This window comes from Pseudomonas sp., from assembly GCF_049653025.1.
Classification (GTDB): domain Bacteria; phylum Pseudomonadota; class Gammaproteobacteria; order Pseudomonadales; family Pseudomonadaceae; genus Aquipseudomonas.
The window spans coordinates 1-57671 of sequence record NZ_JBASFM010000009.1; the positions used below are offsets into that span (position 1 = coordinate 1).

At 61.6% G+C, this 57671-nt stretch carries 37 protein-coding genes and 1 pseudogene (1 of these 38 running past the window's edge); 8 read left to right on the forward strand and 30 right to left on the reverse strand.

Annotation, left to right across the window (positions count from 1 at the left end; all coding sequences use genetic code 11):
* Positions 1 to 189: 189 nt before the first annotated feature.
* A complete protein-coding gene (locus WBK23_RS09075) occupies positions 190 to 1455 on the forward strand; it encodes an HNH endonuclease (protein WP_424483654.1) in 1266 nt (421 codons plus the stop codon).
* Between the two features lie 133 nt (positions 1456 to 1588).
* Here WBK23_RS09075 and WBK23_RS09080 read toward each other — a convergent pair whose 3' ends face one another.
* Together WBK23_RS09080 and WBK23_RS09085 are read right to left on the reverse strand one after the other, a co-directional pair.
* The gene (locus tag WBK23_RS09080; RefSeq protein WP_424483655.1) at positions 1589 to 3982 is read right to left on the reverse strand and encodes a DUF262 domain-containing protein; all 2394 of its coding nucleotides are present in this window, start codon (positions 3980 to 3982) and stop codon (positions 1589 to 1591) included.
* Positions 3979 to 5775 carry a GmrSD restriction endonuclease domain-containing protein gene (locus WBK23_RS09085; protein ID WP_424483656.1) on the reverse strand — a complete coding sequence of 599 codons (1797 nt, stop codon included), beginning with the start codon at positions 5773 to 5775 and terminating at the stop codon, positions 3979 to 3981. The genes WBK23_RS09080 and WBK23_RS09085 overlap by 4 nt, the downstream gene beginning before the upstream one ends.
* 952 nt (positions 5776 to 6727) lie before the next feature.
* On the opposite strand from WBK23_RS09085, the gene WBK23_RS09090 reads away from it, so the two are divergent.
* On the forward strand, positions 6728 to 7882 hold the full coding sequence (locus WBK23_RS09090) for a Fic family protein (protein ID WP_424483657.1): 1155 nt from the start codon (positions 6728 to 6730) through the stop codon (positions 7880 to 7882).
* A gap of 403 nt (positions 7883 to 8285) precedes the next feature.
* On the opposite strand, the gene WBK23_RS09095 is transcribed toward WBK23_RS09090, so the two are convergent.
* From WBK23_RS09095 to fhuF, 21 genes and pseudogenes are all read right to left on the reverse strand, one after another.
* The gene (locus WBK23_RS09095; RefSeq protein WP_424483658.1) at positions 8286 to 11843 is read right to left on the reverse strand and encodes an EAL domain-containing protein; all 3558 of its coding nucleotides are present in this window, start codon (positions 11841 to 11843) and stop codon (positions 8286 to 8288) included.
* A 45-nt stretch (positions 11844 to 11888) separates the two neighbouring features.
* A complete protein-coding gene (locus WBK23_RS09100) occupies positions 11889 to 12938 on the reverse strand; it encodes a chemotaxis protein CheB (protein ID WP_424483659.1) in 1050 nt (349 codons plus the stop codon).
* An 86-nt stretch (positions 12939 to 13024) separates the two neighbouring features.
* Positions 13025 to 15223 carry a hybrid sensor histidine kinase/response regulator gene (locus tag WBK23_RS09105; protein ID WP_424483660.1) on the reverse strand — a complete coding sequence of 733 codons (2199 nt, stop codon included), beginning with the start codon at positions 15221 to 15223 and terminating at the stop codon, positions 13025 to 13027.
* 7 nt (positions 15224 to 15230) lie between these two features.
* Complete coding sequence (locus WBK23_RS09110) at positions 15231 to 16868, reverse strand: methyl-accepting chemotaxis protein (RefSeq protein WP_424483661.1); 1638 nt, start codon at positions 16866 to 16868, stop codon at positions 15231 to 15233.
* A gap of 18 nt (positions 16869 to 16886) precedes the next feature.
* Entirely contained in the window at positions 16887 to 17498 is a 612-nt protein-coding gene (locus tag WBK23_RS09115; RefSeq protein WP_424483662.1) for a chemotaxis protein CheW, read from the reverse strand.
* Positions 17483 to 19126, reverse strand: a complete 1644-nt coding sequence (locus WBK23_RS09120) for a CheR family methyltransferase (protein ID WP_424483663.1) — start codon at positions 19124 to 19126, stop codon at positions 17483 to 17485. The genes WBK23_RS09115 and WBK23_RS09120 overlap by 16 nt, the downstream gene beginning before the upstream one ends.
* Entirely contained in the window at positions 19107 to 19586 is a 480-nt protein-coding gene (locus tag WBK23_RS09125; RefSeq protein ID WP_424483664.1) for a chemotaxis protein CheW, read from the reverse strand. Before WBK23_RS09125 ends, WBK23_RS09120 begins: the two co-directional genes overlap by 20 nt.
* Before the next feature lie 151 nt (positions 19587 to 19737).
* Complete coding sequence (locus WBK23_RS09130; protein ID WP_424483665.1) at positions 19738 to 20391, reverse strand: peroxiredoxin; 654 nt, start codon at positions 20389 to 20391, stop codon at positions 19738 to 19740.
* A gap of 404 nt (positions 20392 to 20795) precedes the next feature.
* Positions 20796 to 22010, reverse strand: a complete 1215-nt coding sequence (locus WBK23_RS09135) for an EAL domain-containing response regulator (protein WP_424483666.1) — start codon at positions 22008 to 22010, stop codon at positions 20796 to 20798.
* Positions 22011 to 22061: 51 nt separating this feature from the next.
* Positions 22062 to 23132: a protein-glutamate methylesterase/protein-glutamine glutaminase gene (locus WBK23_RS09140; RefSeq protein WP_424483667.1), complete on the reverse strand. Its 1071-nt coding sequence runs from the start codon at positions 23130 to 23132 to the stop codon at positions 22062 to 22064.
* Positions 23129 to 23632 carry a chemotaxis protein CheD gene (locus WBK23_RS09145; RefSeq protein WP_424483668.1) on the reverse strand — a complete coding sequence of 168 codons (504 nt, stop codon included), beginning with the start codon at positions 23630 to 23632 and terminating at the stop codon, positions 23129 to 23131. Before WBK23_RS09145 ends, WBK23_RS09140 begins: the two co-directional genes overlap by 4 nt.
* Positions 23629 to 24450, reverse strand: a complete 822-nt coding sequence (locus tag WBK23_RS09150; RefSeq protein WP_424483669.1) for a CheR family methyltransferase — start codon at positions 24448 to 24450, stop codon at positions 23629 to 23631. Before WBK23_RS09150 ends, WBK23_RS09145 begins: the two co-directional genes overlap by 4 nt.
* Positions 24451 to 24477: 27 nt before the next feature.
* The gene (locus WBK23_RS09155; RefSeq protein WP_424483670.1) at positions 24478 to 25011 is read right to left on the reverse strand and encodes a chemotaxis protein CheW; all 534 of its coding nucleotides are present in this window, start codon (positions 25009 to 25011) and stop codon (positions 24478 to 24480) included.
* Between the two features lie 9 nt (positions 25012 to 25020).
* Entirely contained in the window at positions 25021 to 26667 is a 1647-nt protein-coding gene (locus tag WBK23_RS09160; RefSeq protein ID WP_424483671.1) for a methyl-accepting chemotaxis protein, read from the reverse strand.
* A 17-nt stretch (positions 26668 to 26684) separates the two neighbouring features.
* Entirely contained in the window at positions 26685 to 28883 is a 2199-nt protein-coding gene (locus tag WBK23_RS09165) for a chemotaxis protein CheA (protein ID WP_424483672.1), read from the reverse strand.
* Positions 28880 to 29218 (reverse strand): STAS domain-containing protein, encoded by a 339-nt coding sequence (locus WBK23_RS09170; protein WP_424483673.1) that lies wholly within the window; start codon positions 29216 to 29218, stop codon positions 28880 to 28882. The genes WBK23_RS09165 and WBK23_RS09170 overlap by 4 nt, the downstream gene beginning before the upstream one ends.
* Before the next feature lie 10 nt (positions 29219 to 29228).
* On the reverse strand, positions 29229 to 29597 hold the full coding sequence (locus tag WBK23_RS09175) for a response regulator (protein WP_182834340.1): 369 nt from the start codon (positions 29595 to 29597) through the stop codon (positions 29229 to 29231).
* A 31-nt stretch (positions 29598 to 29628) separates the two neighbouring features.
* Positions 29629 to 30213 (reverse strand): annotated as a pseudogene (locus WBK23_RS09180) (methyl-accepting chemotaxis protein); the annotation flags it as partial.
* A 792-nt stretch (positions 30214 to 31005) separates the two neighbouring features.
* On the reverse strand, positions 31006 to 31647 hold the full coding sequence (locus WBK23_RS09185) for a response regulator (RefSeq protein WP_424483674.1): 642 nt from the start codon (positions 31645 to 31647) through the stop codon (positions 31006 to 31008).
* A gap of 472 nt (positions 31648 to 32119) precedes the next feature.
* The gene (gene putA, locus WBK23_RS09190) at positions 32120 to 36070 is read right to left on the reverse strand and encodes a trifunctional transcriptional regulator/proline dehydrogenase/L-glutamate gamma-semialdehyde dehydrogenase (RefSeq protein ID WP_424483675.1); all 3951 of its coding nucleotides are present in this window, start codon (positions 36068 to 36070) and stop codon (positions 32120 to 32122) included.
* A 530-nt stretch (positions 36071 to 36600) separates the two neighbouring features.
* On the reverse strand, positions 36601 to 37338 hold the full coding sequence (gene fhuF / locus WBK23_RS09195) for a siderophore-iron reductase FhuF (RefSeq protein WP_424483676.1): 738 nt from the start codon (positions 37336 to 37338) through the stop codon (positions 36601 to 36603).
* 178 nt (positions 37339 to 37516) lie between these two features.
* Here fhuF and WBK23_RS09200 point away from each other — a divergent pair, with 178 nt between their 5' ends.
* The 6 genes from WBK23_RS09200 (at position 37517) to WBK23_RS09225 (ending at position 44706) form a co-directional block, all read left to right on the forward strand.
* Positions 37517 to 38746, forward strand: a complete 1230-nt coding sequence (locus WBK23_RS09200) for an MFS transporter (protein WP_424483677.1) — start codon at positions 37517 to 37519, stop codon at positions 38744 to 38746.
* Between the two features lie 61 nt (positions 38747 to 38807).
* The gene (locus WBK23_RS09205) at positions 38808 to 40787 is read left to right on the forward strand and encodes a TonB-dependent receptor domain-containing protein (protein ID WP_424483678.1); all 1980 of its coding nucleotides are present in this window, start codon (positions 38808 to 38810) and stop codon (positions 40785 to 40787) included.
* Positions 40788 to 40852: 65 nt separating this feature from the next.
* The gene (locus tag WBK23_RS09210) at positions 40853 to 41890 is read left to right on the forward strand and encodes a FecCD family ABC transporter permease (RefSeq protein WP_424483679.1); all 1038 of its coding nucleotides are present in this window, start codon (positions 40853 to 40855) and stop codon (positions 41888 to 41890) included.
* A 2-nt stretch (positions 41891 to 41892) separates the two neighbouring features.
* Positions 41893 to 42936 (forward strand): FecCD family ABC transporter permease, encoded by a 1044-nt coding sequence (locus WBK23_RS09215; RefSeq protein WP_424483680.1) that lies wholly within the window; start codon positions 41893 to 41895, stop codon positions 42934 to 42936.
* Positions 42936 to 43760, forward strand: a complete 825-nt coding sequence (locus WBK23_RS09220; protein ID WP_424483681.1) for an ABC transporter ATP-binding protein — start codon at positions 42936 to 42938, stop codon at positions 43758 to 43760. The genes WBK23_RS09215 and WBK23_RS09220 overlap by 1 nt, the downstream gene beginning before the upstream one ends.
* 4 nt (positions 43761 to 43764) lie before the next feature.
* Complete coding sequence (locus WBK23_RS09225) at positions 43765 to 44706, forward strand: iron-siderophore ABC transporter substrate-binding protein (protein ID WP_424483682.1); 942 nt, start codon at positions 43765 to 43767, stop codon at positions 44704 to 44706.
* 109 nt (positions 44707 to 44815) lie between these two features.
* Here WBK23_RS09225 and WBK23_RS09230 read toward each other — a convergent pair whose 3' ends face one another.
* The 7 genes in view from WBK23_RS09230 to WBK23_RS09260 are tightly spaced (at most 23 nt apart) and all read right to left on the reverse strand, a layout consistent with a single transcriptional unit that may run on beyond the window.
* Positions 44816 to 46297 carry an amino acid adenylation domain-containing protein gene (locus tag WBK23_RS09230; RefSeq protein ID WP_424483683.1) on the reverse strand — a complete coding sequence of 494 codons (1482 nt, stop codon included), beginning with the start codon at positions 46295 to 46297 and terminating at the stop codon, positions 44816 to 44818.
* Positions 46294 to 50856, reverse strand: a complete 4563-nt coding sequence (locus tag WBK23_RS09235) for an amino acid adenylation domain-containing protein (protein ID WP_424483684.1) — start codon at positions 50854 to 50856, stop codon at positions 46294 to 46296. Before WBK23_RS09235 ends, WBK23_RS09230 begins: the two co-directional genes overlap by 4 nt.
* Before the next feature lie 23 nt (positions 50857 to 50879).
* Positions 50880 to 51638, reverse strand: coding sequence for a 2,3-dihydro-2,3-dihydroxybenzoate dehydrogenase (gene dhbA, locus WBK23_RS09240; protein WP_424483685.1), 759 nt, complete (start codon positions 51636 to 51638; stop codon positions 50880 to 50882).
* A gap of 11 nt (positions 51639 to 51649) precedes the next feature.
* The gene (locus WBK23_RS09245) at positions 51650 to 54766 is read right to left on the reverse strand and encodes an amino acid adenylation domain-containing protein (protein ID WP_424483686.1); all 3117 of its coding nucleotides are present in this window, start codon (positions 54764 to 54766) and stop codon (positions 51650 to 51652) included.
* Positions 54763 to 55635 carry an isochorismatase family protein gene (locus tag WBK23_RS09250; RefSeq protein WP_424483687.1) on the reverse strand — a complete coding sequence of 291 codons (873 nt, stop codon included), beginning with the start codon at positions 55633 to 55635 and terminating at the stop codon, positions 54763 to 54765. Before WBK23_RS09250 ends, WBK23_RS09245 begins: the two co-directional genes overlap by 4 nt.
* Positions 55636 to 55648: 13 nt before the next feature.
* Positions 55649 to 57289: a (2,3-dihydroxybenzoyl)adenylate synthase gene (locus WBK23_RS09255; RefSeq protein WP_424483688.1), complete on the reverse strand. Its 1641-nt coding sequence runs from the start codon at positions 57287 to 57289 to the stop codon at positions 55649 to 55651.
* Positions 57286 to 57671, reverse strand: the 3' portion of a protein-coding gene (locus tag WBK23_RS09260; RefSeq protein ID WP_424483689.1) for an isochorismate synthase. The gene runs 787 nt beyond the window's last position; the window shows 386 of its 1173 coding nt (coding positions 788-1173); the start codon falls outside the window, past its right edge; its stop codon occupies positions 57286 to 57288. Before WBK23_RS09260 ends, WBK23_RS09255 begins: the two co-directional genes overlap by 4 nt.

Genomic DNA, 57671 nt, shown 5'->3' on the forward strand with positions numbered 1-57671 from the left:
TCCTCGGTCAACGACCTGCCTGACAGCTTCAGCCTTGAATTCCGGGGTAAATCGTTGGGTGCTCATAGACTTCCTCCTATGCTCAAAGCATAGGCCGGGGATGTCTACCGGAGCGGGGGTAGTCCACCAGAGCCTGGAGAGTGTCTAGAAAACCTGGGGCGATTCCGACAGCCCCATCAAGGAAGTTGCATGGAAGAAATATTAATGAAGTGCATTATTTGCAGGAACGAAAAATCGCAGAATTGCTTTAACGACGAGCACGTAATCCCTGACTCTCTGGGTGGTTATTATCATATCTATAGCGTTTGTATAGACTGTAACTCTAAACTTGGAGAAAAAGTTGATTCGCCGCTAGTCAATCACAAGCTTTCTGAGCTGTACCGATTTGGGCAAGAGATTGCTGGGAAGTCTGGAAAAATCCCCAACCCATTTGCTGGTACCTTTGTAGGGAAGGACTCACCTACAAAAAAAGCCAGGTTAGAGGTAGGAAGCGACGGTACCCTAGAGCTGTACCAAGCTCCCGAGATTCAGTGGGGAGAGAAAGATGGAAAAATTCTCCTGAGCATTTCGGTCGATCCGAAAGATGAAGGGAAAATTGATCAGATCGTCGCCAAAACGCTTGCGCGTAAGAAAATTCCAGCAGAAGCGATTGTCAGAGGTGAAAAAACACTAGAGCTTGATCAATCCGCATACACAAGTCGATGGTCGATTGATATTAATAAGTTCAAAATTGGCTTGCTGAAAATCGCCTACGAGTTTGCAGTCGACTCTCTTCCGAGCTACTTCGAGGATGATGCAGCGATAAGAGCTTCCGAGATACTCCGTGACGCCAATTACGACGACGTACTTGATTACGTCAAGATCGGGAATGGGTTACAGGATAAAATCTGGGATCCCTTCAATCAGTTCCTAGACTTGGACAGTCGTACGCATTATCTGGTACTGGCAAGCAGCGACACCATGGGGTTAGTGTGCTTAATAAAATTGCATGATCTTTTCGCTGTCGGTGTTGTGCTCTCAACGAAGCCTTACCTTGAAGAAGGAGAAATGATTGTAGGTATAAACTCCCTTGATGCGCGGAGCTTTATCAAGATTTCGGGCCAAGAAATGGTAAGCCAGTGTCTAGGCCCTAGATATACCCGCCCCCTTTATCATCTAGATTTCAATACCATAGAAGAGTCTGTTGCTGAAATAAACAATCCCAGCTTTCGCTATGAGGGTCAGGATAACAAGAGGGAAATTGTTCCTCTTTATAGTTGGAATGGTGAGTTAATTTGCTATTTGGAAGACGCCGTTAGGCATGCTCGGAACGAGGTTGTTCAGGATGGAAATAAATACATTCAGACTTCTTGGTTTGCCCGAAAGCCAGAATATTTCGTGAAATCCGTTAAAACAGGAAACCTGTTCCAAGTTATTGCTTACGAAGTAGAGCAGATACAAATTAGGAAGCTGTAGTTATACAGCCATCAGACCCGACGTAGAAATAAAACGCCTCAGTTGAGGCCAGGGACTTTCTCGGAAGCTTTTTAGTACGGTAATGCGCGCCCCTCTGCTCTTCATTCTCAGTGAATCGCTGACAACGCTCGCCCTATGCATCTAAGATCTTGAACGCTCGGGCCATGGCGCGCAGCCTTGTGTGGATACGCTCTCGTGGAACATCTAGTGTGATGGTTTCCTTCTTCACGTCAAACTTGAAGGTAGTGATTAACAATTCCTCAAGGTCAGGTACGGATTTCATCTCTTTTCGAGATATTTGAACCCTCAAACGCCCTGAGAGTGAATAGATTAAGAAATACACATTGCAGCCCCGCAATGTGAGCACCAAATCCAGGCTCGGCTCAAACTCCGAGCCACTGACTGACTGGTAGTCATCTAACCTCAGAGGCAAGAGCTTTTTCTGCATTTGCTCCGCGTCAAGCTGAGTAAACAAGTGGTAGCTGAACAACTCGGCATGCATCCCACTCATGCGACTTTTCTTGAGCAGGTAAATTCGGTCGTTATCCCAACGCAGCGCATGTTCACCGCAATAGCGGAATACCGCCGGCGTATCCACCATGATTTGGCGCCAAGGCTCAAGCTCCTCGGCATTGGCAATCAACTCATCCAGTTGACCTTCAAGCGGAGCATCAAGATCAATCTGCGCCAACAACTTTTGCAAAACCGCGCGCGCCTCCTGCACATTTTCCCCGGCACCACCGCGTAGCAGCCGCTTCCAACTGGCTTGCTCCGACACCGAGTTGACCAGGAACGAATAGTTAGAGCCACTAAGCAAAAAGTAGTCACCCAATGACAACAGGGCACGCTCCCATCGGAAGTCCGCCAAGCTACTCAGGCCACGCGCATTGAACATCTTTTCCGCCTTGTCCAGGTATCCGGAAAACCGCTGTTGCAGCACAAGGTGCTCGCCGGGCATCCACCTTGATATACCTGCCTTGCTCCGCTTGGCCAAGACACCACTAAACTCCAACAGGAACTCAATCTGGCCTTTGAAATAGCCATGCTGCTCCGCCCGTTCGATCAGCTCGCGCCAACCACTATGGGCCAACAACAACTCGGCCTTGAGCTGCTCTTCGCTGACCTGTTGCAAGTAAAAACCCGAAGTCGGCTTTTCGTTACTGGCGAAGTAGTAAAGGATGTCGCCGGCATACGGCAATAGGCCCTGTACCGCCAGCAGGCTGCGCTGCATATCGGCGGGACGCTCGTAGCTGGAATTAATCGACAGGTTGTAGATCACACGCATCCACTCCAGCAGTGCTTGTGTCTCGGGCTGATCGCCGGCAGAACGCAGGAAAGCGACGTAGGCAAACAGCTGCACCAGATCGGTATAGGCCAGAGTTGCAGGGTCGCTGGCTAGGCGCTGGAACATAGCCGCTTCGTTGAAGTATGGGTTGTCTGGCAACACCGGCGTGAACTGATTATCTTGGGAGCTCCAAGTTTCCAGCAGCAACATAAGGGTGGCGGAGAAGTCGCGCTCCAGCCATCCACCTTTGTGATACAGAGCGTAGGTTGACTTCAAAGGTTTGAATCTGAAGGTACTGATATCCTCCAGGTAGGCGGACGCCCCCGGATCGCGGCAAACAAACGACACTGCATGGAAGAAGTTCATGATCGCATCGTCGTAAAGGTGGGTTTCCTTGTCGCGATACGCCCAAAAAAAATCGGCCCAGCGGGTATCCATACGACGGGCGAAGAAATCGGCGACGGTGAAGGTTTGACCGCTGATGTCTCTGGTCTCGTCGATGAACTGGCCCTTGAGCTCATGCTCGTAGCGGGCCTTAAATGTCTCGAAGGCCGTCAGCGGTTTTCCCCGGGCATTCATCTTGATGTATAGGTCATCGGAAAGCCCGAAATGCTCAAGATCCAGAAGCTGGAAAGTGATCACCGGTTGTCGTTCGTCCATAAGCCGCGCATAGCCCCCCGTGACTCCGGAAAAGCGCTGGTGAATAGCTTCCAGCATGGTCAGGCAGGACTGAATAGTCGGATCCAAGCGCCAGTAACGGAAATACCAAGCCTGGTTGGTAATCAGCTTGGCCAGTGAAGCTCCATCGGAGACCTCGCGCTCTGGCCAGAAGTGCACCAACGCATCGAAGAACTCGGCGCTGCTCGGGCGTACGCTGTAGGAAAACCGCGATCCGTCACCCTCGCAGAACACTTGCTTAAACTCGGCTTGGCATCCGTCGCGCCAGGCTAGGTACCAATGGAGCAGAAACAGGGTGGTCAGCCGCTGCTGGCCATCGAGAGGCAGGAAGCGGGCCGGCCCATCAACGTCGACGCTACCGTAGATGAAGTCCAGGTTCAGGGGCAGAGCTCCATCATCTGGGGCCAACGCAAATGCCTGTTGTAAGGTTCTAAGAAACTCCTCACGTACGTCCTCGGCGGCCGAGCGGCCCTGAGCGTAGTCGCGCTGGATCATCGGGATTTGGATGCGCTGGTGGCGGCTCAGCAGCTGTTTCAGAGTGATCTGACTTCCAGACTCGCTCATTGGGTAATCTCCTGGGTTGCACTGAAGAAGCACACCAAAGCTCGGGTGATCTCCGCCTGATAGGCTTCACGGTCGCTCTTGCTCCAGAACATCACGTTATCGGCCTGCGGGCTGTAGCATTTGAGGAAGACATTACGGGTGCACAGCGGCACGAAGATCCCCGACTGGTCGAGCGCCAAAAGCGCCTTGCGCTTGACCGCGAACACGGCGTTCTTGTAACTGCGGTTGGTGCCTTTATCCAATAGGGTCAGGTTGCAGATTCCATGGTCGGTCGGGGCTTCATCGTTTTCCTGAAAGTAGGCCAGTAGCTTTTTGTACAACGCTTCGAAGGCTTCGTCCGAATAGGCTTTCTTTGATTGCTCGATAAAACCATGAATGCTGTTTAACAGCGGCCTAATCTGCGCCACTTGGTCTTCAAGTTTCAGGCCTGCCAGGTAGCCCGCACACAAGTTCAACCAGCTCACCTGGTCATGTGGGCGTAAGGGTCGACTGGAGGCAATCGAGCGCACGTGCTCGATGTCCCACTCACCGTTCTTGAAACTATCGAACTGGAAGCGCAGGTTGGAGCGCGGGCTGTCCAGCAGAGTGGCTAAATTGAACAGCAACAGCAGCGAGCGAATACTCGACGAATGGCGGCCATATTCCAGCTCTTCGAGACGTTCGCTGATACACGCATGCAGCGATTCGGGTGTCAGAACATCCAAGTCTTTGTCGCAAATGGTGCGGGCAAACACCTCCTTGCGCAGCTTGCGCTCAAATGCGCTCTTGGTGGTATGTAGCGACAGTTCGCAGATGTCCGCAACATCCATGCCCTGATGAATCAGGAAGCCGACTATGTGGTAAAGAGTGCGGTCTTCGAACCACTCCTCTAGCATCATAAAGGTCTGCTTGATGCGCAGCCATTCCTTCGATGAAGCGCCGGAAACCTGGAGTTTCTTACTGTAGACATCGAAGATACCGTGCTCGTCTTGGTTCAACACATGGCCCAGCCCCTCGGCCTTGGCCACCAACTCGAACAGCAGGCCAATGCGGTTCTGAGGTCGGCTTTGCTGGTTGCAGAGGAAGTACCAGAACTCGTCCGCCTGCAGGGCCTTCTCCAACTGATCCCATTCGTGAGCGATCTTCAATTGCCGGGCGGCAGTTGCTGGTTCACTAACATCACTGCGCTTGAGGAACAGGGCGCGGATAAGCTCGTCATTGGTCAGAGGAATTTTGCCCACGTTCAGACGGGTGAAAGCATCTACTGCGTTGTCCTGAGCAGCCAGCTCGAACCAGATGACGCGTGTCTTATTCAGTAGTGCCGACTTGATCTCATCGACTTCGTGGGCACGGTTGCTGAACCAGCTCTCAATTGTTTGGATGGCATTGAATAAGTAGAAGTAATCGACATTACTGTCGGCACTGACCTCACTTGGCTCGTCAAGAAACGCCAGCAGTTGCGGGCGGGTTTCGTAGTCGAGGGTAAAAAACTTCTGCCGGTACCTTTCCGCCAACCGCTCATTGAAATGCCGAAGAATTAATAGCAGCGTGGTCAACCGTTGCTGACCATCGACCACCTCGAATGTGCCGTGCTCAGTTGCCTTGATCACCAGTGGTTGAAGGCAGTAGAAGTCTTCAGGCTGCGGGTTACGGCGCTGACTGAATTCACGTATATCTTCCAGCAGCTGGGTAACCTGCAGGGGCTTCCAGCGGTAGCCGCGCTGGTAGGCGGGAATCCAGAATTGTGTTGGGTTGCCATGCTCATCGGTGAGCAGTTCATGTATCGGTTTGAGGCATAAATCGGAATGCTTCATTCGAATCCTTTCGGGGCGGCCCGGTGCAGTGCGTTAGAGCGACAAAAAGCAGGTAGCCACTATTATGCCCACGCGGTGGTGGCTATGCAGCAGACGGATCAATACTCATACAGGCACACGGCGTTTGCATGCCGGCGGCGGGGAGGCCAAAATTGTTGTGATAGCAGCTAGAAGGTGGTTACAAAGCTACGCAGCTTGCAGCACCAATTCAGATCCCTTTTAGGGATTTGAACCGAGAACCTAGATGGTCATCTGGATGCTTGCATGCCATCACGAATGGGGCGGATTGGATACTCCGGAAAACGCTTTACAAAACCCTAGCGATGCTTAGACTTCAGACCGACGGCACGATATCTACCAAATCCAAGTGATCGGCGAATAGCGCTGGAAACACTGGGTTTTGCGGGACTCTGAGGGGTTAGGACACATCCCCCCCCGGTTCCACCAAATAAACCCCTGATTTTCCTAGAGAAAGTCAGGGGTTTTTCTTTGCGTGTCGAAAAAGTGTCGCGATTGGTCAGCCACTATGAAATCGCTACTATTCGATCTCTGAGCGCTAAGGATCAGCCTTACCCCGTCGAACGATATTCGATTACACCAATGTGGCCGTATGCCCCCACATGACCGGAGCGCCTACCGAATGGCTGATATGCATGGAGTGATACGCATGGAATCCATTGCTTAGCAGTGCGTACTTTGAGTACCGATTGCGTGGAGCCAGTTGGTTATCAAGCGGAGGTTACAAGGCTGGCTATGACGGAGTGCTGGTACACGGCCAGGGGAGCCCTGCTAGCTTCCGAGATATCTCATTTAATTATTCTCCATATTTCACTTAGCTTAAGGCTAAATTCTAGATAATGTTTGGCGTATGCTGAGCGCACACCGCTAACCACGTCGGTCAGACTGGTATTTTTCCAGATAGCTTGTCGGCCAGCTTGAGATATTTTTCTATATGCCTACGTTTACCCACCACGATCTTGAGCTTCTCAATCCTTCCTTTGACTCGGGTCTTGTTGATGTACTGAGCGAGCTAGAGCATCTGCGTCGCCTAAGGCTTGAAGGCGATACGCCACCGCAGGTGTTTTACCAGCTCAAATCGCTTTTCCATGCGCTGGAAAGCCTTGGCTCTGCCCGTATAGAAGGCAACCACACGACTTTAGCGGACTACATAGACAGCAAAGTAGACGGTAAGGCTCAAGACACGGACCAGTTGCGCGAGGTTGCCAATATTGAAAAGGCGATGGACTACATCGAGCAGGTCATGACACAAGGCGCTGTGCTGACCGAGCAGACGATTCGAGAGCTACACGCAATGACCGTGGACGACCTGGTGCGTGAAGGCGATAAAACGCCCGGCGCTTATCGCAGTGGAGGTGTCCGAATATCCCAATCGGATCACCTGCCGCCTGACTTCATCCAGGTTCAGGCTTATATGCAAGAACTTGTCGATTTCGTGAATCGCGAAGACTCCCCGAAATATGACCTCATGAAGGTAGCGCTGGCTCACCATAGATTTGGATGGATACATCCATTCGGTAATGGCAATGGCCGCGTGGTCAGGCTGCTAACCTACGCGCTCCTGATGAAATATGGTTTCAATGTCAGCACAGGCGGGCGCGTGCTGAACCCTACGGCTGTGTTCTGCAACGATCGTGAGCGCTATTACGCAATGCTTGCCACTGCTGACAAAGGGACAAAGGAAGGGCTAGAAGAATGGTGCACATACGTGCTGGAAGGCATTCGTGATGAGCTGGAGAAAGTTGACCGCCTCACAGACTATGCCTATCTGACCAAATGCATACTCGCCCCTGCTGTGGCTTTCGCACGGGAACGAGAGTGGATCACTGAAACAGAAGAGACAGTACTGTCGGCCGCAATAAAATTGAAGATCGTGAAATCTGCAGATGTAGCAGCCGTACTCCCTCAGCAGTCGAGCAATCAACGGACGTACCTGATCAAAAAGCTAGTAGATCAAGGGATGCTCTTGCCGCTCAACGCTGGGGCGAGGCAGTACACGATCGGGTTCTCAAACAACTATCTAATTCGGGGGGTAATCAAGTCCCTCAGGGAGCAAGGCTTCATACCTGAGCCGCTGGAAAAACCTTGATCATCGATGGCGCTGAGCCTGGACTGCCCACCTATATGAAAAGCACAACGGCGGTTCATATGCTCGAATTGGCTATTATTTCAAGCCAGATACCCAAGCTGGTATCCATGGAAGTGAGGGGGCCCAGCGCCAGCGGAAGTAGCAGAAAACGCCCCAGCAGCCTGGGAAATGCATCCCTCCATGTATCCCATGGTTTTTTATAACTGAATAATCCCTTTATCATCATTAGCTTAGCTGTCGAGATAAGGTGAATCCGGTCCAAATAAACCCCTGAAGAACCTAGCGTTTTTCAGGGGTTTTTCTTTGGGTGTCGAAAAGCTGGCAGGATAAGCGCGGCCTTGCTCGCAAGAGCGCAGCATTATTAGAGGCTGCCTAGCCCTCGCTCGACAGGCGCGCACATGTCTCAGCGCGGTGGTAATCCGAATTGCTGGCGCATGCGCTTATTCTCGCGATGCAACTCACGCTGCAAAAAAGCTTCGCGTAGTTGGTTACGCAAGTCTTCTGGCTCCCAGGGCTTGGTGATAAAGCGGTAGATGACGCCCCCATTGACCGCCTTCAGAACACTGGCGACTTCCATGGCACCACTCAACATCATGCGGATAACGTCCGGATAGATCGTCTTGATACGTTGCAAGAACTCGACCCCGCTCATATCGGCCAAGTAAAAGTCTGCCAGCACCACATCGACGGGGTTGGTCGCCATCAACTTGAGTGCCTCGGTGCTGCTACTGGCAGTCAGTACCAGGTAGTTCTCCAGGCGCAAGGCACGTTGCAATTCTTTGAGGTGGTCGGGCTCATCGTCGATGATCAGCAGATAGCGCTCGACTCCATCGAGGACGTTTTTCGGCAAGGTAAACGCCGAGCCGTCTTGCAAGAACTGCACGCACGCCTGCGGCGGTAGCGGTGGCGAATAGAAATACCCTTGCATCTCGTCACACCCGGCGGCCCGTAAAAAACTCAGCTGCTCAGATTGCTCCACACCTTCGGCGATGACCTTGATTCCAAGGTTGTGGCCGATGGAAATCATCGAGCGAACCAACGAAGCACTGTCGGGCTCGGTCAGCACATCGATAATGAAGCTGCGATCGATCTTCAACTGATTGAAGGGAAAGCGCTTCAGGTAGCCAAGAGATGAATACCCCGTACCGAAATCATCGATGGAAAAATGGATGCCTTGGCCGCACATCGCCTGCATCTTCTGCAACGCATCATCGGCATTCGTCATCAGGATGGTTTCGGTCAGCTCGATCTTGATCCAATGCGGCGAAATGGCATGCGCCTTCAAGGTACTGAGAACGCGCTCGACGAAATTAACCTCGCTGAAGCTGATTGCGGAGAAGTTGACGGCAACGCACAAGCCCTGATTGAAGACCTCGCTCCAGATGGTCAGCTGCTTACAGACCACATCGAACACATAGAAGTCGATGGCCACGATCCAGCCGGTCTCTTCGGCGAGCGGAATAAAGTCATTAGGCTGAACTATAGAGCCCTGTTTATGCCAGCGCACCAGGGCCTCAAAACCGCATAGGTTACCGTTCTGCAGGTCCAGTTGTGGCTGATAGACGACCATGAACTCATGGGTCTGGATGGCATGGCGGATCTCGCGCTCGATCGACAAGCGCCTCTGCACCTGCTCATTCATCTCTGGCATAAAGGCGCAGATGCGGTTGCGGCCCTGGTGCTTGGCTTGGTACATCGCCGTATCGGCATTGCGCAACAACGTGCCGGTATCGCGGCCGTCGCTGGGAAAACAGCAGAATCCAATGCTGCAGCTGACCACCACCTCCTGCTCACCGAGCATGACCGGCATGGCGATGCTTTGTTTGAAGCGCTCGAGCCAGCCAATCTGCTCACCAAGCTGATCGGTGTCGACCAGCAGAATGATGAACTCATCGCCCCCCAAACGGGCCACTGTGTCGATCGGCCGGGCAGAGACCCGTAAGCGCGCCGCCACCTCGCTCAACAGCTGATCACCGGCACTGTGGCCCAGGCTGTCGTTAATGACCTTGAAGTTATCGAGATCCATGAAAGCCAGCGTGAACCGCGAGTTACTGCGCGAAGCGAAGGCAATCGCCTGGCTGATGCGGTCGTTAAGCAGATTGCGGTTAGGCAAGCCTGTCAGGCTGTCGTGGTTGGCCTGATGTTCGAGCTCTTCCTGGTAACGCTTAGCTTCGGTGATGTCGTGCAGGATGCCGACGAAGTGGCTGACCTTGCCCCGGTCATTGACCACAGGAGTAACCGTCAACTCATTCCAGAACTCCGAGCCATCCTTGCGGTAATTACGCAGCAAGGCGCGCCCTTCCTCTTGCCCCTGTAACGCCCGACGAATGTTCTCCAGCTCTGTTTGGGCATGGTTATCGCCCTGAAGAAGACGGCAATTGCGCCCCATCACCTCGACAGAGGAGTAGCCGGTGATGCGTTCAAAGGCCGGGTTGACATAGACGATCGGCTGATCAGGCTGCTCATTGTCAGTGATGATCACCGCATTCACACTGGCCTCTACCGCCCTTGTCCGCGTACGGTTCTCGAGGTCCTGACGACGCTGTTCGGTGATGTCCTGGATGACCACGATGGCCCCCTGAATCACATTATTCACGTCGTGATAGGGCACCGCAGAGTTGAGGATGGTTTTGTGCACATCCTTGAAGGTCTGGATATCGATGACTTCATTGCGTGAGACCTGGCCGTGCCGCACCGCACGCATCATCGACCAGTTCTCGGCGGTGATCGGCTCGCCGCTTTCGGCCCACCAGCCACGGTACTGGCTAAAGCCTTCGAGGCCAGCCGAGTGAGTGCCGCCCCAAATGGCGCTGCTTTCCGGATTACTCATGATCAGCCGGCCTTGCTGGTCGGTCACCATGACGCCGACCGGCAAGCTGTCGAGGATCTTGCGCAGCAGACCTTCACTCTCGGCCAGCGCCTCGGTGCGCTGCGCCACGAGCTGTTCCATGCTCTCGAACAGACGTACACGCCCCAGCGCCATCGCGAGTTGACGGCCTATCGATGCCAAGGCCTGCAGCGATTCATCAGACCAGGCACGTCCACCACTCTGCACCACATTCAACATGCCGATGATTTCACTGCTGAGCAGCAGTGGAATGCTGGCATGTATGCCATCGCCGGGCTGCTCGGCGAGCGCCGGGCATTTCGCGATATTAGTCGGCTGGCTTAATTTATCGCTCAACCAGGCATGCCGGCATGGACAGTTCTCCGCGCAGGCGCTCAGCTTCGTTAAAGAATCACCACCGCCCCGCCACCTCGCACCGACGACACTGACCTCGTCAGTTGGGCTCCAGGCATCGGCCATCAACAACCAGGCACTCACGGCATCGGGAAACTCCAGAATGCGCCGTAAAGCGGCATCAATCACATGCTGCTCGCTCTTGGCGTCCGTGAGCCCCGTGGTGAAGTGGAACAAGCAATTGAGCAGCGAGTTGGTGCGGGTCAACTCATCGTGCTTGGCCTGCAGTTCATGATTGAGGCGTACACCCTGCTCATAGGTGGAAATCAGCAGGTCAAGAATCTGCTGACGCCCGGCCGTAATGAAATGACGCTCACCTTCGAGCACCACCTCCACGCCCATCTGCACGCGCTCATGACTGCGCAACTCCAGGTTCACCAGGAAATACCGGATGCGCGACATCAGGTACTTTTCGTCGAACGGCTTGACGATGAAGTTATCGGCCCCAGAAGCCAGCCCGTGGACCACATCACGGGCGTCCGCCAGCGATGTCACCAGAATCACCGGAATGTCCCTGGTCTGAGCGGCATTCTTCAGTTGCCGACACAGCTCATAACCGTCCATTTCCGGCATCACGATGTCACTGATGACGATGGTCGGACGACTCTCGGCGATAAACGCCAGTGCTTCAAGGCCATTGCGGGCGACGCGCACCTTGCAACCGACAGACTCAAGCATGTACTGCAATTCGGTGGCCTGGGTCGGGCTGTCTTCAACCACCAGGATTTCGGCATTGGTGTACATGGCTCATGTCCCTCCAGCCGGTTAAGCGTCCTGTGAAACAGATTGCGCAGCGAGCGCATTGAGGAGTGCCGCGATACCCTCAGGGGGCAACACTTTACCGATGGCCCGTTGCTCGATGGCGGCTAACGGCATCGAGTCGACCACTGCGGTGCTAGGCTCCTGGGCAATGGTCAAAGCACCTGTGCGACTGAGTTCAAGCATGCCTTTGGCCCCATCTTTCCCCATCCCGGAAAGCTGGATACCGATGGCTTGTTTACCGAATTGCCTGGCTACAGAGCGGAACAGGTAGTCCGCCGATGGTCGGACATACTCTTCCAGCGGGCCATCGTCAAAAAGCACACTGCGATTGGCTGAAAAGCCCAGATGCAGCCCCTCTGGAGCCAAGTAGAGAGTGCCAGGAACCAGTGTTTGCCCGTCCACGGCAACGGCGACGGGGCCGGGAGCAAAGGTTGCCAGCCACTCGCAGAAGCTTTGCAGGAACCCTGGCGCTATATGCTGCACCAGCACCAGCGCCCAGGGCTGCTGTGCACTTAATGCCTGCAAAATGCTCTTGATTGCCACCGGCCCTCCGGCAGAGGCCGCGATGGCAACCAATTGCGGTCTGCTAGAGGCCAGACCAGACAGCTGCAGAGCGCTCTGCTGCCGCATCGGCTCGCCAGCCTTGCGCAGACGCCTGACGATCTTGACCTGAGACATGCTACGCAGAGTTCGCAGCAATTCATCAATGCGCTCGCTGAAATCAGGCGCGCCCAGCCCCGACGGCTTCTCCAGGACAGCCAGGGCACCTGCCTCAAGCGCACGCATGGCAGTGGCAGACGCATAGGGATCTGCGCTTGCCGTCACCACCACCACCGGTAGAGCGTAGCGCTCGAGTATCCGCGCAGTCGTTTCGTATCCATCCAGACCAGGCATATGCACATCCATGGTGACAATGTCGGGAGTATAGACAAGCAGAATTTGCAGAGCCTGTTCACCGTTGCTGGCCTCCTTTACCTGGTAGCCCTCGGCCTCGAGCACCGCGCGGAGCAACATGCGGGTTACCACCGAGTCGTCGACTATCAATACGCGCATTACCGTCCCTCCGAGAAGCACCGCCCATTGCACATGGGCTCAACCAACGAACCAGATACTCCCGCCGCTCACACTCACGCGCCGGGTCAGATCAGCCGACGAATGGCATCCAGCAGGCTGTCTTGCTCGAAACCGCTTTTCACCAAGTACGCATTCGCGCCAGCCTCTAAGCCACGCGCCCGATCCTCGGGCGAATGCAGGGCCGTCACCAGTACCACCGGTAGACTTTCCAGCTCACGATCGGCACGCACCCGATTGGTCAGGGTAAAGCCATCCAAACGCGGCATTTCTACGTCCGACACCAGCAGGTCGAACTGCCCCTGCTTCAGGAAATTCCATGCTTCCAGGCCATCATTGGCGGTGGTCACCAGGTAGCCAGCCCCCTCCAGAATCGCCTTGAGCAGGCCGCGGGAGGTGAAGGAGTCCTCGGCAATCAACAAGCGCTGCTGTGCGTTGCGTCCCTCCGTCTGGCCTTGCTGGTTGAGGCTCGAAGCCTGGCTTTCCATTGCACTGCGATAGAGGTCGGCCGGATGCAGGATAGGCACCAGTTGGCCATCACCCAGCACGGTCGCACCGAGCAGGTTGCGCACCCGCAGCAATTGCCGGCCAAGCCCTTTGACGATGACTTCCTGATCACCCAGCAGCTCATCGACCAGCAGGGAAAAACGCTCACCGCGGACCTTGAGCACCAGTAAAGTCAATTCCTCGGCCGTGCTTTCCAGGTGTTCCAGGCCCAGCACATCGGACAAGGCCCAGAGCGGCAGAACCTCATCACTCAGCACCACAGTCGGGCGGTTCTCCAGGTTCTTAATCGCGCTGAGCGGCAGCCGCACACAACGCTCCACCGCCAGTGCCGGAATGGCGAAAATCCGCTCGGCGTTGCGCACGATCACCGCGCGGAAGGTCGACAGGCTGAGGGGCAAATGCAGGTGAAAGCAGGTTCCTCGGCCCTGGGCCGACTCCAGCTCGATACGCCCACCCAGGCGCTCGACCACTTCCTGCACGATGGCCATGCCGAGGCCACGGCCAGAAAGATCGGTAATGAAGGCGCTGGTGGACAACCCCGAGGTGAAGATCAGCCCCAAGGCCTCGCGCTCAGCCATCGCCTCGGCTTGTGTGGCGCTCAATTTCCCACTGGCCAGGGCCCTCGCCCTCAACTGGGCAGTATCGATACCGCTGCCATCGTCACTGACACGCAGTTCAAAGCGATCCGCCGACTCCTGGATAAGCTCAACCTGCAGCTGACCGACAGGCTGCTTACCGGCTCTGATCCGCTGTTCAGGCATCTCCAGGCCGTGGTCGACCGCATTGCGTAGCAGATGCGTCAGCACCGTGCGCAATTCGTCGAGGATGCGCTTGTCAATTTGCAGGCTTTCACCGCGCACGCTCAATTCCGCGCGTTTTCCTGCCAACAGCGCGATGTCCTGGACCATCGACGGCAGCCCCTCGACCAGGCTGCTACCGGACAACAGCATCACCGCCTGCAATTCGTTGAACAGGCTTTCCGACAGCTGCGCCAGCCCCAATGCCAGGTGCGCAGCGGACTTCTCCAAGCGCGTGGCGCTAAAGTGCAGGCGGTCAGCCTGGATCAGGCTCCAGTCGAGGTAATCCAGTACGCCTCTCAGGGCATCACGCGCCTCCAGCGGCAGGTCATCAAGCATGTCTGTGCATTGCTTGAGCGCCCCGCTACTGAGTAGACGCTTGGCCCGCTGCGGCTCAAAGGCTGCCGCATGCGCCTTCAGGTTACGGGCGTGAGCCTGAGCCTCAAGCCGGTGCTGCAGCAGAGACTCGCTTTGAAACAACAGCATGTCCAAACGCTGGGTAGAAACCCGTACCGTTGTCGGGTCGGGCAGCATCACTGGGGCGCTGGCCTTCGGCTCTGGCAGACTGAATGCCCCCCCCAGCGCGGCAGCCTCCAAGCTCCCGATCAGCTGCATCCGTTCGTCATCTGCCAGCACCTGACCGGCATGCAGGTCCTGAACCGCCCGCAAGGCATGCCGACACAGGTCGATCAGCTCGGGGGTCAGCACCAGCAATTCGCGGCGCACAGCCCCCATAAGGCTTTCCCAGGCGTGGCAGATCTTCTCGATATCCGTGTGCCCAGCAGCGCGTGATGCCCCCTTCAGGCTATGCACTTCCCGAAACAGCGACTCGATGGACTCTGTCGTCGCACTGGCCTCACGCCAATTGGCCAAGCCGTCGGCCAGCACCGCGAGCCGCTCCGTCGCCTCCTCGCGAAAGCTTGCCAATAACCGCTGCCGTAAGGCTTCCTTATCGAGGCTCATAGTCGGCTCACAATTTGAACTTGGTCGCCAGGCCTTTGAGCTTGAGGCCCAACTGGTGCAGGTTGCGCGCGGCCAGGTCGACCTGCTGAGTTCCGCCGACGTTATCCTGGCTGGCCTGGCGAATGCTCTGCATGGCGCTGCCAACCTGGTCCATGCCGATCATCTGTTGCTGGCTGCTGGCGGCAATCTGCATGGCGACTTCAATGGACTCCTCGACATTGCTGCTCAGGGTGCGGATGGCCTCACCACTGACCTGCGCCCGCTCATAGCCGCTTTCCACCGACTTGCTGCCCTCCTCGGCTTGCAGCACGGCCTTGGTCATGGCCTTCTGGATATCGCTGAGGATGCTGCGCACCTGAGCGGTAGCCTGTTTGGACTGCTCGGCCAGGGTCTTCACCTCCTGCGCCACCACCGAAAAACCCTTGCCCGCCTCACCCGCCTTGACCGCCTCGATCGAGGCGTTGACCCCGAGCAGGTTGGACTGCTCAGCCAAATCGTTGACCGAGGCAACAATCTCGCCGATGGCCTGACTCTGCTCGCCCAGGCGCATAACGCTCTCCGCCACCGCCTGCATCTGCTGGCGAATCTGGCTCATCCCCTTGAGTGTCTCCTCTACCGATTGCCGTCCACCCAACGCCACCTGGCGGGTGCGCTCAGTGCTCTCCATGACTGATTGCGATTTGTTGCTCGCCAGGATTGCGGTCTGCTTGACCTCCTCCACGGTGGTGGCGATCTCGCTGATGGCCGTGGCGGTTTCCTGGGTGCTGGCTGCCACCTGGGTGGTGACCGCAAGAATCTCTTCACTGGCACTGGCCAGCACCGAAATGCCCTCGTTCAACTCCTGCACCAGCTCGCGAAGGTACTGGCTCATGTTGACGAAGGCCTGAGCCAAGCGACCGACCTCATCCTGTCGCGTAGAACCGGCGATCTCGCGGGGGATTTCCCCTCGGCCAATCTGCTCCGCCAGCCCGGTCAAGCGCGCCAGCGGCTGCGCGATATGTCGGCTCAATAACCAGGCCAGTACGGCGCTCGCCAGCACTAACGCCAGGCCAAGCTTGACGATCCGCTCACGCAAGGCCTCCAGCGCAATGAGCGACTGCTCCATGCCCTCGGCAATCAGCGCATCCGTGCGTTTGACCAGTTTCTGCGCCAGCTCCTGAATCCGCCCTGAGCGTTCACGCAGCTCTCCTGCGCTCATGCTGCGCGCTTCATCCAGCTGCCCGTCACGAATCAGCGGCAATACTCGTTCGTCACGCACCTGCAGGTAGTCTGTTCGTTCAGCATGTAGCTGTTCTAACAGCTCTTTGGTTTGCTGGTCCGCTACGGCTTCACTGCTTAGGCGATCCAGCAAACGGTTGTTGGTCTCGGTACTGCGCTTGATTTCGCCTTCATAGTCCGTCAAATCTCCTTCAGCGCCGCTCAACATCGACAGTAACTCGAAGCGCTGGGCACCGAGGTTGAGCATAAGCTCCTTGATGTCGGAAATCCGTGTATAGCGCCGCGTGAACTGTTCCTCTTCAGTCGCCTGCAACTTGACGAAACTCTCCAGGGTGCTGAACAACAGGATGCCGAATCCCAGGATCAATAAAGCAAAGGCCAACGTCAGTTTGCTGCCAATCCGCAGGTTCATCACATTACCGAGCATGCGTGTTTCTCCTTGTGCCTACTCATCGACCGCGATGCGCAAACTGGGGTCTCCCAGCAACCGCGCAGCGTCCAGTACCGTCCATTGTTCAGGGGTCACGCCCAGCAAATAGCTCGCCCGGACCCCGGAAAGATTAGCCAGCTCGCGTTGCAGACTGCTGCGCTGGATACGCGAGATCCCGAGGACACGATCGACCAGCAGGCCGAACTCCATCTCTGCGCCATGCAGTACCACCAGGAAGTTCTTGTCCGACAGCCCGGCGATGGGCAGTTCGAAGAACACCCGTAAATCCAGCACCGAGACGATGTGCCCGCGCACACTGACGATCCCCAGCACATAGGGCGGGGTGTTCGGCAACGGCGTGAACTGCGGCAAAGGCAGCACCGCCGAGACATGCCTGACTTCGACCGCATAAACCTCACTGCTGATGTTGAAACACAGGACCTCCAGCCAGGCATCCAGGTGCTCCTGCGCCTCCACCTGCGCCCACTCGCGCGTGCGCGCCTGCAGGCGCTTCTCGCGCTCTTGCGGCGAGATGGCAAAGCCCGTATCGATGCGCCGCTCAAGCTCGGCCAGGCGCTCATGTATCTGCGCCCAGCGTTTGGCATCGTCCTTTACGGGTTCGAGCATGGCGTGCGCTCCTCCTGCAGTTGCTCACAGAGCCTGAGCAGTTGCGCGCAACTCAGGCCATCGGCAAAGGGAACCGGGGCGTCCTGAGGCTGGCGTTCAAGCAGCTGACGACTGATGTGCAGGGCTTTGTCGCTCGCGCCCTTTGCCCCCATCGCCCACAACAAGCGGGACTGGTGGAAGTGCGCAAGAATGAAGTCAGGATCAAGGTACAAGGCCTTCTGCAGCGCCACATGAGCGGCTTTGCTCGCACCTTTCTGCTCAGCCAGCAAAGCCTGCAGCCAGTAGCTCGGCGCTGAGCAGGGCTCTAGCGCAAGCGCCCGACGCAGCCAGTCCTCAGCCTCTTCGCTGCAGTGCTGGTCAGCCCAGCTGCGGGCAAGCAACAGACAAATCTGGTGTTTTTGTACCCGGCTCAATCCCACACAGGCCAGGTACTCCAGCAAAGCCTGGCGCAGCGGTGCCTGCTGACCTTGCATTTGCGCCTGCTGCATGCGCTGCCACAACAGCCGGTGTTCGGACGCCACAAGCAGTACCGGCCACCCCGCAAACAAGCCTGGGTCACCCGTCGCCACAACAGCTGCCGGCCTGTCCTGAGCAACTGTCGAGGTTGCCTCCGGCAACGCGCTTGCGCTCTGTGCATGGCCCTGGGGCAAGGCCTCGCCAGCCGTCACCAAGAGCGGCGTTTCGAGCAACTTGGCAGGAACCTGCGGCCGCACAACGTCGGCACCCGGCGAGCGGGCAATCGCCGCGCCGCGCCGAGCGCGGCTCTGCTCAGCGCTCAGGGCATAGTTGCAACCGGCCCAGAAGCCATTGAAGCCAGCCTGGGTGGCAATACTGGCCTCGACAGCGCTCAACAGGAGCAGCCCGTCCGGGGCCAGACAAGCCAGCAGCCGACGCAGTACGCTCAGTGCCCGCTCGGGCGAAAAGTACATCAGCACATTGCGACAAAGAATCAGGTCGAGTGAATCCATGCCCTTCACCGGGCTCGGCAACGGATCGCCGACCAGATTGTGCTGGATAAAACGAATGCGTCCGCGCCATTGCGGCCGAACCCGCCACAGCCGCCCTTCAGGCTGAAAGTAGCGGACCCGGAAAGCCTCTTCATTGCTACGAAACGCATTCTTGCCATAGCTGCCGTACTGCGCACGGGCAAGAAACCCGGCATTGATATCGCTGGCCGTGATATCCAGCGACCAGGGTGCAGTGTCCGTAGCCAGCAAATCATCCAGCAGGAACAGCAAGCTGTAAGCTTCCTCGCCGGTACAACACGCCGCGCTCCATAACCGCAGCCCTCGTCGCCCCTCGCGTCGACGCTGTTCCAGCAGGGGGCGCAGATGCTGCTGGGCCAGCCAGTCGAACGCCTCGGCGTCGCGGCGAAAGTAGGTTTCCCCAACCGTGAAGGCGGGCGTCAACTCCTGCACCTGGGCCGAGTCCCATTCGGCAAACGCCAATGCCTCCAGCCAGGCAGGCAGATCGGGCACCTCCAGTTCGAGCGCGAGCAACTTCAAACGCCGCAGCAGATCCTCACTGCGCGCCCCCGAGAAGTCAGGCCCGAGGTGCTGGTGAACCTTGCTGATCAGCACGTCCAGAACGCGGGGCGAACAGATCGGTTCAGCGGATTTCATGGTCATTCGCGCTCGCTGCCAGAGCCGCGGCAAGGTGCTCCTCATCCGCATCCGACAAGACCTGCTCGACGTCTTGGATCAGCAGCAAACCCTCTCCGGTGCGCACGACGCCCTTGAGGATGCATGAAGGAATCTGCGGGTGCGAAGCCGGGGCAAAGTCATGCGATGTGCAACTGACGGCCGCTTCCACGGCTTCGACAGGCACCAACAGCTCTCGCTGTTGCGTTTTCAGCCACAAAAAGGGCTGCCAAAGGTTAGACAGCTGGGCCGCTGGCCAAGCGAAACGCATTGCCAGATCAACGACCGGGAGTATTTTTCCACGCACGTTGACCACACCAAAGACCGTGCTCGGTGCGCCTGGTAAAGGCGTGTAGAGCAGCGCGGGCAAGACTCGAATGACCTTATCGAGTGGTACCCCAAGATGTTGCCCGGCCAGCCAGAAGGGCAACACAAGGAATCTATCCATAGAGGTACCCCGTTTCTCGCGATCATCCTCCACTGACCGTAGCTCAGTTCTGGCTAGCGTCCAGCACGCCAAGTACCTCACCAGGCCAGCAGGAAGGCTGGCTCACATCGACTCAGCAACGGCGCGCTGGGGCCAGGGAATTTCCCTTTTCTTACTTCGGCGCTGGGGTGGTACGCAGATACGGCAGCTTGATCTCGATGCGGCCGTACTTCTCCCGGGCCTGTTCATCGTTGAGCGCGAGGGCGACGATGACGTCCTGACCCACAATCCAGTTGGCGGGCGTGGCCAGCGGCACATTGAAGGTCAGTTGCAGGGCATCCAGTGCACGCAGCACTTCGGCAAAGTTGCGCCCGACGGACATCGGGTAGGTCATGGACAGCTTGAGCTTTTTGTCCGGGCCGATGATAAACACGGAGCGCACGGTGGCCGTGTCGGCTGCGGTACGGCCGTCGGGCAGATAAGCCTCGGCCGGCAGCATGTCGAACGCCTTGGAGACCGCCAGGCCTTCATCCGCGATAATCGGGAAGCTCGCCTCGACACCACAGACGGCTTCGATATCGCCTTTCCATTTCTGGTGCGCATCTACGCCATCCACCGACACGCCGATCACCTTGGTGCCACGCTTGGCCCATTCAGCTGCCAGCTGGGCTACGGCACCGAATTCGGTGGTGCACACCGGGGTAAAGTCCTTCGGGTGAGAAAACAGGATGGCCCAGTCCGAACCGATCCAGTCGTGGAAGGTGATGGGGCCCTTGTCGGTATCGGCGGTAAAGTTGGGTACGAGGTCGTTGATGCGCAATGCCATGAGAATCTCCTTCTGAACGTTGGCCAGTAGCACGCGGGAACAGCCTGACCGGCAGCTAAAACAGCAGAGCCTTGAACCGCCGGCAATGTTGTAGCGGCAGCTACAACCCCTTCGAGAGTTCCCTCAACAGGATGAACGGGCCTTCCTGGGCGCAGGGTGACAGCCTGTTGAGCAGCCACGCATGAACGCATGCAACCAGACAGGCGCGGACGCGAGAAACAGCAACGCGCTTGCATCGACACTCAATGTAGTAGGTTTTTGCGCTGCTGCAGACGCCACACATGGCCATCAATCCGACCCGGAAAGCGCCAGAGGAAGCGGCATAGCGGGACGCCAATCGGGGGCAGACGCGCTGACGGTGACTACGCCAGGGTTTGCCGAGTGATCATTGCACTGCCGGCTGCTCAGGCGCTGTCTGACACGCGTGCCCTGGCCGCGACCGCCAGGCTCTGCAAGCGCGTCTCGTTGGCACGCCACCAGGCCAGCAGTGCATCGCCCGGCATGGGCTTGGCGATGAAATAGCCTTGGACCTCGCCACACCCCAGGCCGCTCAAGAGCATCCAGTCTTCACGGGTTTCCACACCCTCGGCAACCACCCCAAGCTGCAGCTTGCTGGCGATATCCAGGGCGCTTTCCAAGAGAATGCGCAGGTGCTGGTTTTCACTGGCCCCATTGACGAAGGCACGGTCGACTTTCAGCTCGGTGCAGGGCACCCGCGACAGCTGCAACATGCAGGAAAACCCGGTGCCGTAATCGTCCACCGACAGGCCAAAACCATTCAGGCGCAAGCGCGCCAAGGTGCCCAGGGCAATGCTCAGGTCAGTCATCAGTGCGCTTTCGGTGATTTCCAGAATCACATAGCGCGGCTCGATGTCGCAGGCAGCCACCCGCGCGATGATTTCATCGGCCAGCTTGGAGTCCGCCAACGAACGCGCGGAGATATTCAGGGAAAAACTCAGCGGCAAGCCGGCGTCATGCCACTGCCGGCAATGCTTCAGGGACATGTCGAGCATCTGCAGGGTCATGTCCGAAATGTAATGACTGCGCTCGATCAGTTCGATAAACAGCCCCGGGGCAAGCAGGCCATGAGTGGGGTGCTGCCAGCGCACCAACGCCTCGACACCTTTCATGCGGCCATCGGCCAGGGTGACCTTGGGCTGGAAGTAGGCCACAAACTCCTGCTCACGCAACCCGCGCAGCACATCGTCATCGGTCAGTTGCGGGCCTGGCACATGCGCCTCGGCATACGGCTCGGTGTGTACGGCAAAGCGGCTCAGGCTGGCGGCCAGTTGCTCATGGCTGATGGGTTTCTGCAGCACTCCGAGCAAGCGCAAGCCCAGGCTGCGGCCCATGCTCTCGACCACATTGAGCAGCACACTCTCACGCGCACTGGCCACCACCACCGAGGCATCCAGCCCCAGGCGCGCCATCTCGTGCAGCACCTGCACACCGTCCATCCCCGGCATCTCCAGGTCGAGCACGATGGCTTCGATTTGCGTATTGGTTTTCATCTGGGCGATTGCATCAAAGCCATCGACCGCCTGCAGGATGTCCTCGATGCCCATTTCGCTGCACAGCTCAGCGGTAAACTGGCGCTGCAGCTCACTGTCATCGATCACCAGCACATGCTGGGGAAGCCTGTTGGGTGTAACCGTGATCGCGCCCACCGTTTACCTCCAGCTCATCAGTACGCTTGGGATGTCATCCAGCGCGATCACCTGATCCACACCACCCAGTTTGATTGCCTCTTTCGGCATGCCAAACACCACGCAACTCTCCTCGTCCTGGGCATAGGTCTTGGCTCCGGTCTCATGCAGCTCCTTCAAGCCGCGCGCGCCATCATCACCCATGCCGGTCATGATCACGGCCAGCACATTGCGCCCGGCCTGGGTCGCGGCTGAGCGAAACAACACATCTACGGAGGGTCGGTGACGACTGACCAGCGGCCCATCCTTGACTTCCACCAGGTACTGCCCACCACTGCGCTTGACCAACATGTGCTTGCCACCCGGCGCAATCAGCGCCAAACCCGGCAACAGGCGATCACCATTCTGCGCCTCGCGCACTTCGATGGCGCACAGTGAGTCCAGCCGTTCGGCAAAGCTGCGGGTGAACTTCTCCGGCATATGCTGAACGATGGCGATCGCCGGCGCGCTGCGCGGCAGCTGGCTCAATACATGCTCCAGCGCCTGGGTACCGCCGGTCGAGGTGCCCAGCACGACAATCCGCTCGCTGGTGCGCAGGTTCTGCAAACCCACGCTGGGCGGCGGGCTGACCACCACATCGACCGCCGCCCGACTCTCGGCCTTACTCAGTGTAGGCGCTGCTGCGCTACGCACACGCGCTTTGGCCGCAGTACGAATGGCGGTGAGCATTTCCTGGGCGCTGTCCTGGAGAAAATCCCGCAGGCCCATGGTCGGTTTGGTGATCACCTCGACCGCCCCGGCAGACAGCGCCTGCAAGGTGATCGCCGCCCCCTTCTCGGTCAGCGTCGAGCAGATCACCACGGGCGTTGGCCGGGTCGCCATGATCTGGCGCAGGAAGGTGATGCCGTCCATCCGCGGCATCTCCACATCGAGCAGAATCACGTCGGGCCACACGGTTTTCATTTTCTGCATGGCCAGCAGCGGGTCCATGGCTGCGCCAACCACTTCAATATCCTTGTGCGGAGCCAGCAGCTGCTGCATGACTTCACGCATCACCGCCGAGTCATCGACAATCATCACCTTGATGGCCATCACTGCAGTGCCTCAAGTCGCTCGATATCCAATGCAGCGCCACGCCGCACCCAGACTTCCCCGGTGGCCAGCTCGAAACGCAGAAAGCGGCAGCCCTCACCGCCCAGATCACGTCCCACCACTTGCACACCCAGTTCCTCCATCAGGCTCTCGACGAAGACAATATTCTGCGCCCCGATATCGGTACGCAGGCGTGAACCCGCATTGCTCAGGCTGCGCGCGCCGCCAAACAGTTTGACCTCGGCCTGTTCCAGGCGCAGGGCATGCACCCGCATCTGCTGCTTCAGCCAGACCCAGGCGTCCACGCCATAACGCCCATCCAGATCGCGGGCATGCTCGCTGACGCGGCGCAGGCCGGGTAACTGGAAATGGCAGATGCCACCTTTGGCGGCCGCTGGAAACCACAGCACGATGGAAACGCAGGGCCCCAGCAGGGTATCCACCCGCACATCGCCGCCGCCGAAATACAGCTCGCCCGGCTTGAGAAAGCAGCTACGGCTCATACCGCCACCTTGCGGTAGATCGACGAGGCCACCAGCTCGATGGGTAAACCGGTGTCATGCAAGGCTTCGGAATGGCCGACCATCAGCCAGCCGCCGGGTTTTAGACGCTGCACCACATTACTCAGCACCCGCTGTTTGATCTCCTGATCGAAGTAGATCAGCACATTACGCAGCAGAATCAACTCAAACATCCCCAGCTCAGGCGCTGGCAAGTTGAGGTTGCCCTGAGCGAATTCGACCCGCTCGCGCAAACAACGCTCGACCAGAAAATAGCCCTGGTACTGCTCCTTGCCCTTGAGGCAATAGCGCTTCAGATAGTGCGCGGGAATCTTGTTGCCACGCTCCATCTGGTACAGGCCACGCCGTGCACTTTGCAGCACCTGGGTGCTGATATCGGTGCCCAGCACGCGCCAACCCAGGTGCGGGCGCGCCTCATGCAACAGCATCGCCAGGGTGTAGGCCTCTTCCCCGGTCGAGCTGGCGGCGCTCCAGGCACGAAAGTCGGCCTGGCCAGCGCAAGCCGGGAGGATCTTTTGCTGGAGGAAATCGAAATGCTTGGGTTCGCGAAAGAAATAGGTTTCGTGGGTGGTGATCAGGTCGATGGCGATTTCCAGCTCCGCCGCGCCCTGGGCTGACATCAGGTATTGGTAATAGCGCTGGTAGCTGCTCAAGCCCAGCGCCGCCAGGCGCTTGGCCAAGCGCCCACAGATCAGCGGCTTTTTCACCGGTGGCAGTTGAATGCCGACCCGCTCGTAGAACAACGCCTGCAGCTGGCGAAACTCCGGCTCGCTCAACGCAACCTGCGTGCCTGCATTCATCGTCCACCCGCCGTCGGCCATAACGCCTCACACTTCCGTCTGTTCAAGGCCACCCACCAGCTCGGCGAGCTCATCAAGCGACAACACCTGAGGAATATCCAGCACCACCACGAATTGCTCGTTGTGCTTGAGGATGCCGGCGATAAAGTCCGCGCGAATCCGCGCGCCGAAGGCCGGGCGGCTCTCCAGTTGATGGCCTTCCACGGCCAGCACTTCATTTACCGCATCGACGATGATGCCGAGCAACTGCATGCTCTCGACCTGCTCGACTTCGACAATCACGATGCAGGTGCGCTTGGCAATCGGCGTACGTTCGCGGCCGAAGCGCACGGCCAGGTCGATGACCGGCACCACCGCGCCGCGCAGGTTGATCACACCGCGCAGGAAGCTCGGCATCAACGGAATTTCGGTCAGGCCGCCAAACTCGATAATCTCGCGAATATGCTCGATCGGCAGGGCAAACAGCTCCTGCCCCAGGGTCAGGGTCAGAAACTGCTGGGTCAGCGGCGTTTCCAGCGGAACCGCCGCACGGCCCAGGCTATGGGCTGGCAAGGTACTCATGACAGCCTCCTAGAAACGGGTAAACGCCGACTCATCGACCTGGTCATCCGGCTGATGCCGGCGCGCGGGTTGCGTCGGTTTGCTCATGGCCGCCGGCCGGCTCTTGCTGGCCGGTGCGCTGCGCAACTGCCGCGAAGCGGTTTCGCTCAACTGGAAGAACTGAATCATTTCCTGCAGCTGAATGGCCTGACCGCTCATCTCCTCGGAGGTCGAAGACAGCTCTTCAGACGCCGAGGCGTTGACCTGGGTGATTTGCGCCAGCTGGCCAACCGCCTGGTTGATCTGCTCCAGCCCGGTATTCTGCTCACGCGAGGCCGCGGAGATTTCCTGCACCAGGTCGGCGGTCTTGCGAATCGACGGCACCATCTGTTCCAGCAGTTGCCCGGCCCGCTCGGCCAGGGTCACGCTGTCGCTGGCCACCGAACCGATTTCCTGCGCGGCCACCTGGCTGCGCTCCGCCAGCTTGCGCACCTCGGCCGCGACCACGGCAAAGCCTTTGCCATGGTCACCGGCGCGCGCTGCTTCAATCGCAGCGTTAAGGGCCAGCAGGTTGGTCTGGTAGGCAATGTCGTCAATAATGCCGATCTTGCCGGCGATCTGGCGCATGGCGTTGACCATCTCGCGCACCGCGGCACCACCTTCCACCGCATCCTTGGAGGACTGACTGGCCATACCATCGGTAATTTTGGCGTTCTCGCTGTTCTGCGAAACGGTAGCGGCAATTTCTTCCACGGAGGCGCTGGTTTCTTCAACGCTGGCGGCTTGCTCGGAGGCGTTCTGGCTCAGCGCCTGGGCTGAAGCTGCAACCTGCTCGGAGGCCGAGGCCAGTGAGTCGGCTGTCATGCGTACATCGCCCATGATGGTGCGCAGTTTTTCCGTCATCTGCTTCATCGCCGCCAGCAGGCTGCTGCTGTCATTGCCACGCAGCTCAACCTCAACGGTCAAGTCGCCCTCGGCCACCCGCCGCACCACATCGGCCGCATAGGAGGGCTCGCCACCAAGCTGGCGCACGACCACCCGGGTCACCAGCAAGCCCAGCGCAATCGACATGATAAAGCCGCCAATCATCAGCCCGGTCAGCCAGTTCATGATGGTGGCAACCGTACGATCACCTTCCTCGTTGGTCGCGGCCGCGCCCTTCTGCATGATGTCCGCCAGCTCACCACTCTGGTTGCGGGCCTCGTTGTAGAGCGGATTGACCTTGCTATTCAGGTGCTCCAGGGCTTCAGGCTGGCGGCCCTGATCAATCAGCGTGATCACCTCGTCGACCGCGACACGCAACTGCTCATTGGCCGCATCGAGCTTGGGCACCGTCGCCTGCTCGGCGGGCGACAATACGGTGGCCAGGTAGCGTTTGTACGCCTCATCCATGCTCTTCTGGCCCTGCTCGTAAGCACCCTTGGCCTTGGCAAGAAACGCCGGGTCAGTGGTGGTCGCCATCTGGTACAGGCGCCGGTAATTCTGCGCCGCCTCGGTACGCATGCTGCCGATATCGGCAATCGGCACCAGCTGGTTGAAGTAGATGTCCGTCATCATGTTGTTGACGGTATTGATACTGCGATTGCCGACAAAGCCGATGATGGCGGCGATGGTAGCGACGATCAGGAAAGCCATAATCAGCTTGGTCGCCAGTTTCATATTGATGAACCATTGCATGGAAGGTCTCCTGACCGTCAGTGGGTAAGCACAGCCCGTTGTACTGCCGGGCTTTTCGAAGTTTCAGCTGCTGCACTCGCACGTTGAATCAAATTCGCCACATCGAGAATCAGCGCCACGCTGCCGTCACCGAGAATGGTGGAGCCGCTCAGCACCTTGTTTTGCGCAAAAATCTGCCCCAGCGGTTTGATCACCGCCTGGAACTCGCCGATCAGCTGATCGACCACCACGCCGGCCCGGTTGCTGCCGAACTGCAGCACCACCAGGCTTTCGCGAGCACCGTCACTCGGCGGCAGGCCGAACAGGCTGCGCAGCCGCACATAAGGCAAGGGTTCACCGCGCAGGTTGAGCAGGTCGTGGAGTTCCTGCTGAGCGCCGAGATCGACACACTCGACCACCTGATCGAGCGGCAGGACGAACGCCTCGTCGGCGACCTTGACCTGGAAACCGTCGATAATCGCCAGCGTCAGCGGCAGGCGAATGCGCACCGTGGTGCCGTGGCCGAACTGGCTGAGCACCTCGACCTCGCCACGCAGTTTCTCGATATTGCTGCGCACCACATCCATGCCCACACCGCGCCCGGACAGGTTGGTGACCGCCTCGGCGGTGGAGAAGCCTGCACCGAAGATCAGGCGGAACACTTCGCTATCACTGAGCACCTGGTCGGGCTGCACCAGGCCCTTCTCGATACCCTTGGCGAGGATGCGCTGACGGTCCAGGCCGCGGCCGTCATCGGTGACCTCAATCACGATACTGCCCGACTCGTGATAGGCATTCAGTCGCAATGAACCGCGCTGGGTCTTGCCCGCCGCCAGGCGATCCACCGAACGCTCGATGCCATGGTCCATGGCATTGCGCACAATGTGCATCAAGGGGTCGGAGAGTTTCTCCACCATCGACTTGTCCAGCTCGGTGTCGGCCCCGGTGATCAGCAGTTCGATGTCCTTGTCCAGCTCCTTGCTGATATCGCGCACCACCCTGGGGAAGCGCTGGAACACCTCACCAATGGCCACCATGCGCAAGGACAGCGAGGCATCGCGAATATGCTCGACCAGGGTCGCCACCGCCTCGTTGGCTTCACCCATGGCCGCCGGATTGCCCTGGCGCAGCGACAGGCTGGCGGCGGCCCCGGCAATCACCAGCTCACCGACCAGGTTGATCAGTTCATCCAGCTTGCCGACCTCGACCTTGATAAACACCTGCTCGTGCACGCGCTTCTCGTCGGCCTGCTTCTGCTTGTTCAGCGCCGCCGACACCAGCGGCGGTGCCACCAGTTGCTCCTCGACCAGCAAGGTGCCCAGCGGCGGTGCCGGTTGCGGCGCAGCCGACTGCATGGCCAGCACGCGCTGCAATTCATGCTCGGTCAGGGCACCGCTCTTGAGCAGGATTTCGCCAAGCTTGTGCGGCGACTCGGGCAGGCTGGCGATCAGGTTGAGGTACGCCTCGATCTGACTGTGCGGCGGCAGGATCAGCAGCTGGCTGTCTTCGCGAATAAACTCGAAGACGTCTTCGACCTCCTGCTTGCTGGCCTGGGACTCGAATGTAATCTCGAAGCCCAGGTAGCCACTCTCGGCATCGAACTGTTCGGCCTGTGGAATGCCATCGGTCAGGGTATGCAGGTAGACGATGCGGCCCAGCTTGCTCAGGTAACGCAGGAACGACAGCGGGTCCATGCCGTTGCGCAGCACATCGACGCTGGGCCGCAGCGAGATATGCCAGAGGTCACTGCCCACCGGTTCACCGCTCAGCACGTCGACCTTGCCGCTCGCCGGTACCTCCGACAGTTGCGTCTGCTCGCTGGGCGGCTCTGCGCTGGGTGCGGCGGCCACCTGCAGGTATTCATTGAGCTGGCCCAGCAGGTGTACGCGCAGCTCCGGGTTGGGGTCGATGGCCTCGCTGCGCTCTTCCACGGCGGTGATCAGGCTGCCAATGTAATCGCCGCAGGTCAGCAACAGCGAGAGCATGCTGCCGTCCAGCGACTTCTCGCCGTTGCGCACCTGGTCGAGCAGGCTCTCCACCACGTGGGTAAAACTGATCAGCGATTCCAGGCCAAACAGGCCCGCCGAGCCTTTGATGGTGTGCGCCGCACGGAAAATCGCATTGACCCGCTCGGCGTTGTAGCCGTCGCTTTCGATTTCCAGCAGGGCATCTTCCATGTCCACCAGCAACTCGCGGGCTTCCTGCACCAGCGCACCACGGGCTTGATCGAGGTTCATGACCGACCTCCACGCGCATCCAGCGGAATCACCAGAGGGTCACCGAGTTCGGCCACCAGGTTGAGCAGATCGAGCACTTCGCGCACCGCCGGCGAATGCTGGATAAAGGCCAGGCTGCGGTTCTGCCGCTGTGCCTCACGCTTGAGCAACAAGAGAATCTGCACGCCGCTGCTGTCGAAATCCTCGACCGCACCCAGGTCGATTTCCAGCTGCGTGTGATTGGCCAGCAGGCCAAGCAGTTCATCCTTGAGCTGGGCGGCGCTGTAGATATTGAACTCGCCTGCTACTTCGAAGATGTACCGTCCAGTTTCTTCACGACTGTTTATTACGGTCACGGGTCAGTCCTCAGGGCAGTATCAGTTTGGACACTGCATCCAGTAACACCGGGGGCTGGAACGGCTTGACCACCCAGGCGCGCACGCCGGCCGCCTTGCCTTCGGCTTTCTTTGCTTCGCCGGCTTCGGTGGTCAGCATGATCACCGGGGTGAACTTGTAGGCCGGCAGCAGCTTGGCCGATTTGACGAAGGTGATGCCGTCCATGTTGGGCATGTTCACATCCGAGACGATCAGGTTGATCTTGCGACCATCCAGCTTGCTCAGTGCATCCTTGCCATCACAAGCCTCCAGCACGTCATAGCCAGCGCCCTTGAGCGCTATGCCGACGACTTGCCGAAAACTGGTCGAGTCATCCACTACCAAGACCGTCTTGCCCATATCCGTACGTCCTGTTGGCCTGAAAAATCGATTAGAAGAAGGTCACCGACGACTGCTCGACCGCCGCTACCTGCGAACCACCGTGCACGCGTTGTTGCTCCAGCGTGGTGTAGCTCGACTCCAGCCGCCGCAGCCACTCGCCACTGGAGGGCAGGTTCGCCTGCGCAAGGCCGTCGCGCAGGCGCTGCATGTCGTCGCTGATATGCGAAATGATCTGGCTGACGCGGTCCTGAAACTGCAGATCGACCAGCACCGCGCTGACGGTCTGCTCGACCTCGCGGCTGTTGCTCTGCAGCATCTGCAGGCGCTGTTCAAGCTGCGCCACGCCATCGCCCAGCTCACCCAGCACCTTGCCGACGATGCGCTCGGCGGCCTCGATGCTGTCATGGCTGCTGGTGTCCATCTGTTCGGCGCGGGCCACCATGGATTCCATGGAACGCCCCATGATCTGCACCTTCTCGGTGATCTTGGTCCCGGTTTCACCGGACATCGAAGAGAGTTTGCGCACCTCGTCGGCCACCACCGAGAAGCCCCGCCCAGCCTCGCCCGCACGGGCCGCCTCGATGGCCGCGTTGAGCGCTAGAAGATTGGTCTGCGAGGCAATTTTGGCGACATCCTCGGCCATGCCATGCAGTTCCGCGACAAAGCGGCTGAGCTCGCGAATTTCCACCAGAAAGCGCTCGCGCTCACCCTGGGTGTCATCGAGCATCTTCACCGCCTGCGGCAGCTCGACCTGGGCGCTGCGCAGCACCTCAAACACCCCGCCGCCGTCCTCGCCCGCGCCAAGATCCAGGGCCTGGCTGATCTGCTGGCTCATGCTGATAAATTTTTCAGTCAGCCCACCGGCCGCACTGGAGGTCTGGCCGTTGACCAGGTCGATATGGCGCATCCACAGCGGCAACACCGCATCGAGCAACTCGCGCAAGGCCGCCAGGCTGCCTTCCACCTCACTCAGTGCCTGCGCAGAGACTTGCGGCTCCGCCGCCACTTGCTCAACTGCCGGGCTGGCCACCAGCAACCACAGCCACAGCAGCAGGACCGCGGCGGCCAACGCCCCGTGCCACCACACCTCGGCGAGCAGCAGGCACGCCAGCGGCAACAGAACACAACCGACCATCAACCAGGGACGCGAGGCGTAGGTAAGCAGGGACGCAGACTTGGTCATGAAGTTATCTCGATGCAAGCGAAAGAGATCAGCGCAGACGTCATACGGTGCGGGCCGCACAAAATGTGCCCACAGGGAAAAACTATAGGTCAGGGTCAGCGCATCGGCGAACCGCGCAACGCACAGAAAAACCACAGAAAGGCTAATGGCCTACTGCCAGCTGCTGCGGCGAGCTTATAAAAATGGCGTCAAAAGGCTTATCAGTGATTTACCGGCATACACCCGTAGATCTACCTAGGCGTTTTACTCATCCAATTTGATGATGCCGCGGCGCAGGGCATACATGACCAAGCCGGCCAAATCGCGAATGGCCAGTCGCTCCATGATCTGGGCGCGGTGGGTATCGACAGTTTTCACGCTGAGATTGAGGATAAACGCCACTTCCTTATTGCTCTTGCCCTTGGCCAGCCAATACAGCACTTCCTGCTGCCGACTGGTCAGCAGCTCCAGCGGGTCTTCCCCTGTGCGCCCGGACGCCGCATCGATCACCTGCCCCGCCACCTTGGGGCTGAGGTAGCGATGACCGCCCAATACGGCCTGCAACGCCAGCTGCAATTCGATCACCGCGGCATCCTTGAGCAGGTAGCCGCTTGCGCCCATTTGCATGGCCTTGAGCACATAGTCGCGGGTGTCATGCATGGACAGCAGAATCACCGGCAGACCCGGCCAGCGCGAACGCACCATGGTCAGCGCCTCGAGCCCTGAGCAGCGGCGCATGGTCAGGTCCAGCAACAATACGTCGGGCTGATGCGCCTCGATCAGCGCCTCGACCTGATCGCCATCGCTGCCCTCAGCCACCACCTGGTAACCCGCCTCCAGCAACAGCGAACGAATCCCCGCCCGGACCAGTTCATGATCATCAACCAATACAACCCGCGCAGACATTTCCGCATTCCTCAAACCGGGCTACCCCAGTACAACTGGCTGATACCACTCCCTGGCGTTGAATTTTTAGCGTGCCGCGCGCCAGCCTGGCTGACCAGCCCTAAACGCGCGGCGCATTCTGCTAGAGGGTATCTATGCTGGCTATAAGCCAGTTACTGAGACGAACTACAGCATAGTTGCTGCCATCGTGCAGAAACATCCGCCCGATAAAAGCCCGTTATTGAGGGTGCTGATTCGCATCTGGCCGCGCTCAGAGGCTTGAGCACAGCGAAAAGAGTGCTGCAACGGAGCCAGTAGCTCCGCGGCAGCGCCGTCTGGGTAAGCCGGCTGGGTGGCACCGAAATGCCTAGGAGGGAAAGCGCGCGGTACCGGGCGGGTAGCCCCCAACGTGGTTGTACCGCGCGTGGCACATGCCGTTTCCAAGGAAACGGCATGTGCCAATGAGCGGCACTAGGCCGCTCGGGTTTAGCGGTTAACCAATGGTCATCAGGCTGGCGTTACCGCCGGCCGCTGCGGTGTTGATGCTCAGGGCGTGCTCGATCAGCAGGCGCTCCAGGGCAATCTCGGTTTCACCTTTGTTCAGCCCCTGCACACCAATGATTGCGCCAGGACGCTTGGCTGCCAGCTGGCAGACCTCGCGCAGCTGATCGGAATCACCATGATGGAGAATGGCGTCGAACGCGGCATCGCTGCTGCTCCACTCACCAATCAGCTGGATGCGCTTCTGCACGTCCTTGGGCAGCGCAGCCAACAGTTCGCGGGTCAGCGCCTGCTCCTGCCACAGCACCAGGCTGCCGACGGCCAGGCTGGCCGCCAGCTGCACCAACAGGTCGCTACGCTCGTCAGCCAGGCACAGCACGTGTTCGCGCGGCAGCAGGCTGTAGGTGTTGCGCTCGCCAGTCGGGCCCGCCAGCACCTGCACGGTGCCGCTCTGCGCCAGCTCGGCGTATTGCTCGCACAGCGCGGCCAGGGCCGGCTCGGCACCACTGGCCCACTCGCGCAGGGCTTGCAGGGCCTTGCCCTGGGTCGCCGGCATTGGCACCTGCGAGCCTTCGCCATCGTCCTGACGCAGTTGCTTGGCCACCGCATCCTGCGGACGGGTCGACAGCAGGCGGTACATATACAGCGGGCCGCCGGCTTTCGGGCCGGTACCCGACAGACCTTCACCACCGAATGGCTGCACGCCAACCACGGCGCCAACCATGTTGCGGTTGACGTAGAGGTTGCCGACTTTGGCGCTGCTGACCACCTGGGCGATGGTTTCATCGATGCGCGTGTGCACACCGAGGGTCAAGCCATAGCCGCTGGCATTGATCTGCTCCAGCAGGCTGGCCAGATCGGCGCGGGCGTAACGCACCACGTGCAGCACCGGGCCGAAGATCTCGCGCTGCAGCTCATCGAAGCTGTCCAGTTCGATCAGCGTCGGCATCACGAAGGTACCGCGCTTGCACTCGTCGCCATTGGCGCGAGCGCTCTGGTAGACCTTGCGGCCCTTGTCGCGCATCTTCTGGATGTGCTGCTCGATATTGCCCTTGGCCTCACTGTCGATCACCGGGCCAATGTCGGTGCTCAGGCGTTCCGGATTGCCCATGCAGTATTCGGCCATCGCGCCCTTGAGCATGTCGATCACCCGCTCGGCCACATCGGCCTGCACACACAGCACACGCAGGGCCGAGCAACGCTGACCGGCGCTGTCGAAGGCAGAGGCGACCACGTCGACCACCACCTGCTCGGTGAGCGCCGAGGAGTCGACGATCATGGTGTTGAGGCCACCGGTTTCGGCGATCAGCGGAATCGTCCGACCCTGAGCATCCAGACGGCCAGCCAGGTTGCGCTGGATAATCCCGGCGACTTCGGTGGAGCCGGTGAACATCACGCCACGAATGCGCTCGTTACCGATCAGGCTGGCACCGACGCTTTCGCCGCCACCCGGCAGCAGTTGCACCGCGCCAGCCGGAACCCCGGCCTTGAGCAGAATGCGCACGGCCTGCGCGGCGATCAGCGGCGTTTGTTCGGCCGGTTTGGCCAGCACGGTGTTACCGGCAGCCAGAGCGGCAGCCACCTGACCGCTGAAGATCGCCAGCGGGAAGTTCCACGGGCTGATGCACACCACCGGGCCCAGCGGGCGGTGGCTGTCATTGCTGAAGTGATTGCGCGCCTGGGCCGCGTAATAGCGCAGGAAGTCCACGGCTTCGCGCACTTCGGCGATGGCGTTGGCGAAGGTCTTGCCCGATTCGCGCACCAGCAGCCCCATCAGTTGCTGGGTTTCCGCTTCCATCTGGTCGGCGGCGCGATCCAGTACCGCAGCGCGTTCGGCCGGCAGGGTCGACTGCCAGATCTGCCCGCTGGACACCGCGCAGAGCACGGCGTTACGCACATCCAGATCACTGGCTTCATACACGTGACCGACGATGTCGCGGTGGTCGGCCGGGTTACGCAGCGGCTGCGAGCTGCCCAGCAGCGGGGCTTCGCCACCGAGCATCGGCATCGCTTTGTAATCGTTGTTGGTGCTGCTGAGCAGCGCCGACGACAGCGAGCCGAGGCGATGTTCGTTGGCCAGGTCGATGCCTTCGGAGTTCAAGCGTGCAGCGCCATACAACGCACGCGGCAGCGCAATGCGCGGGTGCGGCAGACCGAGGCCACCTTCCTGTGCGGCCATCTGCTCGACCTGTTGCACCGGGTCGAGCACCAGCTCCTTGATCGAGATGCTGTGGTCGGCGATGCGGTTGACGAACGAGGTGTTCGCGCCGTTTTCCAGCAGGCGACGCACCAGGTAGGCCAGCAGGGTTTCATGGCTGCCCACCGGGGCGTAGATGCGGCACGGGCGGTTCAGCTTGCCATCGGCAACCTTGCCCACCACCTGCTCATACAGCGGCTCGCCCATGCCGTGCAGGCACTGGAACTCGTACTGGCCGGGGTAGTAGTTCTGCCCGGCCAGTTGGTAGATAGCCGAAAGCGAGTGGGCGTTATGGGTGGCGAACTGCGGGTAGATGGCTTCCGGCACGGCCAGCAGCTTGCGCGCGCAGGCGATGTAGGAAATGTCGGTGTACGGCTTGCGGGTGTACACCGGGTAGCCTTCTAGGCCTTCGACCTGGGCGCGCTTGATCTCGCTGTCCCAGTACGCGCCCTTCACCAGGCGGATCATCAGGCGGTGACGGCTGCGCTTGGCCAGATCGATCACGTAGTCAATCACATACGGGCAGCGCTTCTGGTAAGCCTGGATGACAAAACCGATACCGTTCCAGCCGGTCAGGGCCGGGTCGAAACACAGGCGCTCGAGCAGATCCAGCGATAGCTCCAGGCGATCGGCTTCTTCGGCGTCGATGTTGAGGCCGATGTCGTACTGCTTGGCCAGCTTGGTCAGGCCCAGCAGGATCGGGTACAGCTCGTCCATCACGCGCTCGTACTGGGCGCGGCTGTAGCGCGGGTGCAGGGCGGAGAGCTTGATCGAGATGCCCGGACCTTCGTAGATGCCACGACCGTGCGAGGCCTTGCCGATGGCATGGATGGCCTGCTCGTAGGACGCCAGGTAACGCTTGGCATCGGCATCGGTCAGCGCGGCTTCACCGAGCATGTCGTAGGAATAGCGGAAGCCCTTGCCTTCCATCGAGGTGGCATTGGCCAGGGCCTCGGCGATGGTTTCGCCGGTAACGAACTGCTCGCCCATCAGGCGCATGGACATGTCCACGCCCTTGCGGATCAGCGGCTCGCCGCCCTTGCCGATCAGGCGGTTAAGCGAGGTCACCAGGCCAGCCTCATTGTGCGTGGCCACCAGCTTGCCGGTGATCAGCAGCCCCCAGGAGGCGGCGTTGACGAACATCGACTCGCTCTGACCGAGGTGCTGGCTCCAGTTGCCGTTGGCGATCTTGTCGCGGATCAGCGCGTCACGGGTGGCCTTGTCCGGAATGCGCAGCAGCGCTTCGGCCAGGCACATCAGCGCTACACCTTCTTGCGACGACAGCGAGAACTCCTGCAGCAAACCCTGCACCAGACCCTGACGGCCGCCGGCGCTCTTCTGGTTGCGCAGCTTCTCGGCAATGCCCATAGCCAGTTTGTTGCTGGCCTCGGCCATGTCCTTGGGCAGACGCGCCTGCTCCAGCAGCATCGGCACGGCTTCGGTTTCCGGACGGCGATAGGCCCCGGTAATCGCGGCGCGCAGCACCGATTGCGGCAGGATGCTTTCGGCGAAATCGAGGAACACCTGCAGACCCTGCTCGGTCAGGGCGTCAACCGACTCTTCACCGGCAACTGCCGCCAGGCCGGAATGTTCGGCCGGGGTCAGACCACCCTCGATCTGCTCCAGATAATTGAAGATCGCCTGCTTGATCAGCCAATGCGGCGTGCGATCAATCGACTGCGCTGCCTGCTTGAGGCGCTCACGGGTTGCATCATCGAGCTTTACGCCAAGGGTAGTGGTGGCCATTGGTTTGTCCTGTTATGAGCTGGAGCACTGCAAAAAATCGCCGGGAGCGCTTTTTGACGTCGCCCGCGACGGCCCCGAAGGGGTGGCCGCCATGAATGGCAGGCCACAAAACTGGCGAGAGATTAAACCCGCGACCACACAAGGTGCAACTAGGTGCAACCACGCAAGCAGCACAGGTATTCGCCTTGCGTTTTCTGCACAACCCAGCACCGCCAGCCATCAGCCCCGCAATACCAACAAAATCAGGGGAAGCAGCCATTGTCGCTAGAAAATCCAGCCCATCGCCAAGCCATCAGTAATTCTTAAAAAGGTGCAACCTATTCCAAAAAGGTTTCACCTTGCACATTCAACCTGCCGTAACACTCCGCCCAACAGAGCCTGAACCGAGCACGGGCGTGCACGAGCGCACGCCCCCACAACAAGCAGGACGCCTGTTTAGCAGCGTAGCGCAGCCCGGCGCGGGCGCTACGCCAAGGCCTGGGTGCAACAAGACAGAATGAGCGGTGCACACGCGCCAGCAGCGACAAGCGCTACTCGGCAGGTGGGCTCTGCAGACGCGGGCAATTGGGGCATAGCGCCACGTCCGGCAGCAGGTAGCGAATGCAGCACAGACGCCGCTGCCGCCAGGGCCGTACCCGACCATCGGCATGCTCGACCTCGACGTAGCGGATCGGCGCATACAGCGGATTGCGCGAGCCATCCGGGCGCAGCGCGGTGCTCAGCAAGCGCTCACCCTCGACCAGCAACTGCGGCTGCTGGGTGCGCCGTTTCAGCTGCCCAAGCCAGGCCTCGAAGTAGTTGCCGGCATTGCTCCAGAGCACCTTCGCGGAAATTCCGCTGTGCGCGCAGAGCGCCTGGATCAAGGGCTGCAGGTTGTCATCGAGCAGATGAGCGAAACGCTCGAAGGGATTGCCTGGCGACTCCAGCGGCTCGCAGCCGCCCGGCAACTTGAACGCCAGCGGCAAGCCTTCAGCATCGACGATGATAGCCAGCTGCTCGATGCGCAGCGGCATGCGCTGCCCCAGCAACAGCGCCGCACTGATTGCCGGTGGAAACAGGCGGATAAAGTACTGATTGACCCAGATCGACGCCAAACCACGCTGATCCGCCGCCGCGAACTGCGGACGAAAGCGCGCCATCAGCGCACTCAGGGTCTGCGGCTGAAGGAAATCCCGGCCACTGATGGCCTCGCGCGGATCGTCCGAGCGCACAAAAACATTGCGAAAGCGCACCAAGTCACCAACAAACAGCCCGTCGAGCTCGGCCAATAACTCGCTCGGCGGAGCGCTATCCGACTGATCCGTAGCGGCAGCCTGAGAAACATCTATGGAGGCCAACGTTATCTTCCCTGGTAAATAAGCCAATTGTAATGCTAACGATTAGCGTTTGCGTCGAAACATTTCATTCCTTACTATGCAGCCCGCTTGCCCTACCTAGAGCTGCTCTATGCACATGGATGATGTCGGACACTCAACAGCGGCTGTGCATCTGGCGATGCTGGTCAATCTGCTTTCCATTGGCAGCCTGATGATGGTGATGCCTCTTGGCCCGGACCTGGTTCGCCAGCTCGGCATGCAGGCCAGCCATGTCGGCTATATCAGCGGCGGCGCAACGCTCGCCTCGGCCCTGAGCATGGCCCTGGCCGCGCCTTGGCTGGATAGATTGAACCGCAAACGGGCCTTGGTGACCCTCCTTACCCTGCGTTTCGCCCTGCTGATGGCCTGCGCCCTGACCAGCAGCGCCGAGCAGTTGATCCTGCTGTTTGTACTGTCCGGCCTGTTGGCCGGCCCCATGGGCGCACTGCTGATGGCGAGCATGCTCGACATCATCCCGCCGGCCGAGCGCGGGCGAAAACTCGCCTATATCGGTATGGGCTTTTCCCTCGCTGCCATCGTGGTGGTGCCACTGGCCCTAGAGCTCGCACTGCGCTGGAGCTGGCAAAGCCCCTTTATCGTCTTCGGCGGCCTCGGCCTGGGCCTGGCGCTGCTGTGTCACTGCCTGCTGCACACGCCAGCCGCCACGTCGCGACCCGCCGGTTCGGTGCTGCCGCTGCTGACGTCACCGCTGTGCCTGGGCGCACTGGCGATTAGTGCGCTGCAGATCTTTGGCCATTTCCTGCTGGTGCCGCATTTCTCCAACTACTTCCAGTTCAACCTGCAGTTCCCGCGTGAGCAGATCGGCCTGCTCTTCCTGTTCGGCGGCCTGGCCAGCCTGCTGGCCATGCGCCTGGGCGGCCGCTGGCTTGATCGCGGCCAGGCACCGACAGTGATTCTGCTCAGCAGCGGCGGCCTGGCGTTGACCACGCTGCTGGGCTTCGCCACACCGATTGGCCTGCCGATCTACCTGGTCTTCACCCTGTTTATGGCGGCCAGCGCCGTGCGCACCAACAGCAGCACGACCATCGCCGCGGCGATTCCAGCGCCGCACCAGCGCGCCGCCTTTATGGCGTTCCAGGGCACCGTGAGCAATGTCGCGGCCGGCCTTGGCAGCCTGTTCTCGGCCTTCTACCTGGGCACCGGGACGAACAACCAATTGCAGGGTTTCGAGCAGCTCAGCGGCGTCTATGTTGTCGCCGGCTTACTCACGGGGGTGGGTATGTGGCTGCTCCAGCGCGGTATCAAACGGCGCGATGCCGTCAACCACGGCGCTGACAGAACAACAACACAGGCGGGCTGAACCCGCCGGTCACCAGTGATCAGCTGCACACGAGCCAACACTACTAACAATGGGTCCTGTCATGTCTTTTGTAAGAAGCATCAACCGCCATCGCCACCTGTCTCTGGGGCTGTTAGGCACTCTGCTGCCCTTTGCCGCACTGGCCGAGACCACGCTGACCCTGGAAGACAGCATCGTCACCGCCACCCAGACCGCGCACAGCGAGCTGAGCGTGCCGGCCAGCGCCTCGGTCATCACCCGCGCCGAACTTGAAAAAATGCCGGTCTATGACCTGGCCGACGCGGTCAAGCGCCTGCCAGGCGTGCATATCAACACCTCCTCGGCCTATGGCCGCAAGGAGATCAAGATTCGCGGCATGGATTCGGACTACACCCTGCTGCTGGTCAACGGCCGTCGGATCAACTCGCGTGACGCACTGACCTCCAACTACGCCAACGACTTCGACCTGTCCTCGATTCCGATGGCCGCCGTCGAGCGTATCGAAGTGATCCGTGGCCCGATGTCCTCGCTGTACGGTGCCGATGCCTTGGGCGGCGTGGTCAACATCATCCTGCGTCAGCCGAGCAACGCCACCGAGGCCGGCGTGGCCTACAGCTACGAGCACCCGACCGAAGGCGACAACGGCGACGTGCACCAGGCCAGCGGCTACCTCAGCGGTGCGCTGATCGACGAGAAGCTGCTGGGCAACCTGGTGGTGCAATCGACCGACCAGGCCGCCTGGCAGTCCGACCAGCTCAGCCTCGACGGCACCGACGCCGCCGAGCAGCGCCAGGGCACCAGCGTGCTGGGTTCGCTGAGCTGGTTGCTCGACGAGCAGCAGAGCATCGACTTCGACGCCAGCCACCGCGAGGATGACCGCAAGGCCCACTGGAACAACGCACTGGCCCCAGCCGCCACGCGCCTGACCACCAACGTGCAGGAGATGGAGCGCACCACCTTCGGCGTGGCCCACAACGGCAACTGGGACAGCTTCAATTCGCGCGTGCGCTACTACTACGAAGACGTCGAGCTGACCGACGACTCGGAAATCATGACCAAGCTGCGCAAACGCATCGGCGAAGTGGAGCAAAAGAACCACACCGTCGATGGCCAGATCTCGGCCAGCCTGGGCAGCCACCTGCTGACCGCCGGCAGCGAACTGCGCCGCACCAGCCTGACCCACACGCAGAACCTCGGCAACGAAACCGAGGTCGACCAGCAGGCCATCTACCTGCAGGACGAATTCTCCCTCGGTGCCCTCGACGTCACCCTGGGCGGCCGCTGGGATGACCACGAGGTGTATGGCGGCGAGTTCAGCCCGCGCCTCTACGGCATCTACAACCTCACCGACAGCTGGGTGATCAAGGGCGGTGCCGGCAAGGCCTTCAAGGCCCCGGACATTACCCAGTCCGACGAAACCTACAGCGTGCTGGCCTGCCGTGGCATGTGCCAGATCGTCGGCAACCCGGACCTGAAACCCGAGACCTCGGTCAGCTACGAGCTGGGTACCCTGTACCAGGATGAGCGCATCCAGGCCGGCATCATGTTCTTCAACAACGATGTCGACGACATGATCGTCAGCGACAGCTGGCGTCCGCCGCTCTACCGTCCGAAAGTCATGACCTACACCAACGTCAGCGAAGCACGCATCCAGGGCTACGAGTTGCAGGGCCGCTACGCCTTCACCGAGGCCCTGGCCGCACGCGCCAACTACACCTACTCCGACGCCGAGAACCGCGACACCGACGAGCCGCTGAACTACAGCCCGCAGCATATGGCCAATATCGGCCTCGACTGGCAGGCCCTGACCCAGCTCGGCTTCAACCTGGATTACCAGTACACCGGCAGCCAGATGCTGGTGGTGCCGGGCCAGGTTGCCAGCGTCGAATCGGGGGCGTACGCCACCCTGAGCCTGGGCAGCAAGTTCCAGGCAACCAAGGAGCTCGCGCTCACGGCCGGCCTGAACAACCTGACCAACACCAAACGTGACGACGTTGCCCAGTCCATCGACCATATCCTGATGGGCCGCACCGTATTTGTCGGCTTTAGCTACGACCTGTAAATCCTTTGTAACACCCGTACCCCGGCGGTTTGCGCCGGGGTACCCGAATTCGATGTAACGGACTTATGCGCGGACTTCCCTACGCCCTCAATACCAGACAACGCCAGGTTCTGCTCGGCGGCAGCCTGTTGCTGCTCGGCCTGCTCGCGCTGTCGCTGGCCACCGGCGCGGGGCAATACGGCGCGGCGGATGTGCTCGGCTACCTGCTCGGCGATCCCGCGCGCCTGCTCGACGACAAGCTGGCCATGGTGGTGGACAGCCTGCGCCTGCCGCGCACCCTCGCCGCGTTGCTGGTCGGCAGCAGCCTGGCGCTGGCCGCCACCCTGTTGCAGAGCGCCACCCGTAACCCACTGGCCGAACCCGGCCTGCTCGGGGTGAATGCCGGTGCGGTGCTCGGTCTAGTGGTCGGGTTGATCTACTTTGGCGTCGAATCAACCCAGGGTTACCTGCTCTGGGCCGGTGCCGGCGCGCTGCTGGGCAACCTGCTGGTGCTCGGCATCGGCGTACTGCTCGGCCAGGCCAGCCCGCTCAAGCTGATCCTCGCCGGCATGGCCCTGGCGGCGGTGTTCGGCGGCATCGCCAACTTTCTGCTGCTGCGCACCCGAGTGGCGCTGGAGCAGTTCCGTTACTGGAACCTCGGCTCGCTGTCGGCCTCCGAGCTGTCGGCAGTGAGCACAGTCAGCCCGTTGGCGCTGCTCGGCCTGGTGCTCGCCGCCCTGCTCTGCCGGCAACTGACGCTGATGCAGATGGGCGACAGCCAGGCTCGCGCCCTGGGCATCTCGACCACCTGGGTGCGCATCGGCGTATTGCTCGCCGCGACCCTGCTGACCGCCTGCGCCATCGCCCTGGCCGGGCCGATCAGTTTTGTCGGCTTCCTCGCGGCCTACTGCGCACGCCTGCTGGAGCCGGTGGCGCTGCTGCGCCAGCTGCTGTTCTCCAGCCTATTCGGCATGCTGTTTCTGCTCGCCGCCGACATCCTCGCGCGCTGGCTGGTGCAACCCTACGAGCTACCGGTCGGCACCCTGCTGGCTGCACTGGGCGCACCGGCCTTGATCGCCATCGTCCTGCGCGGCGGCTTCCGTTCTCTATTGGCGGTGAAATAAACATGCCCAGCCATCAACCCTCCGGGCTCTGGCATCTGCGCCTGGGCCGACTGAACCTGCTGCTGCATCGGCGCACCTGGCTGCTCAGCCTGCTGGTGCTGAGCGTGCTGCTGACACTGGTGGTCGCGGCCATCAGCCTCGGCTCCGGGCGTATGGGTGTGCTCGAGGTACTGGCCACGCTAAGCGGCCAGGGCAGCAGGCTCGACGACATCATGGTGTTCAAGATCCGCATGCCACGCGTCGCCGCCGTGCTGATCGCAGGATTGGCCATGGGCATGGCCGGTTGTCTGATCCAGACCCTGGTGCGCAACCGCCTGGCCACCCCGGACATGGTCGGGGTCAACGAGGGCGCGTCGCTGGCGGTGATCGGCTTTGCCCTCTACTTGACTGTTGGCAGCTGGCCCTGGTGGGCTTCGCCCCTGGGCGCGGCGCTGGCCGCGGTGGCGCTGTTCGTGCTGTGCCGCCGCCCCGGCGAGCAGGGCTACCTGTTTATCGTGATCGGCATCGCCCTGTCGGAGCTGCTCGGGGCCATCGGTGATTTTATGATGGCCACGCAACCGCTGGTGCACCTGGGCAGCATCTACCTGTGGACCATGGGCCACTTCGCCGGGGCCAGCTACCAGACGGTTGCGCCGATTGCGCTGATTCTGCTGGCGCTCTGTCCGCTGCTGGCCTGGCTTAACCGCCCGCTGGCACTGTTGCGCTTCGGTGAGGCGACGGCGCAGAACCTCGGCATCCGGGTCGCGGCGCTGCAACTGGCGGTGCTTGGCGTAGCGATTCTGGTGGCGGCGCTGGGTACGGCCATCGGCGGGCCGGTGGTGTTTATTGCCATGACCGCACCGATCATCGCTTCCTGGCTGGCCCGCGATCACCTCGCGCCGATCTGGCTGGCGGCACTGTGCGGCGCGGTATTGCTGGTGGGCAGCGACATCCTGGTGCGCCTACTGGCGCAGCCCGAGGAAATCCCCACCGGGACCATGACCCGCCTGCTCGGCGGCGTTCTGTTGCTGATCCTGTTGCTCAAAGACCGCAAAGGCTCCGATTGATGACGCTGCTCCCTCCGCTGTTACATCCACAACTGCGCGCGCACAACCTGAGCTTTGCCTACCAGGCCAAGAGCGTGTTGCAGGACGTCTCGTTCGAGCTGCCCAAGGGCAAGCTGATCGGCATTGTCGGGCCCAACGGCAGCGGCAAATCCACCCTGCTCAAGCTGCTGGCGCGGCAACTGCCGTTGCAGGGCGGCCAGGTCGAGCTCAACGGCACGCCGCTGCAACGCTATGCAATGAAGGCTCTGGCCCGCGAGCTGGCCTTTCTGCCGCAGCGCCCGGTAATGGCCGAAGGCATTCGCGTCGAGCAGCTGGTGCAATACGGCCGCCATCCGCACCAGGGCTGGTTCAACCAGTGGAGCGCGGAAGACGCCCGCCAGGTCGCCCGCGCCCGCGACGCCATGCAGCTGCAGGATATCTGGCAGCAGGTGGCCTCCTCGCTGTCCGGCGGCCAGGCGCAGCGCGCCTGGCTGGGCATGATCCTGGCGCAGAACACCGACCTGGTGCTGCTCGACGAACCCACCAGTGCCCTGGATATCGGTCACCAAGCCGAGGTCATGGAGGCGGTCGTCAATATCGTCGGCGAAGGCCGCACCGTGCTGATCGTGATTCACGACCTGGGTGTGGCCGCGCGCTACTGCGATGAAATCATCGCCCTCGACAACGGCCGTATCGCCGCCATTGGCCCGGCCCGCGAGGTGATCAACAAGACCCTGATCGACCAGCTCTACCACACCGACGTGGACATCCTCGCGGCACCCGATGACGGTGCCCCGGTGGTGGTGCCGCGCCGACGCAAGCCCGCCCACCCTAAACAGGACTAATCCGATGACTACTGTATTGCGCTGGAGCCTGCCCCTGCTGCTGGTCAGCCAGCTGTTAAGCACGGCCGCCATGGCCGACACCCGCCAGGTCGAAGACGCCTTCGGCAACCCGGTCAGCGTGCCAAGTGCACCGCAGCGGGTAATCACCCTCAGTGAACTGGATCTGGATGCGGCGCTGGCCCTAGGCATCACCCCGGTCGGCACGATTAACGGCCGTGGCCAGGCCGCGCCACCGCGTTACCTCGACAGCCAAGCAGTAGCCGGGATCAAGGTGGTTGGCGATATCGACAACCCGAACCTGGAGACCCTGCTGGAACTGGAGCCCGACCTGATCCTCACCGGCCCGGTAAAACCCGAACAACTGGCGATTCTCAATGAAATTGCCCCCACGGTGATCACCTTCGCCTGGGCCAAGCCCTGGCAGGAAAGCCTGCAACGCACCGCCCAGGCGCTCAATCGCAGCGCCGCCGCCGAGGCCCTGCTGGAACGCTACAACGCCCGCGCCGCCGAGGCCCGTGAACGCTTGAAGGCACATCAGGGTGAGACTTTCAGCATCGTGCGCTGGAACCCCAAGGGCCCGTCCTATATGTTCAAGGATGCCTTCGCCAGCAGCGTAATCGGCGACGTAGGTTTGCAACGCCCGAGCTACCAGCAGGACCCCGGCCACACCCATTCCATGGCCCTGAGCCTGGAATCGCTGCAACTGCTGGACGCCGACTGGCTGGTGATCGGCACCCTGAGCACCAGCGGCGAGGCGGTGGAAGCCCTGCAACAGGCCGAACAGACCCCAGCGTTCAAACAGCTGTCGGCAATCCAGGGCCAGCGCTTCGGCGCAGTCGATGGTTCGCTGTGGACTTCGCTCGGCGGCCCGCAGGCCGCCTTGCAGGTGATCGCCGATATCGAACAGCTGCTCGGCAAAGCCGACGCCCAGCCGCTTAAAAACTGAACGGTTAGACGCGTTAGCACTTGTGGGAGGGGCTTTAGCCGCGAATGCCGTTGGTAAAGCTCGCGGCTAAAGCCCCTCCTACACATACCTCACGCAGCCACTGCGGCTGCTAAATGTCCTCTGGCACCGGCAGGCGCTTGCGATCCAACTTGCCACTGGCCGTTTTCGGCAGACTGTCCAGCAGCAGAATGCGCCCCGGAATCATGTAGTGCGGCAACCGCTGCTGCAGCGCGCGGCGAATGCTCATACGGCCCAGACCAGCGCCCTCGCGCAGTTCCACGTAAGCAACCAGGCAAGCCTCATCGCCGCTGCCATGCAGCCTGACCGCCGCGTCTTGCACGCCGTCGATACGGCGCAGACAGACTTCGATCTCGCCCAGTTCGATGCGAAAGCCGCGTAGCTTGATCTGCTCGTCGCGCCGGCCCAGATAGCGATAGGCGTCTTCGCCGACCCGCTGCACACGGTCACCGGTGCGATACAGCTGGCGACCTTGCCAGGCAATAAAGCTCTGCGCGGTCAAATCCGCCCGCGCCCAATAACCACTGGCCAGTGACGGCCCCTCGATGCACAGCTCGCCCTCGCCGCCGATTGCCAAGGCTTCGCCAGCCTCGTCCAGCACCCAGTGGTGATAGCCATCGAGGGACTGGCGCAGCAGCACGCCCTGCTCGCCGAGAGGCAACTGCACCTGCGCCATCAGCGACCAGACGGTGGCCTCGGTGGGGCCGTAGCAATTCCACAATTGGCCGACCAGCGGGGCCAGGCGCTCGGCCAGGGGCGCATCCAGCGCCTCGCCGCCGCACAGCGCGGTCAGCCCGGCGCGCCCAGGCCAGCCAGCCTTGAGCAGCATGCGCCAGAACGCCGGAGTGGCCTGCAACGTGTTGATCTCGGGACGCTCGGCCAGTAGCGCGAGCAGCGCGTCCGGGTCCTTATGTACCGAATTGCCGACCACTTCCAGCGCGCCGCAGGCCCACAGCGGGCCGAGCATTTCCAACAGGGAGATATCGAAGGCCGGGGTGGTGATAAACAGCCAGCGGGTGGCGCTGCCCAGCTGCAGCCGGCGGCTGGCGGCGCTGAGGAAATTGGCCAGGGCGCGGCGACTGATCACCACGCCCTTGGGCCGTCCGGTGGAGCCCGAGGTAAACATCATATAAGCCGGCAGTTGCTCATTCAGCGCCGGCCAGCTCAGCTCGCCGCCTTCACCCGCCCGCAGATACAAGCTCGGCATGGCGAAGCGGCCCTGGCCCTGGGCATCCTGCAGCACCAGCGCCAGTTCGGCGTCGTCGGCAATGCCCTGCAACCGTTCAAGGGGGAACTCCGGATCCAGCGGCACAAAGCACAAACCGTTATGCAAACAAGCCAGCGTCGCCGCCAACAGGTCGGCCGAGCGTTGCAGGTACAGGCCAACCCGCGCGCCCGGCGCTACGCCGTATGCGCTCAGTTGCGCGGCAATCGCCGCGGTGCGCGCGGCCAGGCGCGCGTAGCTGTAACGCTGGCCAGACCAGCCCAGCGCCATGGCATCCGCATGCTCGGCAAACACCTGCGCCAGGTGCGTGCCCAGCGGCACGCCGAGGTTCTGCTGCATGACTGTCATGGCTGCACCACCATAGCCAGCCTGGCCAGCTCACTCAGGTGCTGACGCAGACGCTGCAACAGCTGCTCGCTGAGATCGCCGCGCAAACAGCCGATCTGCCGCAGGGTCAGGCGACCATCGAAAATCCCGCCGTGCAGGCTGATCAGCTCCGCCGAACGGTTGTCTGCCGCACTCGGCCGGCCCGGCGCGATAGGCAGCGGCTGCCAATCGCCCTGGCCGCTGCGCGCGCTGCCCAGGTAGTTCAACGCCACCGGCGGCAGCGGCAAGGGGTTGGGTTGCGCCAGGCTGGCGCGCAATGGCATATAGCCGACACCCTTGTCCGGCACCTGGCGCAGCTGCTCGGCGCATTGCGCGATCAGCTGCGCCCAGTCCGCCTGATCATCCAGCACCAGTGGGTACATGCTGGTGAACCAGCCCAGGGTGCGGCTGACGTCCAGGCTCGGGTCAATCGACTCGCGGCCATGGCCTTCCAGCAGAATCCACTGACGCTGTCCCAAGCCCATTTCGCTAAGCGTGCGGGTCAACGCGGCCAGCAGCAGACTGCGCACCTCGCAGGCAAATACCTGGGTGGCGTGCTGACTGAGCTGCTGGGTCAACGCCGGCTCCAGCTCAAGCAGGTGCACCTGGGTCGGCTCGGCGCTGATCCAGTCAGGCGCAATGCGGTAGTCCATTGCCGCCATGCGCTCGCGCCAGAAGCGCAGCTGCGCGCCGGCTTGCAGCACATAGGCGGTCAGACCCTGGCCCCACTGGCGGTAGCTGCTGGTCTTGGCTGGCAGCGCTTCGCCCCGATGCAGACGCGCCAGGTCATCGGCGAGGATGCGCCAGGACACCGCATCGACCACCAGATGGTGGCAGGCGATAAACAGTCCGCGACCCTGCGGCAGGTTTTCCACCAGCGCCCAGCTAAGGCTGCGCCCCAGCATCGGCTCGAAGTGGCTCTGCAGCTCGGTCAGCGCTGCCTGCAAACCGGCATCGCCCAGTTCGGCGTAATCGAGAACTTCAGGTGCCGCCAGCGGCAGATTCTCCAGGTAACGCTGACTGGTCGGCGTCACCGCCAGGCGCAGGGCATCGTGGTGCTGCAACAGCTGCTGCAGATAACCGCGCAACTGCGTCGTCCCAACACCATCCGGCAGGCGCAACAATACGCCCTGGTTCCAGTGCTGCGGGGTGGCCAGCGGCTGCTCGAAGAACCAGCGCTGAATCGGCTGCAAGGGGAATTCACCGAGGAGCACGCCCTGTTCGGCCTGCACCGCGACCGCTTCGCGCTTGCTGCCCAGCACCCGGCACAGGCGGCGCACGGTCTTGGCCTCGAACACCTCCTTGACCGAGCAGGGGTAGCCGGCGTCGCGCAGGCGAGTGGTCAGCTGGATACTCAGGATCGAATCGCCACCCAGCTGGAAGAAGTCGCTCTGCACGCCCAGCGGCTGGTTCAACACGGCCTGCCAGATGGCCAGAATCTCGGCCTCGAGCGGATTGGCCGGCGGCGTATGTTCGCCGCCGGCGGCCAGGACGATCTTCGGCAGCTGGCGCAGATCGAGCTTGCCGTTTGGCGTCAGCGGCATCTGTTCAAGCAGCACCAGGCTGCTCGGCACCATATATTCCGGCAGGCGCTGCGCCACGTCGTGCAGCACCGCCTCGACCACCGGCTGCGCTGCACCGGGCTTGAGCGCCGCATAGGCGACCAGAGCCTGGCGCTGGCCATCGCGCAGCACCAGCACCTTGACCTGTTGCAGCGCCGGGCAGCTAAGGCTCAGCTGGGTTTCGATCTCCCCCGGCTCGATGCGGTAGCCGCGCAATTTGATCTGCTCGTCGAGCCGGCCCAGGTATTCATAGTCACCATTGCCCAACAACCGGGCGCGGTCGCCGCTGTGGTACAGGCGCAGAGTGACGCCGGCCACGCTATGTTCACGGAATACTACCGCCGTGCGCTGCGGCTGGTTCAGGTAGCCGCGCGTCAGGCCCAGGCCGGCCAGACAGAGTTCGCCCGGCACGCCAACCGGGCAGAGGTTGCCCAGCTCGTCGAGGATCAGCGCCTGCATGCCGTCGATTGGCGTACCGATGCTCAGACTGCTACCGGACTGTAGGTGCTTGCACAGCGCGGTCACCGTGGCCTCAGTCGGCCCGTACATATTGATCAGGCGCACCCGCCCGGCCCAGCGCTCGATCAGCCCGGTCGGACAGGCCTCACCGCCGAAGCCGATGGCCTGCAAAGCCGGCAACTCACGCTCGGGCAGGGTCGCTAGCAATGCTGTGGGGCAGATCATATGACTGCTGGCGCTGCGCTCGAGCTGTTCCAACAGGCCTTCGTCCGGGTCGCCCCAGATCAGGCTCGCACCCTGGGTCAGCGGCAGCAGCGCACACATATTGCCGGCGTCGAAGGACAGCGACATGCAGTTGAACATGCGTGCCTCGCAGCCCAGTTGCAGGCGCTGGGCGTGGTCCTGCAGCAGGTTGACCAGGCTGCCCTGCTCGACCATCACGCCCTTGGGCAAACCGCTGGAGCCGGAGGTGTAGATCACCTGGGCGAGCTGCTGCGGGTCGTGGCCGAGCGCCGGCGTGGTCGGCGGCAGGCCGTCCAGTTGCGCCTGCAAGCTGGCATCCTGCAGATCGACCCAGCGCACCCCGGCGTCCAGCGCGAACGGCGGCTCGCCCTGGGCGACGATCAGCTCGATACCGGCATCGCCGAGGATGTGCTGCAAACGTTCACGCGGGTAGGCCGGGTCTAGCGGCACGTAGGCGGCGTTGATTTTCCAGGTGGCCATGACCGCCACCGCGAAGGCATTCTCCCGGCGCGCCAGTACGCCCAGCAGCGCACCCGGGCCGCAGCCCTGACTCAGCAGCCAATGCGCCAGGCGGTTGGCCCGCGCATCCAGTTCGGCATAGCTTATCGCCTGCTCGCCAATGCCCAGGGCTGGGCGCTGCGGATGCAGCCGCGCCATGTCCTCGAACAGACCCAGCGCCGTACGCCGATTGGGATACTCGCGAGGCAGCGCGGCCAGGCGCGCGGCGGTTGCCTGCAACAGCGGTTGATCGAGCAACGGCAGCGCCCAGATATCCATATCCGGCTGTTCGACCACCGCTTCCAGCAGCACCAGCAGGCGCTCGGCATAACGCTCGACAGTGGCGTGCTCGAACAGCGCCGTGGCGTATAGCCAGTCGACGCGGACCGAGTCCATCAACTCGGTGACCTTGACCGAGATATCGGTCTTGGCCGGCAGCACCGGCGAGGTTTCCTCGATCGCCTGACAGCCGGGGATCAGGTCGTTGAAATCGACCCGCGCCTGGTACACCAGCATGATCTGGAAGATCGGGTTGATCGCCGTGTGGCGATCCATGCCGAGTGCCTCGCTAAGTGCCTCGAAGCGGTACAGCTGGTGGTCGAAGGCTTCCAGATCGTCCTTGCGACAGGCCTGCAGGTAATCGCTAAAACTCTGCCGCTCGGGCAGCTGGGTACGCAGCACCAGGGTGTTGACGAAAAAGCCCACCAGCCCTTCGATATCCGGGCGCTCGCGGTAGGCCAACGGCGTGCCGATAACGATGTCGCGCTCGCCACTGTGGCGCGCCAGCAGCAGCGCGAACAGCGCATGCAGGCCGATAAAGGGCGAGGTGTTGTGGCGCTGGCAGAGCTGCTTGAAGCGTGCCCACAGCGCGTTGTCGATGGTCGAAAAGACCAGCTCGCCGCCACTGGCCTGATGCGCCGGGCGCGGCTTGTCCAGCGGCAGGCTGTGCACATCGGCGATGCCACGCAGGCGCTCGACCCAGAACGGTTTGAACTGCTCGTGGTAGTCACGGAACAGCGGCGAATTGAACCAGCGGGCGTAGTCGATGTAGTTCAGCGCCGGCGCTTGCCAGTTCAATGGCTGGCGATTCTGAAAGGCCAGAAACGCGGTTTTGAGGTCGGCAAACATGTTCTTCACCGACCAGCCGTCGGAGATGATGTGGTGCTGGGTGATCAGCAGCACATGCTCACGCGAGCCAAGGCGCAGCAGGTGCACGCGGGTCAGCTCGCCCGTGGTGAGGTCGAAGGGCCGGTTGATCTCCTCGCGCACCCGTTGCGCCACCTGCGCTTCACGGGCGGGTAACTCGAGGGCGGACAAATCCTCAACGTCCAGTTGCAGCGGCCGCTGCGACAAGATCTGCTGTTCGCCACGGCCCTGGGCATTGCGCACAAAGCGCGTGCGCAGGCTGGCGTGGCGCTGCGCCAGCGCATCGAAGGCAAACGCCAGCGCCGGCACATCCAGCTCGCCCGTCAGGCGGAAGTACACCGGCATGTTGTACAGGTGCGAGCTTTCCTCGTACTGCTCGATAAACCACAGGCCGCTCTGCGACGACGACAGCGGGCCGCTCGCCGTCTGCTGCGCCTGGATCGGCGCGGCAAACGCGTTGGCGGCAGCCAGACAAGTGACGATGGCGTCGCGGTTCGCGCGAATCAGCTGGCCCAGCTCTGCGGTGATGGCGTCCTTGCTCGACTGGGAAACCAGCTGGCCCTGGGCATTCAGACTCAGCTGCACGCCCTGGCGGGCCAGCTGACTCAGCAGGCCGATGATATTAGTGTCCATGTACGTCCTCTCAGAACTCGCTCTTAGTCGGTCAGGCTTGCGCCGCCGTCGACCACGATGTCTTGCAGGGTGATGTGGCTGGCCAGGCTCGAGGCCAGGAACAGCACGACGCTGGCGACCTCTTCCGGGGTGGCGATTTTCTGCAGCGGAATACCCAGCTTGAACTGCTCGGGAAAGCCGGCGATGGTGCGCGCCGCGGCGTCGCTGCTGTGCCACATGCCGCGCTGCATCGGTGTATCGGTGGAACCCGGCGACACCAGGTTGCAGCGCACGCCATGGGTCGCCAGCTCCAGGCCGGCGGTGCGGATCAGGCTGCTCAAGGCCGCCTTCGATGCGCTGTAGGCGGCCATCTGCATGCGCGGCACATGCGCCGCGTTACTGCTCACCGCCACCACCGCGCCGCGCCGCCAGGCCTTGAAGCGCGGCATCAGCTGGCGCAGCAGGTAGAACGGCCCGGAGACATTCACCCGCAGGCAGGCGTCCCAGTCCTCCAGCGCCAGCTCCTCGATCGGTGCCAGACGCAGCACGCCGGCGACGCTGGCCAGCACATCGATCACCCCGTGGGCACCCAGCAGCTCAAAGCAGGCCTGCTGCACCGCCTGGGCATCGCCAATATCCAGCACATAGGGGGTAAAGCCGTAGTGCTGCTCGGGGAAGCTCAGGTCGAAGCCGATCACCTGCCCGCCCAACTGGGCAAACCCCTCCGCCACGCTGCGGCCAATGCCCTGGCCGGCACCGGTGACCCAGATGGTCTGACCGCTGAAGTCCATTTGCCTGTTCATCTACTTGCTCCTTACCAGACCTGTTCCACCTGCGCCTCGCTCTGCAGCACGCGGCTGTCGAGGAAGTGGCAGAAGTCCGCCAGCCGTGGGTGATCGAAAACATCGGAGACCTTCACCGCCGTACCGAACTCACTGGCCAGGCGGTTGACGATCTGGATGGTCTGCAGCGACTGCCCGCCCAATTCGAAGAAGTTGTCGGCGGCCTGAATCGCGCTGACACCGAGAATCTGCTGCCAGATGCTGCGCACCCGTTGCTGGGTCTCATCGTCCAGCGCCTGCTCGCGCGAGCCTTGCAGGTACTCCGTCTGCAGGCGCTTGCGGTCGAGCTTGTTGGTCGCCGTGCGGGGCAATGCCGGGTAATGCCGGTAGTCGGTCGGCACCATGGCCGCCGGCAGCAGCTTGCTCAGCTCCTGGCGAATGCCGCGTACGTCATCCCGCGGGCCACTGATAAAGGCCACCAGCCGGCGCAACCCGCCGCCCAGTTCCAGGCCCTGCACGCAGGCCTCGTCGACGCCACTCAAGGCCAGCAAGCGCGACTCGACCTCGCCGGGCTGGATGCGATAGCCGCTGATCTTGAATTCGTTGTCCAGCCGGCCGAGGTAAACCAGCCGGCCTTCCTCTATCCGCACCCGGTCACCAGTGCGGTAGACCGGCGTCTGCTGCGCGCCGATCAGCAAGCTGGCAAAGGCCTGCGAATCGCTGCCGCGGCCCCCATTGGACAAATAACCGTTGGCCAATTGCGCGCCGCATAGCAGCAGCTCGCCCTCCTCCGCCGGACGCTCGCCACGGCCCAGCACCAGCGCCGTGACGGCGGCCAGCGGCTGACCAATCGGCAGGCTGTCGCCGCCAGGCGCGACGTGTTGCAGGTCGCAGGTGGTCGCCACCACCGTGGTTTCGGTCGGGCCATAGGTATTGATCAGGCGAATCGCGGGTGGGGCCATGCGCTGCCAGGCCGTCAGTTGTTCGGGATAGACCGCCTCGCCACCGATGATCACGCTCTTCAGCCCAGCCGGCACCTGCACCAGGCCGGCACGCAGGGCCACCACCCACTCGTTCCAGAAGGCGGTCGGCAGATCGAGTACGCTGATCGCCAGCTGTTCGAGCCCCTCGACAAAAGCGCTGATCGACTCCAGCAGCGCATCGGTACGCAGCACCAGCGTCGCGCCGGCGCTAAGGCTGACAAACACCTCCTCGATGCTGGCGTCGAAGTTGAACGGGGCGAACTGCAGCATGCGATCGGTGGCATCCACGCCATAACGCAGACGCGCCGCCTGGATAAAGTGGTCCAGCGCGCGGTGGCTGATTTCCACCCCCTTGGGCGTACCGGTAGAGCCGGAGGTGAACATCAGGTAGGCCGCTGCCTCGCCCTGACGCGGCGCGCAGAGGCGCTTGGCGCTGTGCAGCACGCCAGCCAGTTCGATCGAACCGCTGTAGCTATCGGCCAGGCGATGGCGGAACGCCGCCTCGGTGACCACCAGGGCCAGCTGCGCGGTGGTGCAGATCAGCCGCTGACGTTCAGCGGGCTGCTCCGGGTCGAGCGGCACATACACCGCCCCCGCCAGCAGCACGCCGAGTTGCGCGACAATCGCCTCGGGGCTGCGGCTGAGCATCACCCCGACCCGCTCACCCGGCTGCACGCCACGTTCGCTCAAGGCGGCGGCGATGGTTTCGGCCTGCGCCTGCAATTCGCCGTAGGTGAAGCGGCGCTCGCCCTGGCACAGCGCCAGGTGCTGTGGCTGGCGTTCGGCCTGGGCGCGGATGGCCAGCAGCACGCTGCCGACCTCGGCCATGGCCGCCTGCTCGGCGGCCGGTGCGCTGAGCAGATGCTGCGCGCGATACTGCGCGCTCCAGATGCTCAGCAGCTGATCACGCGGCTGTTGCGGGGCCTGCAGCCAGGCGTCCAGCAGACTGAACAATTCCTCCTGCAGCGCCCGTACCTGCGCGTGGCTGTAGCACGCCGGGTTGGCGTCGTAATCCAGCAGCGGCACACCGTTAGCACCCAGGTGCACTTCCAGGGTCAGGTCTTCCACCGGGCCGGCGCTCAGGCTCAGGGTGCGCGCCGGGCAATCGCCGAAGGTCTGCGGCCGGTCGAACGGCATGATATTGATCAGCGGGCCAAACAGACGCTGCTCGCCGCCGACCCGACCGAGGTCGCGGCGCAGAGATTCATAGCGGTAGTGCTGATGCTTGCGGCTGCTGCGGCGCAGTTTGCCGATGCTCTGCGCGGCCTCGAGCAGGTTGGCCTGATCGCTCAGATCGAGACACAGCGGAGCAATGTTCATCTGCATGCAGGGCACGTTGAAAGAGGCCGAGCCCATGCGGTTCATCACCATCAGGCCGAGCACCTGGGCGGCGCTGCCGCTGACCTGGCGCAGCTGCGCCGACAGTGCGGCCAGCAGCAGGTCTGGCCAACCCAACTTGTGAGCATCGGCCAGTTGATTGAGGGCCTGCCACAGCGCCGGCGGGAATACCGCCGAATGACGGAGGAAAGTCGCCGAAATCGGCGCGACACGCTCACTGAAGCTGACCGCCTCAGGCAGCGCACCGAGCTGTTCGCGCCAGTAGTCGCGGGCGGCGGCCGTGCGGCCATTGCTCTCGCGCTCGGCATCCTCACTCAGCACCGCAGCGTAGTCACCGAACGCGCAAGGCACGGCCGGCTCACCGCGCGTTGCGGCACCGTACAGCTCGGCAATGCGCTGATAGAGCAGGTTACTGCCATAGCCATCGAGGGCGATGTGGTGGATGCAGCCGTAGAGGAAGTCCACCTGCTCGCCCTGCAACAGGGTGAAGCGGCACGGCAACTCGCGCTCCAGGTCGAACGGCTGGCGAATCTCGGCCATGCCCCACTGCTGCACCCAGGCCTGGGCGTCGACCCCGGCCGGTATTTGCACCTGCGCCACGCTGAGCGGCAGCTCGGCCGGGTTGAACCACAGCTGCTCGCTATCGACCACGAAATGCCCGGACAGCGCTTCGCACTCGCTGACCGCCTGGCGCAACGCGGCAAGCAGCTGCGCAGCCTGGATCTTGCCGGCGAAGGCGATGCATTCGGCGGTGTTGAACATGGCGCGGTCTTCATTCAGCACATAACCGTGCCACAGGCCCTGCTGGGCGACACCCAAGCGCCTCATGCGGCACCGCCATGCTGTTCGATCAGGCTCCACCAGCCATTTAGCGTCGGCGTCTTGGCCAGGTCGGTAAAGCTCAGCTCCAGACCTTGCGCGCGCCACTCGCTGAGCAGCGCCATCACCTGGATCGAGTCCAGGCCGTAGTCGAGCAGGTTCTCGTCGGGGTCGAAGGGTTCGTCCAGCTCATCCAGCAGGCTCAGCAGGCGCGCCTGCAAGGCGGCGCGGGTCAAGGCCGGTGCGGCCGCGCGGCCCAGGCTGAGCACCTCGGCGCAGCGAATCACCTGACCGCAGCGAGTCGCCACGTAATTCAGCGCCATCTGGTGGTCGGCCTGGTTGAAGTCGGCCACGCCATCGGCCAGCAGGAACGGCTGGATGTCGCGCATAAAGGCGTCGCAGGCGGTCATCAGGCAGCCGATGTGGGCGTAGATGCCGCCGATGATCAGTTGGTCGCGCCCCAGCTCCTTGAGCATGTGCTCCAGCGGCGAACGCTGAAAGGCGCTGTAGCGCCACTTCACCAGCACCGTGTCGTCCGGTTCCGGGGCCAGCCCGGCGATGATCGCCTGGCGCTCGGGGTGCTGGGTGATGCCCGGCCCCCACATGTCGTTGAGCAGCGCCCGCTCGGCGTCGCTTTGCACGCCCGGTTGGGCGGTGTAGACCAGCGGAATGCCCAGCGCTTTGCACTGCGCGCGCACGGCCGCCAGGCGCTCGACCAGAGCCTGAACGAAGGAGCTGTCGGCCTCCCAGAAGTCGGCGAAATACGCCTGCATATCGTGAATCAGCAGCACCGCGCGGGCCGGATCAAGCGTCCACTGGACCTTGTTTGGCGTCCATTCGCTGGGCATGTTGTAGGGCTGCAGAGCCGGGATAGCCATGGCTAGGATTTCCTTATTCAGAAGGGGATGATTCAGTAGGAGTCAGGTGCGCGGCGATACGCTGGCGCAGGCGGGTCTTGTCGACCTTGCCGACAGCGGTCATGGGCAGCCTGTCGAGGTGTTCGAAACGGTCGGGCAGCTTGTAGTCGGCCAGCCCCAGGCCACGTAAGAACTTGCGCAGGGCAATACTCTTGAGCGCCGGGTCACGGCTGACCACAAAGGCGCAGCTCTTCTCGCCCAGGGCCGTATCGGGCATCGCCACCAGCGCCGCGTGGGTGATCGCCGGGTGTGCCATCAGCAGGTTTTCCACTTCTTCGGCGGCGATCTTTTCGCCACCGCGGTTGATCTGGTCCTTGATCCGCCCGACCACCTCCAGGTAGCCGTCGGCGCGCAGCCGCACCAGATCGCCGGAGCAGTAGAAGCCCTCGGCATCGAAGGCCTGGGCGTTGTGTTCGGGGCTCTGGAAATAACCGCGAATGGTGTACGGCCCACGGGTCAGCAGTGCGCCGATCTCGCCGACCGCCACCGGGTTACCGGCGCGGTCGAGTACGCGCACTTCATCGGCCGGGCTCATCGGGCAACCCTGGGTGCCGAATACGTGTGCCTGGTCATCATCGAGGCGGGTGTAATTGACCAGGCCCTCGGCCATGCCGAACACCTGTTGCAGACGGCAACCCAGTTCGCTGCCGATGCGCTGCGCCTGAGCCTGCGGCAAGCGCGCCCCGCCAACCTGCAGCAGTTGCAGGCTGGCCAGCTCAGGCGCTTTCCCACTAGCGGCCTGCAACCACAACGACAGTGCCGGCGGCACCAAGGCGCTGACATTTACCCGATGGCGGGCGATCAGCGGAAAGCAGGTCGCCGGCCCCGGGTCGGCCGCCAACACCACGCAGCCGCCGGCATGCAACACCCCCAGCGCGCCGGGCGAACTCAACGCAAAGTTGTGCGCCGCCGGCAGCGCACAGAGATAGCGGGTCTCACGGTCAAGTGCACAGATTTCCACGCTACGGCGCACGCTGTAGGCGTAGTCGTCATGGGTGCGCGGAATCAGTTTCGGCGTACCGGTGCTGCCACCGGACAGCTGGAAGAACGCCACCTGATCGGCTGGCGTCGGTGCATAGGCACGCAGCGCGGCAGCCGGCTGCAGCCAGGCGCTCAGCGCGCGTGCAGAATCGGCATCGCCATCTAGCAGCAGGGTATCGAGTTCAGGAATCGCGGCCTGTAATTCATCAAGGAAACTGTCATTGGCAAACAGCGGATGCTGGCGACTGCCGATAAACAGCCGTGGCCGCACCTGCCCGGCGTAGGCCAGCAGCTCCAGGCGACTATGGCTGAACAGCGCGTTGACCGGGGCAATACCGGCCTTGAGCAGGGCGAAGAAGACGCTATAGAACTCGGCCTGATTGCCCAGCTGCACCAGTGCCCGATCACCTGGGCCGAAACCCTGATTGGCCAGGCGCTGGGCCAGGTGAGTGGCTTGCGCATCCAGTTCGGCATAGCTCAGCTGGCGTTCGCCGCAGATCAGCGCAATCGCCTCGGGCTGCGCCTGCACCTGGGCATCCAGCAGTTGCGTCAGCGGCTCGCCACGCCAATAGCCGGCCTGGCGATAGCGCGCGGCAAACTCAGCCGGCCAGGGCGTGAAAGGCACCAAACTCATAGCGCCTCCCGTTGCAGACCGAAGGCCGAGAGCATGGTGCCGAGCTTGTTGCCGGTCTCCAGCCACTCCGACTCCGGACAGGACGCCGTGACCAGCCCCGCGCCGGCAAACAGGCTGACCCGGGTGTGCTCGACGATGCCGCAGCGGATCACCACCGCCCATTCGCCGTTGCCATCGGCATCACTCCAGCCGACGATGCCGCCAAATACGCCACGGTCGAAGGGCTCCAGTTCGGCGATCAATTGCTTGGCCGCCGCCGTCGGGAAGCCGCACAGTGCCGGCGTCGGGTGCAGGCGGCAGGCCAGGCTCAGCGCGGACGCCGGGGTGGCCAGCTCGCCGGCGATCTGCGTCGACAGGTGCCAGAGCCTGGCGGTCTTCAGCA

What these genes read in the sequence shown, in the direction of transcription:
- WBK23_RS09075 (WP_424483654.1), top strand. Translation starts at nt 190, where the DNA reads ATGGAAGAAATATTAATGAAGTGCATTATTTGCAGGAACGAAAAATCG.
- WBK23_RS09080 (WP_424483655.1), bottom strand. Translation starts at nt 3,982, where the DNA reads ATGAGCGAGTCTGGAAGTCAGATCACTCTGAAACAGCTGCTGAGCCGC.
- WBK23_RS09085 (WP_424483656.1), bottom strand. Translation starts at nt 5,775, where the DNA reads ATGAAGCATTCCGATTTATGCCTCAAACCGATACATGAACTGCTCACC.
- WBK23_RS09090 (WP_424483657.1), top strand. Translation starts at nt 6,728, where the DNA reads ATGCCTACGTTTACCCACCACGATCTTGAGCTTCTCAATCCTTCCTTT.
- WBK23_RS09100 (WP_424483659.1), bottom strand. Translation starts at nt 12,938, where the DNA reads ATGCGCGTATTGATAGTCGACGACTCGGTGGTAACCCGCATGTTGCTC.
- WBK23_RS09105 (WP_424483660.1), bottom strand. Translation starts at nt 15,223, where the DNA reads ATGAGCCTCGATAAGGAAGCCTTACGGCAGCGGTTATTGGCAAGCTTT.
- WBK23_RS09110 (WP_424483661.1), bottom strand. Translation starts at nt 16,868, where the DNA reads ATGCTCGGTAATGTGATGAACCTGCGGATTGGCAGCAAACTGACGTTG.
- WBK23_RS09115 (WP_424483662.1), bottom strand. Translation starts at nt 17,498, where the DNA reads ATGCTCGAACCCGTAAAGGACGATGCCAAACGCTGGGCGCAGATACAT.
- WBK23_RS09120 (WP_424483663.1), bottom strand. Translation starts at nt 19,126, where the DNA reads ATGACCATGAAATCCGCTGAACCGATCTGTTCGCCCCGCGTTCTGGAC.
- WBK23_RS09125 (WP_424483664.1), bottom strand. Translation starts at nt 19,586, where the DNA reads ATGGATAGATTCCTTGTGTTGCCCTTCTGGCTGGCCGGGCAACATCTT.
- WBK23_RS09130 (WP_424483665.1), bottom strand. Translation starts at nt 20,391, where the DNA reads ATGGCATTGCGCATCAACGACCTCGTACCCAACTTTACCGCCGATACC.
- WBK23_RS09145 (WP_424483668.1), bottom strand. Translation starts at nt 23,632, where the DNA reads ATGAGCCGTAGCTGCTTTCTCAAGCCGGGCGAGCTGTATTTCGGCGGC.
- WBK23_RS09150 (WP_424483669.1), bottom strand. Translation starts at nt 24,450, where the DNA reads ATGAATGCAGGCACGCAGGTTGCGTTGAGCGAGCCGGAGTTTCGCCAG.
- WBK23_RS09155 (WP_424483670.1), bottom strand. Translation starts at nt 25,011, where the DNA reads ATGAGTACCTTGCCAGCCCATAGCCTGGGCCGTGCGGCGGTTCCGCTG.
- WBK23_RS09160 (WP_424483671.1), bottom strand. Translation starts at nt 26,667, where the DNA reads ATGCAATGGTTCATCAATATGAAACTGGCGACCAAGCTGATTATGGCT.
- WBK23_RS09165 (WP_424483672.1), bottom strand. Translation starts at nt 28,883, where the DNA reads ATGAACCTCGATCAAGCCCGTGGTGCGCTGGTGCAGGAAGCCCGCGAG.
- WBK23_RS09175 (WP_182834340.1), bottom strand. Translation starts at nt 29,597, where the DNA reads ATGGGCAAGACGGTCTTGGTAGTGGATGACTCGACCAGTTTTCGGCAA.
- WBK23_RS09185 (WP_424483674.1), bottom strand. Translation starts at nt 31,647, where the DNA reads ATGTCTGCGCGGGTTGTATTGGTTGATGATCATGAACTGGTCCGGGCG.
- putA (WP_424483675.1), bottom strand. Translation starts at nt 36,070, where the DNA reads ATGGCCACCACTACCCTTGGCGTAAAGCTCGATGATGCAACCCGTGAG.
- WBK23_RS09200 (WP_424483677.1), top strand. Translation starts at nt 37,517, where the DNA reads ATGCACATGGATGATGTCGGACACTCAACAGCGGCTGTGCATCTGGCG.
- WBK23_RS09205 (WP_424483678.1), top strand. Translation starts at nt 38,808, where the DNA reads ATGTCTTTTGTAAGAAGCATCAACCGCCATCGCCACCTGTCTCTGGGG.
- WBK23_RS09210 (WP_424483679.1), top strand. Translation starts at nt 40,853, where the DNA reads ATGCGCGGACTTCCCTACGCCCTCAATACCAGACAACGCCAGGTTCTG.
- WBK23_RS09215 (WP_424483680.1), top strand. Translation starts at nt 41,893, where the DNA reads ATGCCCAGCCATCAACCCTCCGGGCTCTGGCATCTGCGCCTGGGCCGA.
- WBK23_RS09220 (WP_424483681.1), top strand. Translation starts at nt 42,936, where the DNA reads ATGACGCTGCTCCCTCCGCTGTTACATCCACAACTGCGCGCGCACAAC.
- WBK23_RS09225 (WP_424483682.1), top strand. Translation starts at nt 43,765, where the DNA reads ATGACTACTGTATTGCGCTGGAGCCTGCCCCTGCTGCTGGTCAGCCAG.
- WBK23_RS09230 (WP_424483683.1), bottom strand. Translation starts at nt 46,297, where the DNA reads ATGACAGTCATGCAGCAGAACCTCGGCGTGCCGCTGGGCACGCACCTG.
- WBK23_RS09235 (WP_424483684.1), bottom strand. Translation starts at nt 50,856, where the DNA reads ATGGACACTAATATCATCGGCCTGCTGAGTCAGCTGGCCCGCCAGGGC.
- dhbA (WP_424483685.1), bottom strand. Translation starts at nt 51,638, where the DNA reads ATGAACAGGCAAATGGACTTCAGCGGTCAGACCATCTGGGTCACCGGT.
- WBK23_RS09245 (WP_424483686.1), bottom strand. Translation starts at nt 54,766, where the DNA reads ATGAGGCGCTTGGGTGTCGCCCAGCAGGGCCTGTGGCACGGTTATGTG.
- WBK23_RS09250 (WP_424483687.1), bottom strand. Translation starts at nt 55,635, where the DNA reads ATGGCTATCCCGGCTCTGCAGCCCTACAACATGCCCAGCGAATGGACG.
- WBK23_RS09255 (WP_424483688.1), bottom strand. Translation starts at nt 57,289, where the DNA reads ATGAGTTTGGTGCCTTTCACGCCCTGGCCGGCTGAGTTTGCCGCGCGC.